66 protein-coding genes and 9 pseudogenes (1 of these 75 running past the window's edge) are annotated in these 57,671 nt (G+C 38.3%); 8 read left to right on the plus strand and 67 right to left on the minus strand.

Features of this window, described 5'->3' with window-relative positions:
- From AB5627_RS12125 to AB5627_RS12140, 4 genes and pseudogenes are all read right to left on the minus strand, one after another.
- Positions 1-572 (minus strand): annotated as a pseudogene (locus tag AB5627_RS12125) (hypothetical protein); the annotation flags it as partial.
- Positions 573-575: 3 nt separating this feature from the next.
- A complete protein-coding gene (locus tag AB5627_RS12130) occupies positions 576-1,439 on the minus strand; it encodes a hypothetical protein (protein WP_265290901.1) in 864 nt (287 codons plus the stop codon).
- 11 nt (positions 1,440-1,450) lie between these two features.
- Positions 1,451-2,569, minus strand: coding sequence for a hypothetical protein (locus AB5627_RS12135; RefSeq protein WP_265290900.1), 1,119 nt, complete (start codon positions 2,567-2,569; stop codon positions 1,451-1,453).
- A gap of 125 nt (positions 2,570-2,694) precedes the next feature.
- Entirely contained in the window at positions 2,695-3,027 is a 333-nt protein-coding gene (locus AB5627_RS12140; RefSeq protein ID WP_265290898.1) for a hypothetical protein, read from the minus strand.
- Between the two features lie 348 nt (positions 3,028-3,375).
- Here AB5627_RS12140 and AB5627_RS12145 point away from each other — a divergent pair, with 348 nt between their 5' ends.
- A complete protein-coding gene (locus AB5627_RS12145; RefSeq protein WP_337400536.1) occupies positions 3,376-4,200 on the plus strand; it encodes an AraC family transcriptional regulator in 825 nt (274 codons plus the stop codon).
- A 108-nt stretch (positions 4,201-4,308) separates the two neighbouring features.
- Here AB5627_RS12145 and AB5627_RS12150 read toward each other — a convergent pair whose 3' ends face one another.
- Positions 4,309-5,493, minus strand: a complete 1,185-nt coding sequence (locus AB5627_RS12150; protein WP_302837616.1) for a sugar MFS transporter — start codon at positions 5,491-5,493, stop codon at positions 4,309-4,311.
- A gap of 111 nt (positions 5,494-5,604) precedes the next feature.
- Here AB5627_RS12150 and AB5627_RS12155 point away from each other — a divergent pair, with 111 nt between their 5' ends.
- The 3 genes from AB5627_RS12155 to AB5627_RS12165 all read left to right on the plus strand — a co-directional run bounded on the left by AB5627_RS12155 (position 5,605) and on the right by AB5627_RS12165 (position 8,004).
- Positions 5,605-6,558 (plus strand): AraC family transcriptional regulator, encoded by a 954-nt coding sequence (locus tag AB5627_RS12155; RefSeq protein WP_302837615.1) that lies wholly within the window; start codon positions 5,605-5,607, stop codon positions 6,556-6,558.
- Positions 6,559-7,075: 517 nt separating this feature from the next.
- Positions 7,076-7,288, plus strand: coding sequence for an Arc family DNA-binding protein (locus tag AB5627_RS12160; protein WP_117924983.1), 213 nt, complete (start codon positions 7,076-7,078; stop codon positions 7,286-7,288).
- Between the two features lie 83 nt (positions 7,289-7,371).
- Positions 7,372-8,004 (plus strand): ThuA domain-containing protein, encoded by a 633-nt coding sequence (locus tag AB5627_RS12165; protein WP_117927137.1) that lies wholly within the window; start codon positions 7,372-7,374, stop codon positions 8,002-8,004.
- Between the two features lie 36 nt (positions 8,005-8,040).
- Here AB5627_RS12165 and AB5627_RS12170 read toward each other — a convergent pair whose 3' ends face one another.
- The 51 genes and pseudogenes from AB5627_RS12170 to AB5627_RS12420 all read right to left on the minus strand — a co-directional run bounded on the left by AB5627_RS12170 (position 8,041) and on the right by AB5627_RS12420 (position 40,065).
- A complete protein-coding gene (locus tag AB5627_RS12170) occupies positions 8,041-8,250 on the minus strand; it encodes a hypothetical protein (protein ID WP_117958451.1) in 210 nt (69 codons plus the stop codon).
- Between the two features lie 188 nt (positions 8,251-8,438).
- The gene (locus AB5627_RS12175; protein ID WP_337795318.1) at positions 8,439-8,573 is read right to left on the minus strand and encodes a hypothetical protein; all 135 of its coding nucleotides are present in this window, start codon (positions 8,571-8,573) and stop codon (positions 8,439-8,441) included.
- Between the two features lie 408 nt (positions 8,574-8,981).
- Positions 8,982-10,625, minus strand: a complete 1,644-nt coding sequence (locus AB5627_RS12180; RefSeq protein WP_265290895.1) for a fibronectin type III domain-containing protein — start codon at positions 10,623-10,625, stop codon at positions 8,982-8,984.
- Between the two features lie 261 nt (positions 10,626-10,886).
- On the minus strand, positions 10,887-11,768 hold the full coding sequence (locus AB5627_RS12185) for a DUF5104 domain-containing protein (RefSeq protein WP_302837614.1): 882 nt from the start codon (positions 11,766-11,768) through the stop codon (positions 10,887-10,889).
- Positions 11,769-11,783: 15 nt separating this feature from the next.
- On the minus strand, positions 11,784-12,698 hold the full coding sequence (locus tag AB5627_RS12190) for a DUF5104 domain-containing protein (RefSeq protein WP_302837613.1): 915 nt from the start codon (positions 12,696-12,698) through the stop codon (positions 11,784-11,786).
- Between the two features lie 10 nt (positions 12,699-12,708).
- Complete coding sequence (locus AB5627_RS12195) at positions 12,709-13,350, minus strand: hypothetical protein (protein WP_265290894.1); 642 nt, start codon at positions 13,348-13,350, stop codon at positions 12,709-12,711.
- Between the two features lie 27 nt (positions 13,351-13,377).
- Positions 13,378-13,665: a hypothetical protein gene (locus tag AB5627_RS12200; RefSeq protein ID WP_265290893.1), complete on the minus strand. Its 288-nt coding sequence runs from the start codon at positions 13,663-13,665 to the stop codon at positions 13,378-13,380.
- 132 nt (positions 13,666-13,797) lie between these two features.
- Positions 13,798-14,250, minus strand: coding sequence for a hypothetical protein (locus AB5627_RS12205; protein WP_117859483.1), 453 nt, complete (start codon positions 14,248-14,250; stop codon positions 13,798-13,800).
- Between the two features lie 24 nt (positions 14,251-14,274).
- Complete coding sequence (locus AB5627_RS12210; protein ID WP_265290892.1) at positions 14,275-14,994, minus strand: hypothetical protein; 720 nt, start codon at positions 14,992-14,994, stop codon at positions 14,275-14,277.
- A gap of 85 nt (positions 14,995-15,079) precedes the next feature.
- On the minus strand, positions 15,080-15,418 hold the full coding sequence (locus AB5627_RS12215; RefSeq protein ID WP_265290891.1) for a hypothetical protein: 339 nt from the start codon (positions 15,416-15,418) through the stop codon (positions 15,080-15,082).
- Positions 15,419-15,570: 152 nt separating this feature from the next.
- Positions 15,571-16,125 (minus strand): hypothetical protein, encoded by a 555-nt coding sequence (locus AB5627_RS12220; protein ID WP_117859480.1) that lies wholly within the window; start codon positions 16,123-16,125, stop codon positions 15,571-15,573.
- 252 nt (positions 16,126-16,377) lie between these two features.
- Complete coding sequence (locus AB5627_RS12225; protein WP_302837611.1) at positions 16,378-16,656, minus strand: hypothetical protein; 279 nt, start codon at positions 16,654-16,656, stop codon at positions 16,378-16,380.
- A complete protein-coding gene (locus AB5627_RS12230; protein WP_117958462.1) occupies positions 16,617-16,958 on the minus strand; it encodes a hypothetical protein in 342 nt (113 codons plus the stop codon). Before AB5627_RS12230 ends, AB5627_RS12225 begins: the two co-directional genes overlap by 40 nt.
- Positions 16,959-17,108: 150 nt before the next feature.
- Complete coding sequence (locus tag AB5627_RS12235; RefSeq protein WP_117893150.1) at positions 17,109-17,636, minus strand: DUF1851 domain-containing protein; 528 nt, start codon at positions 17,634-17,636, stop codon at positions 17,109-17,111.
- 21 nt (positions 17,637-17,657) lie between these two features.
- Positions 17,658-18,230 (minus strand): annotated as a pseudogene (locus AB5627_RS12240) (polymorphic toxin-type HINT domain-containing protein); the annotation flags it as partial.
- Between the two features lie 2 nt (positions 18,231-18,232).
- On the minus strand, positions 18,233-18,880 hold the full coding sequence (locus tag AB5627_RS12245; RefSeq protein WP_265290889.1) for a DUF2625 domain-containing protein: 648 nt from the start codon (positions 18,878-18,880) through the stop codon (positions 18,233-18,235).
- Positions 18,881-18,895: 15 nt separating this feature from the next.
- On the minus strand, positions 18,896-19,237 hold the full coding sequence (locus AB5627_RS12250; RefSeq protein WP_368369875.1) for a NucA/NucB deoxyribonuclease domain-containing protein: 342 nt from the start codon (positions 19,235-19,237) through the stop codon (positions 18,896-18,898).
- A gap of 214 nt (positions 19,238-19,451) precedes the next feature.
- A complete protein-coding gene (locus AB5627_RS12255; RefSeq protein WP_265290888.1) occupies positions 19,452-20,030 on the minus strand; it encodes a suppressor of fused domain protein in 579 nt (192 codons plus the stop codon).
- A gap of 106 nt (positions 20,031-20,136) precedes the next feature.
- Positions 20,137-20,475 (minus strand): HNH/ENDO VII family nuclease, encoded by a 339-nt coding sequence (locus tag AB5627_RS12260; RefSeq protein ID WP_118158312.1) that lies wholly within the window; start codon positions 20,473-20,475, stop codon positions 20,137-20,139.
- Positions 20,476-20,556: 81 nt separating this feature from the next.
- Positions 20,557-20,778 (minus strand): polymorphic toxin-type HINT domain-containing protein, encoded by a 222-nt coding sequence (locus AB5627_RS12265; RefSeq protein ID WP_368369870.1) that lies wholly within the window; start codon positions 20,776-20,778, stop codon positions 20,557-20,559.
- The gene (locus AB5627_RS12270; protein ID WP_265290887.1) at positions 20,738-21,364 is read right to left on the minus strand and encodes a hypothetical protein; all 627 of its coding nucleotides are present in this window, start codon (positions 21,362-21,364) and stop codon (positions 20,738-20,740) included. The genes AB5627_RS12265 and AB5627_RS12270 overlap by 41 nt, the downstream gene beginning before the upstream one ends.
- Positions 21,361-21,753, minus strand: coding sequence for a hypothetical protein (locus AB5627_RS12275; RefSeq protein ID WP_117893138.1), 393 nt, complete (start codon positions 21,751-21,753; stop codon positions 21,361-21,363). Before AB5627_RS12275 ends, AB5627_RS12270 begins: the two co-directional genes overlap by 4 nt.
- Before the next feature lie 25 nt (positions 21,754-21,778).
- Positions 21,779-22,300 carry a T6SS immunity protein Tdi1 domain-containing protein gene (locus AB5627_RS12280; RefSeq protein ID WP_256322183.1) on the minus strand — a complete coding sequence of 174 codons (522 nt, stop codon included), beginning with the start codon at positions 22,298-22,300 and terminating at the stop codon, positions 21,779-21,781.
- A 39-nt stretch (positions 22,301-22,339) separates the two neighbouring features.
- Entirely contained in the window at positions 22,340-22,759 is a 420-nt protein-coding gene (locus AB5627_RS12285) for a hypothetical protein (RefSeq protein ID WP_117940518.1), read from the minus strand.
- 11 nt (positions 22,760-22,770) lie between these two features.
- Positions 22,771-23,022 carry a DNA/RNA non-specific endonuclease gene (locus AB5627_RS12290; protein ID WP_265290886.1) on the minus strand — a complete coding sequence of 84 codons (252 nt, stop codon included), beginning with the start codon at positions 23,020-23,022 and terminating at the stop codon, positions 22,771-22,773.
- Between the two features lie 311 nt (positions 23,023-23,333).
- Positions 23,334-23,594, minus strand: coding sequence for a hypothetical protein (locus AB5627_RS12295; RefSeq protein ID WP_265290885.1), 261 nt, complete (start codon positions 23,592-23,594; stop codon positions 23,334-23,336).
- 105 nt (positions 23,595-23,699) lie between these two features.
- Positions 23,700-24,083 (minus strand): Imm1 family immunity protein, encoded by a 384-nt coding sequence (locus tag AB5627_RS12300; protein WP_267302041.1) that lies wholly within the window; start codon positions 24,081-24,083, stop codon positions 23,700-23,702.
- 328 nt (positions 24,084-24,411) lie between these two features.
- Positions 24,412-24,672 (minus strand): hypothetical protein, encoded by a 261-nt coding sequence (locus AB5627_RS12305; protein ID WP_265290883.1) that lies wholly within the window; start codon positions 24,670-24,672, stop codon positions 24,412-24,414.
- A 34-nt stretch (positions 24,673-24,706) separates the two neighbouring features.
- Positions 24,707-25,219, minus strand: a complete 513-nt coding sequence (locus tag AB5627_RS12310; protein WP_022286657.1) for a CbrC family protein — start codon at positions 25,217-25,219, stop codon at positions 24,707-24,709.
- 296 nt (positions 25,220-25,515) lie between these two features.
- Positions 25,516-26,067: a suppressor of fused domain protein gene (locus tag AB5627_RS12315; RefSeq protein WP_265290882.1), complete on the minus strand. Its 552-nt coding sequence runs from the start codon at positions 26,065-26,067 to the stop codon at positions 25,516-25,518.
- Between the two features lie 91 nt (positions 26,068-26,158).
- The gene (locus tag AB5627_RS12320; RefSeq protein WP_265290881.1) at positions 26,159-26,506 is read right to left on the minus strand and encodes an HINT domain-containing protein; all 348 of its coding nucleotides are present in this window, start codon (positions 26,504-26,506) and stop codon (positions 26,159-26,161) included.
- A 345-nt stretch (positions 26,507-26,851) separates the two neighbouring features.
- A complete protein-coding gene (locus tag AB5627_RS12325; RefSeq protein WP_265290880.1) occupies positions 26,852-27,385 on the minus strand; it encodes a T6SS immunity protein Tdi1 domain-containing protein in 534 nt (177 codons plus the stop codon).
- A 20-nt stretch (positions 27,386-27,405) separates the two neighbouring features.
- Positions 27,406-27,870 (minus strand): SMI1/KNR4 family protein, encoded by a 465-nt coding sequence (locus AB5627_RS12330; RefSeq protein ID WP_265290879.1) that lies wholly within the window; start codon positions 27,868-27,870, stop codon positions 27,406-27,408.
- Between the two features lie 12 nt (positions 27,871-27,882).
- Positions 27,883-28,383, minus strand: coding sequence for an HNH endonuclease (locus AB5627_RS12335; protein WP_265290878.1), 501 nt, complete (start codon positions 28,381-28,383; stop codon positions 27,883-27,885).
- Entirely contained in the window at positions 28,328-28,591 is a 264-nt protein-coding gene (locus AB5627_RS12340; protein WP_368369871.1) for an accessory gene regulator B family protein, read from the minus strand. Before AB5627_RS12340 ends, AB5627_RS12335 begins: the two co-directional genes overlap by 56 nt.
- Entirely contained in the window at positions 28,591-28,746 is a 156-nt protein-coding gene (locus AB5627_RS12345) for a cyclic lactone autoinducer peptide (RefSeq protein WP_337400593.1), read from the minus strand. The genes AB5627_RS12340 and AB5627_RS12345 overlap by 1 nt, the downstream gene beginning before the upstream one ends.
- Positions 28,747-28,868: 122 nt before the next feature.
- Positions 28,869-30,113: a sensor histidine kinase gene (locus AB5627_RS12350; RefSeq protein WP_022287932.1), complete on the minus strand. Its 1,245-nt coding sequence runs from the start codon at positions 30,111-30,113 to the stop codon at positions 28,869-28,871.
- A 1-nt stretch (position 30,114) separates the two neighbouring features.
- On the minus strand, positions 30,115-30,840 hold the full coding sequence (locus tag AB5627_RS12355) for a LytTR family DNA-binding domain-containing protein (protein ID WP_022287933.1): 726 nt from the start codon (positions 30,838-30,840) through the stop codon (positions 30,115-30,117).
- 224 nt (positions 30,841-31,064) lie between these two features.
- Positions 31,065-31,220: pseudogene (locus AB5627_RS12360) on the minus strand (tyrosine-type recombinase/integrase); the annotation flags it as partial.
- Positions 31,221-31,809: 589 nt separating this feature from the next.
- Complete coding sequence (locus AB5627_RS12365) at positions 31,810-32,187, minus strand: hypothetical protein (protein ID WP_117905761.1); 378 nt, start codon at positions 32,185-32,187, stop codon at positions 31,810-31,812.
- A 16-nt stretch (positions 32,188-32,203) separates the two neighbouring features.
- Positions 32,204-32,473, minus strand: a complete 270-nt coding sequence (locus tag AB5627_RS12370; protein WP_177443210.1) for a hypothetical protein — start codon at positions 32,471-32,473, stop codon at positions 32,204-32,206.
- A 13-nt stretch (positions 32,474-32,486) separates the two neighbouring features.
- A complete protein-coding gene (locus tag AB5627_RS12375) occupies positions 32,487-32,990 on the minus strand; it encodes a gamma-glutamylcyclotransferase family protein (RefSeq protein WP_265290876.1) in 504 nt (167 codons plus the stop codon).
- Between the two features lie 13 nt (positions 32,991-33,003).
- Positions 33,004-34,107: an amidoligase family protein gene (locus AB5627_RS12380; protein ID WP_022287576.1), complete on the minus strand. Its 1,104-nt coding sequence runs from the start codon at positions 34,105-34,107 to the stop codon at positions 33,004-33,006.
- A 59-nt stretch (positions 34,108-34,166) separates the two neighbouring features.
- Positions 34,167-35,783, minus strand: a complete 1,617-nt coding sequence (locus tag AB5627_RS12385) for a recombinase family protein (protein WP_265290875.1) — start codon at positions 35,781-35,783, stop codon at positions 34,167-34,169.
- Positions 35,719-36,660, minus strand: coding sequence for a recombinase family protein (locus AB5627_RS12390; protein WP_265290874.1), 942 nt, complete (start codon positions 36,658-36,660; stop codon positions 35,719-35,721). The genes AB5627_RS12385 and AB5627_RS12390 overlap by 65 nt, the downstream gene beginning before the upstream one ends.
- Before the next feature lie 103 nt (positions 36,661-36,763).
- The gene (locus AB5627_RS12395; RefSeq protein ID WP_265290873.1) at positions 36,764-38,305 is read right to left on the minus strand and encodes a recombinase family protein; all 1,542 of its coding nucleotides are present in this window, start codon (positions 38,303-38,305) and stop codon (positions 36,764-36,766) included.
- A 72-nt stretch (positions 38,306-38,377) separates the two neighbouring features.
- Positions 38,378-38,491, minus strand: a complete 114-nt coding sequence (locus AB5627_RS12400) for a DUF3789 domain-containing protein (protein ID WP_022288207.1) — start codon at positions 38,489-38,491, stop codon at positions 38,378-38,380.
- A 12-nt stretch (positions 38,492-38,503) separates the two neighbouring features.
- On the minus strand, positions 38,504-38,662 hold the full coding sequence (locus tag AB5627_RS12405) for a hypothetical protein (RefSeq protein ID WP_022126950.1): 159 nt from the start codon (positions 38,660-38,662) through the stop codon (positions 38,504-38,506).
- On the minus strand, positions 38,655-38,999 hold the full coding sequence (locus AB5627_RS12410; RefSeq protein ID WP_117878252.1) for a type II toxin-antitoxin system PemK/MazF family toxin: 345 nt from the start codon (positions 38,997-38,999) through the stop codon (positions 38,655-38,657). Before AB5627_RS12410 ends, AB5627_RS12405 begins: the two co-directional genes overlap by 8 nt.
- Positions 38,989-39,204, minus strand: coding sequence for a hypothetical protein (locus AB5627_RS12415; RefSeq protein ID WP_117893374.1), 216 nt, complete (start codon positions 39,202-39,204; stop codon positions 38,989-38,991). Before AB5627_RS12415 ends, AB5627_RS12410 begins: the two co-directional genes overlap by 11 nt.
- Before the next feature lie 432 nt (positions 39,205-39,636).
- On the minus strand, positions 39,637-40,065 hold the full coding sequence (locus AB5627_RS12420; protein WP_022287983.1) for a sigma-70 family RNA polymerase sigma factor: 429 nt from the start codon (positions 40,063-40,065) through the stop codon (positions 39,637-39,639).
- Positions 40,066-41,005: 940 nt separating this feature from the next.
- Between AB5627_RS12420 and AB5627_RS12425 the strand changes: the two are divergent.
- Positions 41,006-42,169, plus strand: a pseudogene (locus AB5627_RS12425) (IS110 family transposase).
- A gap of 107 nt (positions 42,170-42,276) precedes the next feature.
- Here the strand turns inward: AB5627_RS12425 and lexA are convergent.
- Together lexA and AB5627_RS12435 are read right to left on the minus strand one after the other, a co-directional pair.
- Positions 42,277-42,882, minus strand: coding sequence for a transcriptional repressor LexA (gene lexA, locus AB5627_RS12430; RefSeq protein WP_177443186.1), 606 nt, complete (start codon positions 42,880-42,882; stop codon positions 42,277-42,279).
- 100 nt (positions 42,883-42,982) lie between these two features.
- Entirely contained in the window at positions 42,983-43,939 is a 957-nt protein-coding gene (locus AB5627_RS12435) for a YafY family protein (RefSeq protein WP_117905800.1), read from the minus strand.
- 540 nt (positions 43,940-44,479) lie between these two features.
- Between AB5627_RS12435 and AB5627_RS12440 the strand changes: the two genes are divergently transcribed.
- Positions 44,480-44,749: a helix-turn-helix domain-containing protein gene (locus tag AB5627_RS12440; protein ID WP_117897900.1), complete on the plus strand. Its 270-nt coding sequence runs from the start codon at positions 44,480-44,482 to the stop codon at positions 44,747-44,749.
- 46 nt (positions 44,750-44,795) lie between these two features.
- A pseudogene (locus AB5627_RS12445) lies at positions 44,796-45,431 on the plus strand (IS3 family transposase); the annotation flags it as partial.
- Positions 45,432-45,598: 167 nt separating this feature from the next.
- Here the strand turns inward: AB5627_RS12445 and AB5627_RS12450 are convergent.
- A pseudogene (locus AB5627_RS12450) lies at positions 45,599-46,672 on the minus strand (IS256 family transposase).
- Between the two features lie 75 nt (positions 46,673-46,747).
- Here AB5627_RS12450 and AB5627_RS12455 point away from each other — a divergent pair.
- Positions 46,748-46,930: pseudogene (locus tag AB5627_RS12455) on the plus strand (IS3 family transposase); the annotation flags it as partial.
- A 192-nt stretch (positions 46,931-47,122) separates the two neighbouring features.
- Here AB5627_RS12455 and AB5627_RS12460 read toward each other — a convergent pair.
- The 8 genes and pseudogenes from AB5627_RS12460 to AB5627_RS12495 form a co-directional block, all read right to left on the minus strand.
- A pseudogene (locus AB5627_RS12460) lies at positions 47,123-47,485 on the minus strand (HlyD family secretion protein); the annotation flags it as partial.
- An 18-nt stretch (positions 47,486-47,503) separates the two neighbouring features.
- Positions 47,504-48,364, minus strand: coding sequence for a biotin/lipoyl-binding protein (locus AB5627_RS12465; protein ID WP_368369872.1), 861 nt, complete (start codon positions 48,362-48,364; stop codon positions 47,504-47,506).
- Positions 48,357-50,486 (minus strand): type I secretion system permease/ATPase, encoded by a 2,130-nt coding sequence (locus AB5627_RS12470; RefSeq protein ID WP_117897893.1) that lies wholly within the window; start codon positions 50,484-50,486, stop codon positions 48,357-48,359. The genes AB5627_RS12465 and AB5627_RS12470 overlap by 8 nt, the downstream gene beginning before the upstream one ends.
- Positions 50,487-50,556: 70 nt before the next feature.
- A complete protein-coding gene (locus AB5627_RS12475) occupies positions 50,557-53,496 on the minus strand; it encodes a calcium-binding protein (protein ID WP_337400469.1) in 2,940 nt (979 codons plus the stop codon).
- Between the two features lie 6 nt (positions 53,497-53,502).
- Positions 53,503-56,007: a calcium-binding protein gene (locus AB5627_RS12480; protein WP_337400468.1), complete on the minus strand. Its 2,505-nt coding sequence runs from the start codon at positions 56,005-56,007 to the stop codon at positions 53,503-53,505.
- 183 nt (positions 56,008-56,190) lie between these two features.
- Positions 56,191-56,646: a hypothetical protein gene (locus tag AB5627_RS12485; RefSeq protein ID WP_022286485.1), complete on the minus strand. Its 456-nt coding sequence runs from the start codon at positions 56,644-56,646 to the stop codon at positions 56,191-56,193.
- 175 nt (positions 56,647-56,821) lie between these two features.
- The gene (locus tag AB5627_RS12490; RefSeq protein ID WP_117905804.1) at positions 56,822-57,148 is read right to left on the minus strand and encodes a hypothetical protein; all 327 of its coding nucleotides are present in this window, start codon (positions 57,146-57,148) and stop codon (positions 56,822-56,824) included.
- 293 nt (positions 57,149-57,441) lie between these two features.
- Positions 57,442-57,671: pseudogene (locus AB5627_RS12495) on the minus strand (IS256 family transposase); it runs 993 nt beyond the window's last position.

The following is a 57,671-nucleotide window of genomic DNA, read 5'->3' on the forward strand; positions in this document are numbered from 1 at the left end:
ATCATAAGGTATGCGAACACGAGCAGGTAGCTTTGCACTGCGGCTGAAAATACTGTGAGCTGATTGTAGAGATTTTCTGGAAGCAGCTCAACGCCGAAATCGCCTCGCCTGTCGGGGAACATTTTCACAAAAACCGTGGCAACATTGCTCCAGCCATTGTACCAAAAACCCTTTGAAAGCATTGGCAAAACTGTGCCGAGAAATATTACCGCAAGATATGATATTATCATAAAAACAAGCTTCAAGATCTGCCCCACAAACCAGTTCGCCCTGCCGATACGAACGATATAAAACACGGTATTGGTGTCAACTTTCGGATAATCAGCAATGAGGGTAAGAAAAACTATGGGGATTATAAGTATCAGTATCTCAGAATTCGCCACAGCTATAAATGGCTCTAGTATGTTAAGCGGCTCACCCATAAGCTCTGCATTGTTGGTCAGCGGAGAAACTGCAAAATTGTTTATGAATATGAGCAGCACCGCAACGATCACCATTCGTGCGTCACAGACCCACTTTACAAATTCCGTTGCCGCACAGGAAAAGACTTGTTTTAAACTAAAATTTTTCATTGCTTACACCCCTTTGTCCAGCCGCATATTCATTATTACTATAAAACCTATCACAGAGAAAAGTATTATCCCGAAATTGAAAAACAGAATGTATTTTGTGTCAGCAAAAGCTGTGTAATATGACAAATTCATTATGCTGTTGGGATAAAAATTCTCCAATATACTTGCCCTGTCGAAATCCTCTTTCATCATCGAATTTGCAATAAGTTTCTGCACAGTTATCTGCCACATATATGTTACCATAAATGGCACGCAGGTTATAAGATACGGATTTTTGCAGAATGAGCTTATGAAAAGTGCAGGCATTGTGCTTATAGCTCCATACAAAAACGCTGAAAGCATATATCTTAACACGCCTATAAGTTCGTTTTTGTTGTTCACAAGCACGAATGACAAGTCATCTGCGGAAAGTTCATATTGGCTCAATGAAGGAAAAATTATTCTTACGATAACACCAAAAATTATATATCCGAATAGAACAGCCGAACCGCCGCACAAAAATGCTGAGCAGAATTTTGACAGATAATATCTCAAACTGCCTGTTCGGGTTATGTTGAACCGCATTGAACCGCCGTTTCGCTCTGCACAAAATGCCGTCATAAAGGGAAAAGCCGCTATTATAGGCAGAAACATTGCCATATATCCCGACATACCTTTTGCGAATATCAGATAGGAACTGAAGGAATAATCATCAGCAAAAAGCTGTTTGTCAAGCTTTGCAATGCACTCAAACACCGTGTATATCTTCGCCGTGTTCGGGTCGGTATACGCCTTTGCGGTAAAGCAAAGCAGGGTCGTGAGCAGCACCGCACCGACATATCCGATATTCAGCATACTCTTGTTAAGGTCGCATTTAAGTGCTTTCATTGCCCCACCCCCTATGGAATAAGCACATATATCTCGCCCGTAACGCAGTCAACTGTCACATAATTTATTGCGTGCAGACCTGTCGGCTGTTTATCGTCGATAATAAAATACCACTTTGGCGTACAGCGTATATTATCTGCACTTTCGTCGACTTCGGTACTCTCGCCACGAGGTTCATACATAAGCTTGACGTCATCAAACTGTATATCGATCTTGTCCGCAAGATTTTCCTCAAGCAGATCGCAAGCACCCTTGAAAGACAGCATTTTGTCTATTTTCTCAGCCTTTGCCACCTTGAAAGCGTTACAACCTATGTAATATTCGGGGCCAAAGTTTGCGTCGAGATCGGTATAAGTCTGCATTGAATAGGTCATAAGCGCATTGCCCTTCACGAACAGCGTATCGTCAGCATTCGTGGAAAAAACATTTTGTATGCCGATACCTTTATATGCCTTTTGTATCTCGATCTCATAGCCAACTCCGCTGTCGGTGGTGATTATATACCCGTCACTGACCACATTATCAAGCTCCTCTCCAAGCACATTGCTGAACGTGTCCGCCAAAGTCTTTGCCTTGTCCGCAGCAGACAAAAGTCCGCTGTCAGCATTTTCAGAAGTTGGTCTGTCGAGATAAAAAAGCTCCATATTATCGGCGTCAGCGTCTGCGGTATTTACGCCGTTTTCGCTTGCCTCCCAACAGCAATAAGGCTGTGCAAAGCGTGTTATTTTAAGTTTGTTATGTTCGTCCTGGAGCTGTGCCTGATCTTCCACAGTTTCGATCTTACCATCGATCTTGATATCCAAGGCACTTTGCAGCTCTTCCACTTTTGACGACAGCCAGTCCATATCATTTTCGGCATTGATATAAGCAAGCTCCAAGTCATAAACACCGTCAGACCTGCAAATGCTCACCGCCGATTTTTCGGGCAGCTTGAATTCTGTATACTCTTTTTCAAATGCAGCATCAAAGCTGTCATAAATATTCTCTGACGAAACATAAGCCTCGCCGCTGTCCACCTCAGCCGAATGCTTATTACTTCTGATATTGTCGGGAGTATTTTCACAAGCTGACAGCGCCACAGCCGCCAACATCACGGGCAATAATACTTTTGTTTTTCTGATATTTTTCATATGTCATTCCTTTCTTTTGGGTTATTGCTGCGAGGTAGTATAGAAATCAAGCTGTTAAATTGATCGTATAATTTAAGGCAATATCACATAAAAAGATAGTTAGTGATATTGCCTTAGTTTAAATTTTATTTACCGCTAACATATCCTGAAGCATGACTACCTACACCTGACGGAGCTGGATTGAGTGACATTGTGCACAAAATACGTTCACCTTTATCAATGTATGTCGCATTAGTGTGTTTCGTAGTATGGTTTCCTTTACTTGATATTTCTCCACTTGCAATATATGTACCTCCAACCGTTGTTCTATAGGAAACGGATGTAGCATTTGAGATATTGTCAATTCGGTAGTTGACCCTAACATAATCATCCTGAGCTGCGATTCTCTTAACGATATTTTTTATAATATAGGTGTGATTTTCTTCAAGTTTTGTTGCAAATAAATTCAATTTCATCATATAACACAATTATTGCAACGGATAATTGTGCATAATGAATATTCACATCTTCATTGGACTCACCACATTTTTTTGCAATAGACTTTTTTATCTATGCATACATTATTTTAACACATATAACACCAAAAGTCACTATATTCTACATATTTCTCTCATATGCACAAGATTTTTGTATAGCTGAACAAATATTGCGTTCTAAATTATTTCATTTTACATAAGTTGATTGTTAAATACTTGTTAACATCAACACGGAAGTTGAAATAGCCAGATTATAACGCTTATTGACATACAAGTCAATGAATGATATTATTAAGATATAACGATTTTAGCACAGGCGGTGAATTAATTTTGAAATTCTACGATTATCCGATAATCAGTAAAGAAAGCAGTCTTCCCGTCTTTTTGGTGAGCGTAGGGCTGAACGAATGGCAGTATCATGTTAAATGCGACAAAGGCGACAATTATGCCAAGGCTCTTTATTGTACAAAAGGCAGCGGCGTACTTATAATGAACGGAGAGAAACATATAATAAAACCGTACACCGCATTCTTTATCCCTGCCGGCTGTCCGCATGAGTATTATTCAACGGATGAATCCTGGGATACGCATTGGATAAAACCATCAGGAAAGTCCTGCCCTGATATGCTTAAAGCACTCGGCTTTGACAAGCCAAAAATCTTCCCCCTTTCAAAGGAAGAAATTACATATCTTGACCACTGTTTCAGATGTATGCACGAGGCACTCCTGTCTGACAAGGTTGACGGAAATTTCAGAGCGTCGGGCTATCTGTACAGCTTTTTCATTGAATTGAGCCGTCTTGCGGCGAAAGGAAAAGGCAGTGTACAAATCGCCCCTGCGGTGACAAAGGCGATCGCATATATTGACGAAAACTATATGAAACAGCCCGGTCTTGAATCCATAAGTAAAGCCGCAGGCGTTTCTTCGCAGCATTTGTGCAGATTATTCAGGCAGACCTTGAACTGCCGACCGATGGAATATATCACAAAACGCAAGATACAGGCGGCAAAAATGCTTCTGGCGGAAACACAGAAAACTGTCGATCAGATAGCTGAAGAAACAGGTTTCTGTGACAGCAGTTATTTTTGCAAGATTTTCAAAAGGTTCGAGAGTATTACTCCGTCGCAGTTCAGAAGTATAGAACAGGCTCTATGAAATTCGTAAATTGACCGCTGACACCGTATAAAAAAACAAAAAGGCATCATGTCCGGATACATGATGCCTTTTTCCTATTGTAGCTTTGCATAAACCTGCCGGATACGATCAGTTATTCCTGCGTCTGGCTCTGTTCAGCAGCAGGAGCGATATCATAAGTATCAAGGGAAATGCGCAGCCTGCGAGCATACCTTTCTGCATATCATCGCCTGCACGCTGGGTGATATTTCCTACAATAGCAGGACCGAGTGCTCCGCCAAGGTCACCAGCCATGGCGAGGAGTGCAAACATTGCAGTTCCGCCGGTGGGTATTTTTCCCGAACAAATGCTTATAGAACCGGGCCACATGATACCTACCGAGAATCCGCACATTATGCAGCCGAGAAGACCGATTACAGGTATTCCCGACAGGGATGCAGTGATGTAACAGATCAGACACAGCAGCGCCGAGCCTATCATGAATTTCATAAGATCGAGCTTTTCGCCGTACTTCCCGTAGAGTGTACGGCTTATGCCCATCGTCACCGCAAACATACACGGTCCTGCAATATCTCCGACTGATTTAGTCAGTCCGAGAGCGGATTCTGCAAATGCCGACGCCCACTGTGCCATTGAAAGCTCCGAGGCTCCCGCACAAACCATAAGCAGTATCGCAAGCCAGAACAGCGGTACTCTGAGCAGGTCACGGATACGCATTCCCTCGCCGTTCTCGACAGGATGTTCAATGGGACATACTGAAAAATTGTATATGTTCACAAGTGGAATTATCGCCCAGATACAAGAGAGCCACTTCCAGTTTTCTATGCCGAAAACAGTAAAAAACAGTGTTGAAATGAGTATGACTCCGACCGAACCCCAGCAGTAGAATGAATGCAGCAGGCTCATTGCAGCTTCTTTGTGCTCAAACGGGCAGGCTTCAACTATCGGACTTACAAGTACCTCGGTCAGACCGCTTCCCATTGCATATATGACCGTGCTTATAATTATTCCTGAAAACGGATCGGGAAGCAGTTCTGGCAGAAAAGCAAGCCCGATAAGTCCCAGCGCAGAAAACACCTGCGAACCGATAACGCATTTCCGATAGCCGATCTTGTCGGCGAAACGTGCGCACAGCACATCTATGATAAGCTGAGTAACAAAAAATATCGACGAGATAAGGGCAATTTTTCCAAACGGAATACCATAGCCATTGTGAAATGTGAGAAATAGAAGCGGAGCGAAATTAGCCGCTATTGCCTGTGTGATGAATCCAAGATAGCAGGATATAAGTGTTTTTCTGTAATTTACAGCCATATTGACAAACTCCTTGACAAATGATATAATCAGATTATATAGTAAATATCGTAACATTTCAATACACAAAATCACATTTTTATTACACAATATCGTAAATCGGGTGAGAACATGGGAAATGAAATCAAAAAGGACAGGATCACAACGGACGAAACCTTACGTGAAACTGCAAGTCACGGCAGCGAAGAATATCCGTTCAGTTACTATTATGAGGACATCTGGGATTTCGATTTTCACTGTATCGACTGGCACTGGCACCCAGAGGTCGAATTTGTTTATGTACAGCATGGCAAGGCTGATTTTCTGGTGGGTGGAAACAGGTATGTTCTAAGCTCGGGCGATGGGATCTTTATAAATTCTCAGGTGATACACAGGTTTGAAGCAGAAGACAGCGCCATCATTCCGAACATTGTTTTTTCACCTGTTCTGCTTGCGCCGCAGGGCAGTCTGATATACAGCAGATACATCAGACCGATAATTGAGTCAACTACCGAATGTGTGATTTTTTCCGCCGAAGAAACAGCGCACCACAGCATTATCGAAACAATGAGGTCGGTATTTGCTGTGCAGGGTTCTGGCACGGCTTCTGAAATGGAAACGGTAGAACTGCTGCTGAAACTATGGCGCCTGTTATATGAAAGCATACAAATAACAGACTGCGGCCCCGTGTCCGGGCATTCCGCACAGACGCAGGCTAAGCTTCAGATAATGATGCAGTATATTCATGATAATTACAGCGGTCAGATAACACTGGACGATATTGCAGGAACAGTTCTTATATGCAAAAGCAGTGTCCTCAATATTTTCAGGATATACCTGCACACATCGCCGATAAATTACGTTGTAGAATACAGACTGAAACGTGCGTCAAAGCTCCTTGTTGATACCGAAAACAGCGTTTGTGCCATAGCGCATGAAACAGGATTTGAGAACATCGGCTATTTCTGCCGCAGATTCAAAAAGCTGTACGGCGTTACACCGATAAATTACAGAAAATACTATCGCTGTGCAGAGCGTAATTCAATGAGAAATATACATTCTGACACAAATGTCCTGTCGGGCTGATGAAATAGCTAAACTTGATAAAAAGATATCAGATTTAAGAGAGAATGACAAAATCTGCAAGCAGAGAAAAGAACACCTTAATAATACAACTCAGATTATTGATGAGATCTTGTCCGAAGGTTCCGGAACAATCTGCACCGCCAACGGTGGGCTGCCTCCGGAAGACCGAAGAAAGCTCTACTATGATCATATCTTTCTCGTTGCATAATCCTTGTTCGAATAAAATGTGTCAAGTGATATTGACAAAACCATATCGGCATAGGCTGTCAGACTTGCTGAGCCTATCAAAGTAATACTTGCTGCAATGGGAATTATTTTTTGAATCATTTTGAAAATCTCCTTTCATGTTTAGTGTTGGGTACAATACTATTATATATCATTGCACTTGTTTTTTCAAGCCGCAATGCGTACAAAGTTCTCTGAAAAAATCCGGACAATTTTTATAAGATGAATTGACAAAAAGCTTCTAAGATAGTATAATTATAGTAATGGGTACAATATGAAAGGATTGATTTCTATGTACTATAACGAAAAACGAAAAGCGATTACGGCAAAGTATGTGAAAACACACCTTGATGACATCAAAATTCGTGTTCCAAAGGGACAGCGTGAAAAACTGAAAGCTATCGCTGCTGAAATGGGCATGAGCATGAATCAGATGTTCATTAAGGCTGTTGAGGAATATATTGAACGAAACTATAAGCCTGAAGAAGCAAATGAAACAGATTGACAAATCGGAATTTAACGCACATCTAAAAAACGAGAATTCATAGAAACGTAGCCATAAAATGGTGATGAAAGGACGTATAACTTATGAGTAAAAAAGTATTTGTTTTGGTACACGATTACTGGCATCATGATGATTCCATCAAGCCTATGATGGACTATCTGTTTAACGCAGATTATGAAGTAACATTCACAAAGAACCCAAATGATTATTTCAACGGGCAGTTTGATTTGTTTTTGTCTTTCAAAGATCCTATTGAAAATGATCAGATTCCTACTCCAATCTGGTGTGATGAAAAATGGACGGAGAAATTTCTGAATGATGTTCAGAATGGTATGGGAACGATTATGTTTCACGCATCACTTACTGATTACCCAGAAAATCACGCAATCCTCACAAATGTTGTAAGAAGTAACTTTATCACTCATCCCGAACAATGTCCGCTTACTGTAAAACCGATAGCAGAACATCCGATTATTGAAGGCATTGGCAAATTCACATTCCCTGATTTTGACGAACATTATGTAATGAAAATGATTCCGAATGCTGATACAACGATTCTTGCAGAAACCGTTTCAAAGAACGGCGTTCAGCCTGCTGTATGGATTCACACCTATGGCAAGGGAAAAATCTGCTGTATCGTTCCTGCACACAATACCCAAAATCTGACCTGTGAACCATTTGTCAAACTTGTAAAGAATGCTATTGATTGGGTTTAATAGCATTAATAGAGCGTCAAATTCCAGTTTGCAGAGTTATTCCAACTCTCCCTTTTTCCGCCTACGCTCAGGTTCATCCCTCAAACTTTCAAGGTAATCGTCAATCGTTCGGCTTGCCTTGTCTAAATCAGCATACTCTTTTTTGAGGTAGCGGTATTCTTCGTAGAGTTTTTCACGCTCCTCATACAACGCTTGTCGCTGACGGTCAAGCGAAGTTTCTGACGGAAACTTACCGTCGGGATACAACGATTTTAACCTACTGCCAACGCTCTTGTACTTTTCCAGTACAGGAGCGTTTTTCTTTGTATATTCTTTTTGTTTCCATACTGAAAGAGACTTGTACTTGTCATGATGCGGTTTACTGCGTTAAAATTGCCGGACAAGTTCTACCTGGTTTTGTCAATATCACTTGACACATTTTATTCGAACAAGAATTATGCAACGAGAAAGATATGATCATAGTAGAGCTTTCTTCGAGTTGACGGAGGCAGCCCGCCGTTGGCGGTGCAGATTCCCCACATACTTTCACAGCGTGCATTATCATGACATCTTCCGCCGGCACTGTTCATGCTTTGAATGATCCCATATTTCGGCTATTTCAACTTCCGTGTTGATAAATGTAAACTTTTTCAGAAAACAGGTTGTAATATATGACAATTTGGGATAAGACTGTAGACAAATGGGGCGATTAGCAAGCTGCACAGCACATAGCTAAAAAATATGATGATGACGGATATCTTCGCAAGAAGGAATAGCATAAACAAAAAAATAAGCTGCTACAGAAAAATCTGTGGCAGCTTATTCTATTTAGAATAGTCCTAATTTTAACCTATCAATATCAGCTCCTGATATCTGTTTGTACGAATCCATAAGATTTTGAATCATATTTAATGACGAGCGGTTCGAAGGATCAGTTACATAGTGTATTGTCGGCGAAAACTTATTATAAGAAAAAATGGCTTTGGTTTATAAGCATATTACTTCTTCGTTGTCACACTCTTAACAGCCGACCATTCTCCATAATATTTAGTACCCTTTACAAGCGTATAGGAACGTACCTTAACATAGTATTTCTTATTTGCCGAAAGCTTTGAGATCGTCATTTTGTCGGTCTTGTTGTTTGCAACATCAAGCTTCTTTGCGCCTGTAAACTTAGAGTTTGTGGCGTACTGCACCTCATAACCTGTTGCAGAGCCTTTCTGCGCCCAATCAATAAAGAAAGCCTTTGACTTCGCTGTGAGCTTCTGTATCTTCTGCTTGGCAGGGTTTATCTTGAATGTCTTGCTGACAGTTCCGCCGTATTGTCCTTTGCCTGTTATCTTTACTGTGGCTGTTCCTACCTTTTTGTTGTTTGAATATGAAACTGTGTAATCTGTGCCGCTTTTAAGCGTCTTGCCGTTGTATTTTACCTTTACGCTCTGCGTGATATTCTTTCCCGTGTATGTCTTTGTAGAAATACCTGAGATAGCTGACTTTGTAATGTCATACTTTGCGGCGGTAACATTTTTGCTGTCTGACCATGCTCCATAGTATACATTTTCGCCAACGTTTGTGTAGGAACGTACACGAACATAATATTTATTTCCTGCTGTCAGACCGCTTATGGTGAGAGTATCAGGCTTGTTTGCGGTAAGCTTTTTAACCGTGCTGTCCTTAAAATCAGCATTTGAGCTATATTCTATCTCATATCCTGTTGCAGAGCCTTTCTGCGCCCAGTCTATGAAAAAGCCTTTGAAGCGTGTTTCAAGCTTCTGTATCTGCTGTTTTGCAGGCAGTATATCAAAGCTTGACTTTATCTCGCCGAAATATGAACCTGTTCCTGTTATGGTGACTTCAACAGTGCCTACCTTTGTGTTTGCAGAATAAGAAACAGTATAGTCAGTACCCTCATCAAGGACGACATTGCCATTTTTGATAACTATATTTTGCGTAACAGGCTTACCTGTGTACTCTTTGTCCTTAATACCTGAAATGGCAAGCTCGTCAATTTTTACCTGATATGTGTCATATGTGATACCATTTTCTTTTGCATACTTTTCAGCGGCGCTATCCTTAGAGCAGGTCATTGAGAAGTTTTTATTAAGTGTAAGTTCTGAGCCGAAAGTATAACCAAAAGCCTCAGTGCCTATTTTCTTTACGCTTACAGGGATGTATACCTTGGAAAGTGAAGTGCAGTTTTCAAAGGCATAATCGCCTATTTCTTCAACACCGTTGCCAAACATCACGCTTTCAAGGGCTGTGCAGCCATAAAAGCTTTCATCGTCTATATATTTTACTGTATCAGGAATGACTACGGTTTTAATGGTCTTGTTGTTCTTAAAAGCACCAGTTATGACACCCAAAGGGTGAGAATTTGTAGGTTTACCCGACCAACCGCTTATACCTGTTATCGTATACCCATTGAGTTCAACAGGGATAACAACGTTTTCATCTGTGCCGTTATACTCTACTATCTCGGCTGTTTTATCAGCTTTTATGATATACACAAAGTCGCCATATGTTGCATAGTCTATGCTTGCAGACGTCGAGATATCATCGGCATAAGCTGATATTGGAGCAGCCACGCCTGTGAATGTCATTGTTATTGCCGCTAGTCCGGCGAGATAGTTTGTTGTTTTCATATTATTAACTCCTTTTCACAATATTTGTCTTTTATATATTAATTATTCTAAGATAAGTTCACCACCTTTCAATTGCCACCCACGCTCATCAACACGAAACAGTCTTGCTGAAAGCCGTGACAGTTTCATATCCTTTCCAATTGATCAACAACGTCTTCTTAATAAATCATGGTTGCACTGTTAGCTTCAAGATATTCATATTTGCTTCCGCTATAAACATATACGTGAGCTTCTGATTGATACTTATTAAGACGCATTTGACTAATCTGGAAAATAAATTCCCATTTCATCTTGGTTAAAATCGTATCGTGATATGCTTTCTTCATCTTCAGTTGTACTGTCAAATACTCGAATAGATGATATTTTATCTGTCTGTTTATTATCAAAATGCAGACAAATAAAAGCATCGAAACGCCTTAGTTGAATGCAAATAGTATCATTGACCTCCCATGCGGCTAACAAATTAGAATATGAAGGAGTATATCGTTCTATAAATTTATCCATATTCTTCACAGCTTCCGGATCCTCCAGAAACTCATTGGAAAATATAGTTTCAAGCTCTTCTCGGTCTTTATTATGCATCGCCCCGAAAAATGTGTTTAAAATATCAGACTCGGTTTCACAACCGGGGTAATATATTCCGGCAAGCAGATCTCCGCCGCCTGCTCCTCTCTGATCTTCCTCACATTCTTCAAAAATCAAGCTGTATACGCCTTGGGCAGACGGATCAGTTTCCTGCTGTACCCACTCAGTCCATGTTAATGAATAGCATTTTTCAGTAGTCTTAATTACACAGATCGACCATACACATTTTGCCTGCAAATCAGAAAAAGATTCTGATGACTGATTTTCATAAACTATCTCTAAATTGTCACCCTCAAATATATTAAATATGTATTTGATACCTTCATCAATATCAGGCTGTAATTTCAAAGTCTGCTCTGAAAAAACGCTTTTAAAAAGTTCAGCATCGTTGGTCTCCAAGGCTTGTATCAGAACATCCGAAGTATTTTTCGTTGAGGTTTGATCGATAATTAATTTATCATCATTTTCTATTGAACTTTGGCTATCGTTTAATATAGTACAGCCTGTAGAACTCACCACCAGTAAAAAAAGCAAAACGGATAGTATAAGTTTTTTCATAATTAATCACTTCCATTAATCCGGCAAATAAATTCCCGCATTTTCTTCCGATAAATTATAATCACCGATAGTCTTTTCATCGTCTATCTTGGCAAATTTTAGAAAAGATATTTTATCCGTTTGTTCCTTGTCAAGTCTAAAACAAAAACATATCGGAATATCATTTTTCATGGACGTAATATAAACGGTGATATTTCCATCATCAATTTCCGTCCAGCCTTCGTAAAGTTCTCGCATTGGCTGACAGTAATCAAAAAAGCGATCTATTTCATCGTCCGTTACGCCTGAAGCCAGCATATTGTCAGAAAGCAGCTCACGAAATCTCTCTATGCGATCGTCATGATTTTTTTGCTGATAAATGTTTTTCCAAAGAGTAAACGCCATATCACTTTCCTCGGAATTAGCAGGATACACTACCCCTGCAACAAAAAGATCTTCACCTCCCTGATCCAGTCCGGCATCCGGCCAAATCTGGAGTTTCATGCTGTAGACTCCTTCTTTTTCCTTATCTTTTTCATTTATCGTCCACGCATTCCAAGTAAGCTTATAGTAGTTTTCTGTTGTTTTAAAAACGCATACCGGAGAAACAATACATCTTTCACCACCGCTCGAATATTTATTTGAGCTTGAATTATTCTGCGTAACTTCAACAAATTCGCCTTCATATATGCTGAGCATATATCCGATCCCTTCATCCAGATCCGGACAAAGATCTTTGGCACGAACAGAAAACAGATTTTTGATTGCGTCCGCATCGTTATTTTCCAAAGCCTTTATTACTGTTTCTGAAACACTCACATTCTCCGTCTGATCAATAACGAGATCACCTTCATAATGGCTGTTCAATTTTTCTACAACAGAACAGGACATTAGGCTTAACATCAATATTACGGACATTGTGCAGCAAAGCAAGTTTTTAAATTTTAACATAATATTCTCCTTACCAAGTCAGAGTTACAATGTATGAACCCGAATCTTTTTCTGGAATATCCCATTCGACTTCTCCTGCATTAAATTCTCTGAAAGAATCTAACATTATATCTTTGTTTTCTCCAAAGCTCGAAAAATCTATAGTAGTTACGGCTTGGAGATCCTCAGCTTTAACATTCTGAACCAACTGATCAAATCCCGTTATCCACCATTGTAATTCATCTGGTTCATGTTTATACAGCTGCTCATCATCACTGAAGATTCCATCCCCATTAGAATCATGATATAATTCAAGAGTCATTTCTCTGTTAACTTCGGCATAAAGATATGAGTATTCACCATTTTCCATAATATAATTTCCATACTCATCAAATTCTCCATCTTTCACCTGATAAATACCTGTTTCAGCGCCTGCTCCAAGGTTCATATAGTCGCCCTTCCATGACCATATTATAAATTCTTCTCCTTCATCTTTGGATTTATCACCGTCAAGATCTACCCAAAAAATCTGAGATTGATGAACATCTACGGTTATTTCACCGTACGAAGCTTTGTTAACCGCAGCTCGGAAAACATCGTCATAGCCTGTGGTATAATGTGCATATTGCTGCAAACAATCAGGTCTCATATGATAGATACCATCATCATCCATATCTGCACCCAACGTCAAGGAGAAAAATCATGTTGTCATATCTGCAACAACATTCAATCCAGGAATATAAGAAGACAAAATCGGATGCTTTCTCACAAATACTGCAGCGATTGTTCCTGATTCCGCAATTTTCTTTATCAGCCAGACACCACCTATCTGATAAAATATTCCAACTGCAAAGGTTACGAAATTCCTGAATCCTTCACTATGAATTAATTTACCTATAAAATTAAAAAAATCAAAATCTATAATTTTATTCCATAAATCTTTACACCATTCACAAGCTGAATCAATCCACCCTTTAGCTTTTTCCAACCAGCTTTTTTCACAGTCCGGTTTTTAAGTATTCATACTTATCGTAAAAATCATCTTTGCTCTTATTAATAACATCAGCGACATCGCCGTCGATACGCACAACATATTCCGATTATTTTATTGCCAAATGTTCTATTTTTTATTAATATAAATTATTTTATCAGGATCAACATTTTTCAAAAGATATTCTGACATTATTTCAAATCCGTCCATAAGAGTTTCAACAGCAAAATGCTCAGAGTTCACATAAATTAAAATTTTTTCATTAACCCCTAATCTAGTATCATTAATTATCCATTTTATCTTTGTTATTTCTGAAACATCAACACTATATTTGAATCCCAAAATCTTCCTAACGGTTATTTTGCTGCCACTTACTACAATTTTTAATTTTCTTATCCACAATAATGAAATAGCTATTGGAATAAAAATGAATAATATTGTTGAAATATACATAGGGAAATGCGGAGGATTACCAAAAATCGTATACATTACGTTTAAAACAATGAAAAAAGCAGTTATAAAAACTTCACCTTTATAAATCTCTGACGGTATCTTCACAGTAAATTTCGATTTTGATTTCATTGATCAGACCTCCTTCATTTCTTATTAATTTTGTGACAACTCTCTCCATTCGTCATACCATTCCTTAATCCCATCAAAAAAAGCACTTGCTATATTTTCCAATGCGCCTCCAGAAAGTCCTGAAATTACACCATTTCTAATTGTTTTATAATGAAATTTTTTAATACTTCCCTGTTTTAATTTTGTTATTACCATTTTAAATGAAGCATCATAGCTATTTATGCCTGAAAGTCTTTTGAACACCGGAATTTTTTCCCAAAGAGTTTTTGAAAGCTTTCCAGTAATTTTACTTAAAGCAACACTAAAAAAAGCCGCTGTTCCTGTGCTTAAACCAGTATCAAATAATATTTCAAAAGTCGATCGTTTTTGTCCCCCAGTGATATTTTCAAGATTTTCGCCAAAAAACGTTGATATTGCCGCCTCTGCTGAACAAGCAGCAATTGGATTAGTAAGCAATAATAAAACACCGCCAGCAAAACCGCCTATCGCTGATCCAATATATGATTGCCAGTTACCATCCCAATCGCCTGTTATCGCACATGAAATAATATCACTAATTAATTGACCTGAAATGCCTACGATTGCTCCAACTACACCAACAGCAATTACTGGAATTGCTGTTCCAAATGTTGAAATACTCAATATAACAATACCGACAACAATGACAATAGTCACAAACGCACTAACTATTGACTGCCAATTTTCCTTGCACCACTCACAAGCGTTATCTACTTTTTCTTCCAACCAGCTTTTTTTCAATATCCGGTTTTAAGTATTCATATTTTTCATAAAAGTCATTCTTGCTCTTATTGATAGCGTCAGCCGCATTTTAGTCAATAGCCACAACATCGGAAATGTATTCACTAATATTTTCTTTCAATGACTCAAGTGATTTAATTTTGTCCTCTTGGGTCTGCGTTGATGATTTTATTGAGCTGATAACATCATCAACATCACATATGCTTTCATCTATGGAAAGCACTTTTGATTTCAGTGATTTCAAATCAGCATTATCATTAATAAATAAAGGGCGATAATATTTTACGGCATATTTAGGATCATTTTTTATTATTGACATAATTTTATTTTCAATTGTTTTGCAGTAATCATTTCCTAATTTATAGTATATAGCATTGACAAGGTGCAAAACCATTTTCAATAGTGCCATATGTTTTCTAAGTTCAATTATCTGTTTGCTTCTTATGTGTTTAGTGGTTCGCATCTTCTCATAGTTTAAACCTCAATACAATATTTCAAATAATAAATATTCCATCTCATCTCACCTTAATTGTTTTTTTCCAAAAATTCATCTGATACGCTCTAATTATATGGAAATGATAAATGAGAAACTTGTTTTACTCTACATCCTAATGCCGTTAGAGTGCGGAGTAATATCAACACATTTTCTTTGTAATCCTTGCTACATTCAAACCAATAATCTGCCCCTTGGTCCACAGAAGCAAAATAGGCTATTAATATTCCTTCTTTAATATATTTTTGAGGCTGACTAATGATAGATGTTGCTAAAAAATCCGTCCAATTAACCTTATTATCAAAATAATATATCATTGACTCGCACGCACAATCAAAATGATTTATATTTATTTTCGCATCGCTTAATCTCAAAAAAATATTAAATGGGTCATTAATGATTTCTGATTTTTCTAAGATTACCTTTGTATCAACTATTTGAGAAAGATATTCTTCCGGTAATCTGTAACCATGAAAAAATATCTTTTTTCCTTTAGAAAAATCATATAAAAACTCGTTTAATACCTTGGCAGCAGAAATATTTTCATTAATGTCCGAAGTCCAAAAAACAATTGAATCTTTATCTATTCTATATTTTACAAATACTTCATTATTGTATCTCATAATGACTAATCCTCACTAAGAAAATAATTTGATATGACACGAGATATACTCGAATCAATCATTGGAGATAAAGGAACATAAGCTTTACTTCCAAACAAAGAAGGAAAATGATAATGTAAATATCTTGACACGTCAAATTCAATTCTAAATGACTTAGAATTATAACTTGAAAAATTTATTGAAATACCCTTAGGATTTGTTGTCGTATAAGATGTTATTTTACCATAATTAGCATTAGAAGTTTTGCCAATTCTAAATAACCCTTTTGCTTTTGAAAGCCAGGAAGAATTTTTTTAATAGTGAACCAAAGGCTTTAGAAAAGCCATAGCTAGCCCCTGCAAATGCAGCTCCAAATGCACCAGAAAAAGCAGCATTGAAAAATACCTCGCCTAACGAAATATCTTCACCTTTAATTAATATATCTCCTAAATCGCTAATTAGAGAGGAACCCAAGCCCGATGCTGCACCAATAAGCATAGTTTTGCCAAGTCCTAAAGCGGCTTTTCCTCCGGCAGACAACCCAAATCCCATTCCTCCTGAAATAATTCCTGCAATAGCTCCTGAAAACGCTCCGTTTTCAAAGCCATCCAAAACGAACCTCCTGTAACAGCAGAAATAATACCGCCGAAAAGACCTCCTATGCCTGTGCCGAACAATGCGCCTAATGCCATAGCACCCAATATACCACCGACACCGGTGGCTACTAAAATCACAGCCGCAATAACTATTACTATTGTTATAGCAGCTTTCCAATGATTCTTACACCATTCGCCGACCTTTTTGCAGCCGTCTTTGAATTTCTCCCAACGGCTTTTTTCACATTCGGGCTTCATGTAGTAGTACTCGTCGTAAAAATCGTCTTTGCTCTCAATAATAGTCAGAGTTTATACAGTTGTATTTTACTACAACTCCTAATAGTATCTAAAAGCTGTGAAACTTTTTCTTGGTTGCTTGGCAATTTTACACCTACGTAAGTATATTGGTTAAAGATTCATTAATGGCATCATTATTTCCCAATATACTTCCATATCAGATATTTCAAGATTTTCCACCACATCTTTTCCATTTAGGAATAGCGGTACTTTGTAACCTGCGCACTTGTTATGCGGTAAAATATAATTGTTATTTGCCTTACGCCACTTTTCATAATACTCTGAAGCTAAGCATACCAAATGATTAGTGGGAATTTCTTTATTGTGAAAGTCATAAAAGTTAAAATCAGTATCAAAGGCTTCACCTGTTCCTGGCTCAAACATCAGTACTGTATCCGTCTCATTATAAATTGCAAAACTCCGTCCTAGCCAATCATAGCCAAAAACCATTATTTTTCCCATTGCTGGCGGAAATGTTTTACCTATTATTTCATTCCATTTTTCTCTATCTTCTAGATTATGGATTCTGTATAGCCCATTTAAGAATGATTTACCATTATAAACCTCTAAAAACTCTCTTTCGCTTTTAATATCCAATTTTTCATTATTCTTAATGAATTCGTTAAAATTTTCGTACATGAATTAACACTCCTCAATAATTTATTGTCGATTGACCATTGTAAATTTCCTTATTATTGTACCGTAATCAAAATCTTTAATCAAATAGCCTATTTGTTTGCCAAGACTCCTATTTACACTTTTATCCAAAGGCTTTCCATTAACTTTTACATCAGGATTTCCGCCAAGTTGTAAATCTATTGTGTGATCAATATCTTTGCCAGCTGGTATCGAATCTTTTCCAAATGCCTTCTTATATTCTACAGACGGAGAATCATTTCTTTCAACCTTAGTTTTTACAGTATCAGCATCCGATAAAGCTTTACATTTTGCATCGGCTTCTGCTCGTTGCTCTGGTGTCCAATCCTCTTTATATGATAGCTCAGCATCATATGTACCGTCATCATTTTTTATCAACTTGCAATTTGCATTATGAACCCAAACTCCATTTTCGCCAACATGATAAGTATGGAAATCTTCTACCTGAAAATTATACACCTTTACTGGTTTATCTGTCAACTCAACATCAAAATTTTCAACTAAAAGAACATTTCCGTTTACATCAAGAAGTTCATCACCAACTATTAGTTCAGAAATTAATCTCCAATTAAGATCTATTAATCGCCAATGCCAAACTTTTCTCTATATTCCATGTTTGTAGCAAACAACTCGTCAAATGGAACTATTGATTTTGACGCAGTTTCAATGTTAACTTCTTCGGACCAAAGAAACGGATATATCAAAATGGATTTATCAAATTCCACATTCTTTGCAGATTCTCTCCAATTTGTCCACCTCATTGAACTATAAAATTCATCTATATTCCCCTGAGCGAGCCAGGCAATAAATTCAGAGTATCTTAACTCAAGATCTTCCCAATCCAAAGTATCAGGAGCAAAATACCACACATCGCCTATGCCCTCATCAAATTTGCCTGAATTGATCGCAAATATACCGCCCACAACATCAGTGGCAACGATAAGCATTTGTTTGACCCTCTCAGGTGTACCGTTTTTAGACAGCAAATTTATTTTAGATATGCCTACCCTATCAGATGTATCACCGCCATAAAGTCTTATCCAATCATCAAATACAACTCCTGATGTGTTCAGCATGACAGCACCCATAGCAGACGCAGAAGTTACTCTAAGCATATCACATATTTTAGCACTGTCTGACCCAGCACCATTAAATATCGTTACCTCTGTCTGTGACGTTTCAAACATTTCCTTGACCTCTAACCACAATTTATTATTTTCCTGCATTTTCATTAACCTCCATTAATCAACAATTATTATTTCAAATGTAGCCCCATCGGGGAGACCCCTTAGTTTATGCCCAATAAAAGAACCTGAACCTCTATTATCGGATCTTTTGATTGCACGAACATGAGTCCCTTTGCCTCCTTCTTTACACATTGCAAAAGGATACTCATCCAAATCCTTACCTGAAACTTTGCTAATTGCCTTTAGTGACGCTTTTATATTAGATTTTGCTACACTTCTATTTATTGTAAGTTCCCTCGGCTGACCATTTTTTATTGCATCCTCAATGTGTTTTGCAGACTCTGGATACTTTTCTCTTGATAATGTAATTTTGTAATCTGCGTTATGTACAAGTATTCTAAACTCACCAACATGATAGGTATGAAAATCTTCTACCTGAAAATTCTACACCGTTGGAAACTTTGAGTTATCTGCGTAACTAATATCTAATCACTGTTACATAATTCCCACATATCCATGCTTTGATAAAGCCTTGATTTTTTACATAAAACGGGTGGTCGGATGGTCAACAGTTGTAACGACTTCTTCGCTGTTCACAATAGGGTGTCATTTAGATGATAGACCTTCGATACAAATCATATACCTCAGTATCATTGCTTTCCAACAAGTCTTCAAAAGCGTCTACACCATTTTCGTTTAAATAATCCAGTTCATTGTCCGAGATAGGTATTGCAAACAGCCAGTTTACTATATGACCGTCAATAAGATGGCCTTGCAAATCCTCCCAGTATGACGGGATAGTGTAATAAATATGCCTCATTTCTAAGTTTTTATAATAATCATCAATAACATTCATGTTCACCATTCCAGGAGTGTACGAATAATGATCCTTGATAATATTGAACGCACAGGACGCTAATATATTAGGAAAACTTGTGAACTCACTCGTGCACATACCTATAAATTCCACCCTGATTTCTCTTCCTTGTCTATCCACAATTTCTATTGGATACTCTGACAAACCAATAGTTGAATATGTTGTAAGACCAACATCTGGCCTATTTTCACCAATGTATATATCGATCTTATGACTTTCGGTTTCATCAGAATATGAAATAACCTTCGGTGTTAGTTTTACGGTCTCGTGAATGATTTTAAAAATCTCTTTTTTGTTTTGCATATTTTCCATATTGCACCTCCAAAAATTTATGTTGTTATATACATACTTTCAATACCAACTAATGCAATAATAGTTATTTAACTACCAATTCAAGCTTATGACAAATAATCTAAAATCATGGTCCTAAATATTGATCTGTCATATCTTCACAAGAATGACTTCTATTTGAACTTGGAAGTTCTGGGCGATAGTGGGACGAATCATTGTGTTCATCTAAAAACTGTTTTCTGTCTATACCACGTTCCTGTGCACTTGCTCGATGTTTTCTAAACTCATAACCAGGTTTATGCCCCATATTCCAAGGCTCATTGGGGTTAATTGGTTTTCCTGTTTTAGGATCACGAACAATTTCATCAGGAGAATTCGCCTTTGCTTCTTCCCATGTTTTATCCCTAACGCCTTTACGATAACCTGACGGACGTTTATATGCATCCCCTGCATTATGTACAAGTATGCGAAAACCACCAACAAGATAAGTATGAAAATCTTCAACTTGAAAATTGTATACAACAGTAGTTTTTTTGTCAACTCAATATTACTTTTTTTCAATTGACAAATGACTGCCATGTGTATCGAGAAGCTTATCACTAAGTGTCAATTCCCCTGCGTTGACAAAGCCACGATCATTCACATAAAGCGGGTGGGTTTCAGTTGTAATAATTTCTTCGCTGTTGATCACCAAATGAATAAGCTTATTATCTTCTCTTATGTATGTTTCAAGGACTGTTTTTTGTAATAATACTTTCATCCTTTTCATTTAAAAGCTCAATTATATCATCTCCGTCAATGACTACTATATAGTCATACGGCAACATAAGCGCCTTTAAGACGGAGGGACGTATATTTAATAATTGATAAGCATAAATTGATTCGTATTCCGTAGTATCAACGTTGGAGAATTTACCATCTTTATTTTGAAATATCTCATTCACACACCAACCTGAGCCACCTAAATCTCTAAATCTTTGTAAACAAATTTTGGGTTTAACTATAGAACCTTTAGCAACAGCAATTTTATCATCAAATCTAATTGTTTCACCATTAATATGATATTTTTGTAACATATCCAACTGTTCCATTTGAATCCAAAAAGCAAGTGTTAAATCCTCAGTAACTTTTAAGAATGGTGTTGACTCATAATCAGGTGTAACTATACAATAACCACTGATTGCCTTTTGCAAAATATATAAGGAAAAACCAATTTGAATTTTAAATCCGTCTTTTAATCTACCAACAGGAATATCAGATATTGCTCTCCATAATGCTTGTGATTGAAAGTAAAGCATATCATCAACTTTAATTGTATACTTTATTCCGTTAATCTCTTTGGTATAAGTATTCATTTCTTTCCTAACCTTTCACTTATTGCTTTTGCAATAGCTGCACGAGCAGCTTCATCTTTTTGATTTAAAAACTGTTGTGCTTCTTCAGAGATTGCTTCTAACTTTGAATGTCCCGACCAAGCACTGATAGATTTAGCACCTTTAGATGCATTTGTTCGTTTTCCAAGTCCCATAAAGTTTTCTTCTAAATTTGCAATTGCTTTCTGGTCTTCAAAACTCAACTGATCAAGTCCTGACTGTTCAGTTATTTCTTTTAGAGGCATAATATGATCAGCTTCCAGCGTATCAACTTCGTATCCATATATCGGGTCAGTTTTTTTGCCATATACTGAATTAACAGCTTTTTTCGCTTTGGCATCTGGTGAAACTTTTTCTTGGTTGCTTGGCAATTTTACACCTCCGTAAGTATATTGGTTAAAGATTCATTAATGGCATCATTATTTCCCAATATACTTCCATATCGCATATATCAAGGTTATCCAGTTCGTCTTTACCACCTAAAAACAGAGGCACTTTATAACTGACACAATCCTTATAGGCCAGAGGTTTGTAGTCATTTGCTTTATACCAATATTCAAACAAGTCCGACACAAGACACTCAATAGGATTTTGGGAAATGAGTTCATCATGGAATTTTATTATATCGGCATCGGTATCATAAACATCACCTGTACCAGGTTCAAAAAGTATCACCATATTCGTTTTCTTTTCCAAAGCAAATATACGACCCATCCAATCATAACTTAAAACTGAAAAAGTATCTTTATATTTAGGGAAACAGTCACCAACAATATCATTCCACTCATCAATATCATTTTTTTCAAAGAATCTGTACATTCCGTTTAAATAACTTTTACCAGAGACAGCATTGATAAAGTCTTTAATTGAACGGCAACTCTTGTTTTCACCAACAAATTTAAAAAAATTTTTAAACATTCCCTTTTATCGCCTCATCACATTCTGAACATCGATTGATTATTTGCCATATTTCTCTTTAATTTCTTCATACCAACTCATCAATTCCGACACAGGTGATATTCCACTCTTGGTATAGTTATCATAACGGTAGGATGCATCGAATTTATGAGTAGCAACATCAAACTCCAACTTATATTCATTAGGACCTTTACATTGATACATATCGCACAATTCAACCAGTTTGTCAATATCTTTTATTCCGATCGATAAAAACTCGTCAGAGGCCTCATCATCGGCAAAATTCCCAGCAGGTATAACATTCTGTCCTTTAACAAAAATAGCGTTGAACATTTTCTGCGATGTGTCTTGATAAATATAGATATATATTTTATCAACACTTCCGTTGGTGTATTCCATACATAGCGAAACAAATTCTGACTGTAAATCAGTGAATGCGTCTTCAAAACCTTTGATCATAATTTTCTCCTTTATTGTGTAAAGTGTCTTATAATTTTTAAATCATCAATTTTATAACTTACATCAAAAACAGATGGTCGTGATGAACCATTTTCGTATGTAAGCTTAATGTCTACATCAGTAACTTTTTTACCACTCTTTAATGCCTTCGACCACTCTCTTTCCATACTTCGATAATTATCTGTATTTTTTACTGCCCTATTTAAATCACTTCTCTGCGAAACGACGTTATCTAAGTCTGGAGAACCTCCATCTTCATTCATACATGAAGTACAGTTTTTATTATGCTCCCAAACCGCACGATCACCAACAAAGTAAATATGATGATCCTCAGCTTTGAAGTTATAAACCTTAAATAGTCAACGCAGCATATTGCTTAATTTGTCATGTATGAAAATTTTCCTGTGTTTAATCATAGTAATGTTGTTTGTAAAAAATAGCGTTCTCCACTTGTCCATCAGGGCAGAACAGCCTCATACCAAGCTTTACACTTGAATAACCGTCCTCATCTTGAATCATATCATCTGTTATCTTTGCAAATTCCATTAAGGTCTTTTCAAGATCAGTGCTTAATTCAATTTTTTTTGTTATCATAAATCAATATAATCAATTCATCAGTATATATAGGAAAAATCTCAACTGCTTCAAAAACTTCGTTTTTATCACTAAGAAGATAAAAAAAGTTATAATCATCTATAAATCCATCAGAAGACGGATAACCATAATTATTTGTTGAAATTGGCTCTCCTAACATTTTGGTTAATTCATTTCGTGTCATTCCAAAGACACATTTTCCTACCGAAATGTACGGTTCAACTTTAATCTCTATACTCATTTTGTCTTGCCCTCCTTTAACATATCAAAAGCATCTTGGATTTTGCCTGCTTTAATTAATTTTCTTTGTTTCGTACGATATTCTCTACCTAAAAATTATAAACCTTTAATTTTCAGCCCACTCAATATTATCCGGCATTTCACATTTATAAAAAAACTTTTTGGCTGCCTCGAAAGCTTTATTTACTGAGATAATTGAATCTCTGCTGATTTCAATTTCTTCCTCAGGTGTATTAGTATAAAAAATACAATATTCATTGGTCTGACCGGTTTGGCGACCAACTGACTGAAAACCGAGTGACTCCTCGTCTGGAAAATAGGTGAGATTCGCCATTTCTTTGTTTACCAATATCACTAAGCAAGGATTATCTTGAGTATCATTAGTGATCCAAAACTCGTTGACATCATCGCCATACCTTTTTTGTAATATTTCCGAAAATTCAGAAATATTATTTGCATATTCAGTTCCACCAAAATGTTTTATTTTCATTTGATTGCCTTATTTTCTCCTTATTTGATTTTCTTAACAGTGCCATTCCCAATATTTCCTTATAATTTTCATTAGGTTCTGTTAAAGTCCAAACACTTTTGCATTTTGTGCCTTATAAGAAAATTTTTATGTCCATACTCACATACTTATTAATGGAATGCTTTTTACAAAGTTTCTTTATTTTTATTAGTTCGGCAATATTTTTTTAGATAATAAAAATCAGAAATATTATCAAAACCATTAACTTCAGCAAGCAAGTCACAAACACATGAGATTTTTTTCTAACAATGCCTCTCTGTCCATTTCTTCCTCTACCTGCTCCGCAGTTTCAGCATATGAGCCTAGCAAGGTCCGTTATCCGGTCGTGCTCGTAAATAACAGTCGCTATCCCGCTCTTATTCAGCTCCGAATCAATAGACAGTATCACCTTGATACCCTGCTCATCAACATAATCACACTCATATAAATAATTACCCTCCAACACTATCTTCTTGATTTCAGACAGTGACATATCCCTATATTTTCTTACGATTTTTGCTATAGCTGCATTAAAATCATTTTTTGCAGCCTTTATTCCTATAAGTCCCATAATCTTCTCCTTTTTAATCTACAAAATGATATCATCAATAATCTTGACATAAAACCACTTTGTTTCCACATTTTGAACATTTAAAAACAAATGCAGCAGTTTCATATCCTAAATCCGCCCAAAGTGCTTCGTAACTTTCAACATTATTCTTTAGTTCATCAATCAAAAGTTCTTTTAGTAAAGACAATCCATCACCGTTTGTAGAATTTTTGATAAAATCTTCCCTTTCCCACTCACCTATATATGTCATATAATCATCACAGCAAACAGGCCAATCGTTATTTTGAATCCAAGGTACAGGTGGACAAAAACTCAATTCAGTTACTTTTTCATTTTGTTTTTTTACAACTCTGTCTGCTATATAGCTAGGAATATCTACACTTACTTTTCGTTTATCAAAGCAATTGAGACATATAGATACAAGATTGTCATCTCTGTCAAAAAAAGATCCTTCAAGACAATGTTCAGAACTTCCACAAAACTGACATGGTGTTTCTGTGAAGTATCCATTCTTTAAGACATCACTAAAATACTTATAATTATTCATTTATTTCCACCTTCCCGAATCCCACTCATTTTTCCAATAATTTTTCTTTTGCTGACGCCATTGAGCACGATTAATTTTACTTCCTTCATTATAGTGAGGGTGTTTTTTTATAATTACCACCCAGTCGATGATCAGTTTGATTTTTTTCATAAAATGGTCATTGGGATTTTGATTATCATGATGTATTTCAATTTATAACTAGGTGAATTAGTTTGGAATCTTCTCTTATGTAGGTTTCAAGAACTGTTTTCGGAGAAGTTTCCATTGTTTCAGGGTCTGTTGAAATGACGTTAACCTTATACTACACTGTCACGAAATGGATCAATATAGTTAAATTCAGTTTCTTCAAATATATTTTCTAATGCTTCTAAGCCATTTTCTTTTTTATATCGTAATTCTTCCTCAGTTATTGGTATAAGCCATAAAAACCTAATGTTCATAGATTTAGTTTCTAACCACTCAAGTTCTGGTCCATCTAAGTAAGGCAATGAAATTAAACCATGGTCACATTTAGAGTTTTCGTACCAAGCACAGCCAAAATTAACCGTGTGTCCTAAACCAAGCATATTTCCGCTAGCATAATAATGTGCTATAGCTACAAGCAAATTAATTAAAAAGTTATTCTCGGTTGAAGCTAGTATAAATAATTCTAATCCTTGCTCTTTGTCTTTCCCTGACATCCCGCAAGTTGCATATATCCATGAATTTCTTTTTTCATTGGGTTTAAATTTCAGCACTTTAAAAAATGGCAACAAATTATGAATAGGTTCTTTATCATTAAAAATATACTCTGTGCACTCACCCCAATTTATTAGATAATGTTCTTCAATCTTTTTTATCAAGTCCATACTTTTTCTTCATCTCCTTCGAATAATGTGACATTCGTCCACCTTGCGAATTCTGTTCTAACCTAGTTGCTGGCTTCATCCGACTACGATCTTATGCACTTGCCCTTCGTTCACTGGCGGTCATTTGATAACCTGGCTTTTCACCTGTACTAGGGTCTCCTTCATAATATCGTTTAACCAATGGGGGATCATGATCTGGAGAACCACCCACAACCTGCCGGTCTTTCTTCGTTGGAGTATTGCCATAATGTTTTCTTCTATTATATGGTTCAGTAGGCTTAGCATAATCATCGCCAGCATTATGCACCAACACACCAAAACCACTAACGTGATATGTATGTAAATCTTCTACCTGAAAATTATACACTGTAGTTGGTTCGTCTGTCAACTCAACATCAAAATTTTCAACCAAAAGAATGTTTTTGTTTGAGTCAAGCAATTCATCACCGACTGCAAGTTCTCCTGCGTTGACAAAGCCTTGATTTTTTTACATAAAACGGGTGGGTTTCAGTCGTTATGATCTCTTCGCCGTTGATCACCAAATGAATAAGCTTAGAATCTTCTCATATATAGATTCAAAACGCAAGTTAGAAAATAGATAAGTGTATACTCTTTTTCCCGTTAAAGTTGTGTCTTCAATCCTAAAGTAATTACCATCTGTATCATATACTAATTGTTTTCCCGTTTTAGGATTATTATATATCTCCTTGCCGCTAAAAGCTGTGAAACTTTTTCTTGGTTTGTTGGCATTTTATTACCTCCATATTGTTAAAGTAAAATAGTTTTAAATGCCGTCTGTCAGTTCAGCTATAAGTGCAATATGCTCACGCATTTTGACTTTTTTAAGGTTTTTTACAGACTCTTTTCCGCCAAGTGCAAGCAGCGGAACATATCCAAAGCACTCATCATACTCCAGTTCACCATATTTCTTAACTGCTGCGTTATACTTTTTGATAGTGAAATAATCGTCATCAAGGACGCCCTCTTCAACTTCCTCAAAAAAGTCCTCAAATCCAGTTGATATTATATCACTATCTTGATATCTATACTTGAGTATCCCGATATACTTGTTATCTTCCCATGTAATGATATCACCAAATGCTGTCGCAAATATCGGGATAGTAACTTCACCGTCAAAATATGACTGCTGCACAAGTTCGATATACTCGTTCGGGTCTATCGCTTTTAAGTAACCATTGTAGAATGTTCCCAAACCAAACTCTCTCCAAAAATCAAACAATTCTTCAGGCAATCTGCCCTTACACTGTTCGATTCGTGACACATCAATATCTCTGAATTTAACGTAATCTTTTAACATATAACTACCTCCATTTTTTATCAGTCCTCCGCAGGTTTTAACATACCCAAGAACGCAGTAAATGAGTCTGCCACCTTTGACAGCACCCAACCTGAGTCCTCGCTCTCTTCGCTTTCAGCGTCTGCAAAATATATCGTACCATAATTATCGCCTTTGCCCAAACACAGCAATATCTGATTATCAAAAGAATCACAGGCTATCGGCAGATATTCGTCGGGGATAAGTTCCTCGTCCACCAAATTCTCGTATGACTCCATTATCTCGTTGTCATCATAGAAATAGTGTATATCACTGCCCTGCTCAAACTCATCCTCGTCGGAAGTTCCGTTCTCAATAAAATCGAACTCCACTTCATCCTCAGGCATTCCGCCGTTTGTTTTCAGCAAAAAGTCCTTATAGTCCTTTGGAAAGCTTAAATTCAGTTCACCCTCCATTTCCTTGATATCCTTGCTGCTTAGCTTTTCGCCAACTTCGACCAGTTTCATAATTATCCTCCTTTAAATTATTCCGTGTCTTATTTTAGTTGCTCCGCCCATATGATTAAATCCGCCACACCTTGGTGAATGGATTTTGGAAGGAACCATTAACACACTTTTTCCATCTTCCAAATGGTGCCAAGTATAATCCTTTGGTAATTTTATACCAGTTTCATTACGAATGATTTTAACATCTTTTCTAAAAACACCAGTTAATTTTGCTTTCATTTTTATCGGATTAGGGTGCTCTGGATGAGCAAATTTCTCGAACCTAGGATATAAATTTCCGTCTTTATTTTTTGTATACTTTACGGTTACATTTTTATTATCTATTTTTTTTGTTATTGAAACACTACCATCCCTGTGATTGACTCTTTTTACAAAATTTTTTGATCTTTTAGTCGGCAAATTACATTCATTATGAAACCAAATTCTATTCATACCAACATAGTAAGTATGAAAATCCTCAAATGGAAATAAAATAGCACCTCCTCGGGGTGCTAGCGTGGTATCCTCCGGCATAGCTTCTCAGTGGTATATAAAAAACAAAGAAAGCTATGCTTTCAAACACATTGCTCGCAATAACGCCGATAACTATAGTGCTGATAAGGTTAAGTAAAACCGTTATCCCCATATTAAATCCGTATTCATACAAATCGAAATCGCTTTCGGATATAATACCTTTTTCACATAGACGTTGCGTTATTTTGCAGGCAGTTTTCTTAAACATTAGAACTTACGCAGTTTCTTATAATCAGCAGGCAGTTCAGGCTGGTGAGTGATGAAAAGGCATGTAGAATTCACGTTTGATACAGTAACCAAAAGTGCCAACGCAGCAAACACCTTACCCATTCTTGTGCTGAGTTTCATTAAATTTCTTTTCATATGATTTTATTCCTTTCATAACAAGTTATGACTTGATTATACATAATATAAGAATACAAAACCGTAAATGTCAAAAAGAACGTCTTTTTTGTAAAAAAAATAGAGGTAACTTATTGTTACCTCTATTTTTCATACATTATCACTGATGTTTCAAACCAGTTATCAGATACATTAGTTTTTAAAAGTCCTCCATATTTTTCCGCGATATTTTGAACACTCTTTAACCCTATTCCATGATTTATCTCATCATTTTTTCTTGTCCTTTTATCCTTGTGTATAATTCCGTCAAATGAATTTCCTACTAATATTTTAATGTAACCCTGCTTATAAACAATATCGATAGTTATCTTCTTTTCATCGTTCTCTCCTAGGAGGCTTAACGCTTCAAGTGCATTATCTATCAGATTACAAATAACAATATTTAAATCAAATGAACTAATAAGAATTTGCTCAGGAAGAACAACATGATAACTTTTTTCAACGCTGTTGTTCTCTAACGGTGCCAATTTGTAATTCAGAACACTGTCGATCGTTTCATTTCCTGAGTCAATAATAACATTATTACTATAAATATAATCATTGGTTTCAGCAAGGTAATCTTTAAGCTGATCGTATTTCTCAGCACTAAGCAAACTTTGCATATTGATAATATGATTTTTCATATCATGCTTTAAAAATCTTATCTTCATCTGAGATTCCTGCATTAAATGCAACTGATTAAGATATGCCTTGTTTTGCTGCTCAATAACGTCAGTTTCATATTGCTGGGAAAACATATTTACCAAATTATCATAAAGGTAAAGAATAACTATGTTCATCAATAATATGATAACGCTTAAAATCAACGATATGACATTGAGATCTTTTGCGACAAAGTAACCAACCATTATACTGCCAAGCGGAACAAATATCACAGTAATATAATACATTATTGGTAATTTTACAATTTGATCGCTGTATTTAAAATAGCTCTTAGCTATGATATTTACAAGTGTTAGAAACACAATATTTGATACAAATCCCTCATCAAAAAAAACAGAGTTTATATTGAGTAAAGACTGTATAGCAACAACCGCTGTATCTACTACAATGGAAAAAACACATAACACAAATGCTGACAACAAAGACTTAAATAACGATACTTTATAGTACAAAAATATAAGAATAAATGGTATAATGTTTGACAGAATCGTAATCAATCGATTGTCAAAGGCCAAATACGCACAGCTATTTATAATGTAATAAAGTGTAAACAGGACAATATCTGATTTTGCCGACTCTTTTTTCTTTTGTAAAAACACATTGGAAAACTGATAAGTGGCATATATGTGAAACACATTTGAAAACAAATAAAATAAAGTAGTCATATCATTCTTTCAACAGCTGTTCACTGACCTCCATTTTCTTATTAGGGCTTATCGGCAATTCCACTCGGTCTATGCCAATAAGGACGACTGAATGTGAAGTGAATCTTTCAATATAATTCTTATTTACTAAATACGATTTATGAATACTGATAAAATCACTTAAACTTTCATTGTCAAGCAGATTAGATAATTTTCCGTAAAAGGTGTATTGATTCGTAATAGTATGTATCACTATTGTTCTGCCCTGACTCTCAAAATAACAAATATTAGATACTATGATACTGTTTTTGACTTTATGTGCAGTATATTCAAACACCTTTTTTCTCTTAGCCTGATCCAAATAATAAGTTTCAAAAAATTCAACTATTCTTTCATAGGTAATTGGCTTTTTTATATAATCATAGGGCCTTATTTTAATGGAGTCAATAGCATACTCGCCATAAGATGTCACATAAACAATAGCAGTGTTGTCATTGGCATACAGTCCACGCAATCTTTTTCCAAGCTCAATACCATTCATTTGTTTTTCCTCATTATTTTTAAATTCAATATCGAGCAATATAACATCAAACGAGTTCCCCTTGAGATACTCGTCCATTAATTCCTCACAAGTATCAAATTCTGCATGATCAATTTCTCTGTCACATTGCATTGAATAATCTAACAAATACTTTGATAAACTTTCCTGCATATGTTTATCATCATCACAAATTGCAACTCTGATCATACGATCACCGCCTTTATTCGCCATTATACCAAACATTTATCAGAAAATCAATACATATTTTATCAATTTTCTGGTATAATAGTTTACAAAACAAAATATAATTTTTTCGCAAAATCTGCACCTACAGGCAAAAAGGCAAAAAATCAACGTAAAATCATGCATTATTTACTACCAATAAGATGTTTCTGACGGCTAAAAACTTTTAAGCTACAAAATTGAGTTTTTCAACATATTTCTTTTTTTGTATCAAGCGATGAGTGAACATAGCGGTTAAGTGTAATATTAACATTAGAATGACCTAGCAACTCGCTGACAGTTTTAGCATCAAAGCCATTCTCAATACAAACAGTAGCGTATGTGTGACGCAGTAAATGAAAATTAACGTTTTGAAAATGAACTTTAACCGTTCTTCTTTCCAGACTTCCGACGGTTCGCGGTGAAAAAAGCAGATGCTTTCTCCAGAAATTCATTAAGCTCTTCAAGCTCACGGTTTTTTCTTTTCAAACTCTTTGATCCGCTTGTTTGCTGCCTGAAGCTGCTGTGCGATAGTAAGTGACTCTCCTGGTGTACGTGAGCCTGCACCTGTGTCTATTTCCCCAATCCGCGCCTTTTTGCACCCACGTCACCAGCGTCCCTTTGGGGATGCGCAGCTCATCTGCTGCCTTGGTGCCAATCTCCTTTGCGAGCTTTATTGCCTGCTTTCGTTAAATTGTGTTGACAAATCCCATTAAACAAGGACTTTCGGATAAAGAAAACGGACACCAATCAAGATACGCATTGTATCAAAATTGGTGTCCTGTTATGTCTTGCTGAGACCAAATGGATGCATACTTCAAAAGTATTATTTTAAGCTCTTTGCCATATCAGTTTCATATATATATTGGTCTCTTTTCAAGTTCATTTTATCACATAGAGAAATTATGAAAAATAAATATGTAAAAGGCTGTACTCAGTTGTACAGCCAACATCTTAAAAGTCATCATATAAAGCTGACACAAAATTCAATAATATATCAACCGTTTGTTCCAACAGATAATCATATAATTCTTCAGTGGTTGAAATAAGAAAAAACTCGATTACACCGTCAGCCCGTGGAATTCCAAAGAAAAGTTCTCCGTTCTCATCACGCTTGTAAAGAAAATCACGAATAATGCTGTAACGGTCGAGCATAACGACCTCCAACATTTTTATTAAATCCTGCTGATAATCACAGCCTGCAAGCAATTCTGATTTTGAATTTTCATCAAAAAAGATGCCCGATATCGGACATCTGCACATCGCCTTGCTTTCTTCAATTACCTCGCTGATAGTGTCTATCATTGTAACAAAAGTATTTTTAGAAATCATAAATTATTCCTCCCGATCAATATTCATTGAACTCATTTATCATTCTACGGTATTCTTTTTCTTCGCTGTCAATATAGTCTTTTGCGAACTGTTCAGCCTCAGATAAGCTGTTTTCAAAAATCTCAAAATCTACCGCCGCCGAAAAAACATCAATTTCAAGCTTTTCGGCCTCATCTGCAAAAACTTCTATAGTAAAGCCGTTACAGCAAATATCATTTCCGTCCTTATCCTCCCGATGCAAATCAGTATCGGGGGTTATTTTCACATAAAATCCTTTGTATCTCATTACGCTGAACCTCCTAAAATTTCATCTGCATATCGTCGTCAAGATCGTAATCTTCATCAAAATCCTCATCGAATTCATCATTCACGTAATACTCAAGCTGCTGAGAATTTTCAAGAGCAGTTTGAAGATATTTCTCGTCCAAACCGTTTTCTCTGTATCCCTGCAAAATCGTGTTGTAATACTGCTGACTCGGTGGAGAAATTGTCCCACGATTCATCAGATATGCCATACCTTCGTAGGTTTTTCCGTCCATTTCAAAGGTCATTTTTTCCTGCCTGTAGAAACTGGGGTAGCCTTCGTATTTGTTAAGAGTAGGCAAATCCCTTTCGTCAAGCTCCCATATCAGAACGGGAACTCTTGCACCCTTATTCGGAACGATTGTTGCAACGCCCCTGAACTCTAATTCATAATCCTTGATTTCTGATGTTCCTACAACCTTTGAATGTGGACATCTGTATGCCATTTGCTCCAAATTTATATTGCTTCCATATGCAATATATAACTGTTTATTTTTCATTCTCTACCTCCGATCACATTGACATTTCCATGCCCATTTCTTCATCTTCTTCAAAGTTCTCACATTCGCTCTCTGTCGGCTCTGAATTTTCATCGGATACATTTTCGTTTAACTCCTGAACCTCGCTTACAGGCTCGACACGCTGCCCACGGGCGGCTTGCCGTTCAGCTTCACGTTTTTCTTTCAGCTTTGCTCTTGCGGCTATTCCGTCCTCCGGGTGCCGCCATGCAATATCGCCATCCAAATGTTTTAGCAAATGCGTTCTGCAATTCTTGAACTCATCTCCGATAAGTCCAAGATTCAAAAGCCATACACGAAAGCTGTACCGCATATTATCGCTTTGCGAAACGTGCGGAGAACAGTATTTCTTAGTCATTGCCGCATTGCTTATGGCAAGCGCAAGAACTATCTGACTTCTTACCTCTCCTGCATGAAGACTTCCGTTGTATGCCCTTATCTCGTAATGACCATGCTGAAAGAATGAGTGCAGATTGCAGATAACATATCGGCTATTTGAGTAATGCTGAAACTGTTCGCTCATTCTGCCGTGATACCAAAGCCCCTTTATTTCTTCCATATCTTTAGGCTTTTTTCGGTTAATTTCCTCGATGAACTGCTTATCCATCTTGTGACAGTAGGATTCACGAGCAGAAGAAACCTGCAAAGCGTCCCACAGAAAGTCCTCCTTACTTGCAAAAATATTTACAAGATTGCGTATCTGCTGCGGAGTGTAATCGTCTGCCGAAATGTGTATATGCGTGCCTGCACAATATCTCGGACCTGTTACTCCGCCCGCTTTTCTAAGAGCTCGTACAACCTCCTGCAAAAGCGGAATATCCCCATATTCAAGAACAGGAGAATTCATTTCCACACTGTAGGATTTGGAAGCTCGGTCGCCGTTTGCATTGTAACAGTTGATACTTCCGTCGTACACAATAGACCAATCCCTGCTTTTAATATCTTTAACCGTATATTTATCATAAGTGCCACCCTCATGGACAACCTCTCCTCCCAGAACACCTGAAAGCGCTTTTGCCGCCTGACAGCGAGTTAAGCCTGTCATTTCTATCTCAATGCCAAAATTTCTTGTCTTTATCCCATCAAAATTGCCTGCCAAATAACCGCCTCCCAACAAAAACAGCCTGCAGATTTCTCCGCAAGCCGTAAATTTAATCGTTATTCAATTTCCGTTCTAACTTCGTATCCGCCCTTGAAAATCACCAATATTTCGGTCTTACTCAGTACTTTTATGCACTCGATTAATTTGCGTATCAGCACATTATCAAAGGTTTCCAACTCAAACTTTTCATGCTCTATCATATCCATAATTTCATCAAGTTTCGCCTGTGTTCCTTCTGAAGTTTTGTTCTGCAATTTCAGATTTTCAAGACGTTCGCTCAACTGCTGTTCTTCCGCATAAAGCTTTTCAAATTCACTGTCAAGCTTGTCCTCGTCGCAGCCGCCGGAGGCTATCAAATTGACTAAATCATTTCTTGCTTGGTCGATTTCCCTAAGTCTTTTTCCTGCAGCTAAAATTTCCTCCTGACCTTGACATTCAAGCACCGAACCAATATTCGCTTTTAAAATCCTTGCAATATCATTTCGGCAGGAATAGTAATTGTTTATCGCCCGAATTATCGCCTTATGGAGCTGTTCTTCCTTGATCGTAGGTGAATCGGGGCAGTACTTTTTACCGTGTTCCAGACGGCTTATGCACCGCCAGACCACCTGCTTTTTGCCGTTTCTTGACCACACCCTGCGTCTGTATGGAGTTCCGCAGTGACCGCATATCAGCAGCTCGGATAAAGCATATTTTCCGCTGTATTTGCCTTGCTCAGTTTTGGTTTTATCGCTGATTTTACGCTTGGAAGTTCGCCTTGCAAGCTCCTGCTGTACTCGGTTGAACGTGTCACGGTCAACTATCGGCGTATGATGGTCTGTCACAAGATACATAGGACGTTCACCGTTATTTTTCACCACTTTGTGAGTTATGCAGTCCACCGTAAAACTTTTTTGCAGAAGTGCGTCGCCGACATATTTTTCATTTTTCAGAATACGCTGAACCTCGCCTTTACTCCAAATATTTTTGCCTGTAGCCGTCCTTCTGCCCTGAGCCATAAGCGTATCTGCGATATTTAAAAGCGTGTATCCGTCAAGGTACATATTAAAAATCAGCTTAACTGTTTCCGCTTCTTCAGGAACTATTTCAGGCTTGCCGTCTGCACCTTTTTTGTAACCGAGAAGATATTTATACTGAAACTGTACCTTGCCCTCACGGTAAGCTTTTTCTTTTCCCCAGCTTACATTTTTGCTTATTGACTCCGATTCTGCCTGAGCAAAACTTCCGTACAGAGCTATCATAAATTCAGAAGTCATTGTCATCGTATTGATGTTCTCTTTCTCGAAAATCACTCCGATCCCGAGGTCTTTCAACTGTCGCACATATTCCAAACAATCCACAGTATTTCTGGCAAATCTTGATATCGACTTGGTAATTACAAGGTCGATTTTCTTGTTTCTGCACATACGGATCATGCGATTAAATTCGGTACGTTTTTTTGTCTGCGTTCCGCTTATGCCCTCGTCAGCAAATATTCCTGCCAGCGTCCATTCCTTTTTTCGATTAATTAAATCAGTGTAATACGCAATCTGAACCTGATACGAATTCTGCTGTTCCTCCTGCTCGGTAGAAACTCGGCAGTATGCGGCAACTCTCAACTGGTGGTATTTACTGCGATTTTCCGCAGTCTGCACTTTCGCAGGAATTATCGTTACATTTGTTGCTGTGGTCATTTTCAAGCTTCCTTTCCGTTATATTTTTGATGTGTATGCCGTTGATAAATTCAACCTCTATGGTGCAAAAATGGCTTATCCAAATTCGTGAAACACACGCTTTGAATAAGCCTATATCGAGCGTATTTAATTGTTCGTGATTTTCAAGCAGAGCCTTGATTTCCGCTGTTTTCTGCGGACTGTCATTGTAAGTACAGCAATCATATTTCATCTCGGCAAGCTTGAAAATCTCAGATTTCACTCGGTCAAAGTCCATTTGTATAGAATCGGACATCTGATTGATTTCATTTTGTTTTCTAATCACATCTACAGTAGGGGAATACACGCTTATTTCGCCGCCGTACTCTAATAGGCTTGAATTTGCAATAGCTGTGTTCAGAACGGTCAATACCGCTCCTATTATCATTTGGTCGGTCAGTCGATATTCATATTTAAAGCAATCGGGATTTCCGCAGTTCCAATATTCACGTCCCTTGCCGTTGGTTTTTCTGAAAAGCTTTTCTCCGCATTCAAGGCAGTATGTAACCTTTCTGATTTCCTGTAAATCATCGCATACCAGATTAAGCGTATTAGCCTTTCTTATCCGCTTTTCATTTGCCTGATTGAAAATATCCTCATCAATTATCTGTGGATATTTGTCAGTTCCGAGATGTTTCTCATTTTCGATTATCCGCTTGACCATGTTCTTGTTCCAATGGTCAGAATCCTCGGTATATCGAATGTTCTCGGACTCCATAAGCTTTGCAATTTGAAGTAAACTGCTGCCATTCAGATATTCTCTGAAAATCTCTGCAACTGCATAAACTTCTTTTGGTTCGGTCGTTATTTCGCCGTTTTTCATGCAGTAGCCGAACGGTATTACTCTGTTTTTGGGCATCTAATTTCACCTCCATGTACAACAATACTACAAAATTCTGCGGAAATCCAGTACCAAAACCAACAAAGAAAAGCTCTGCAATTTTACTGCAAGGCATTTTCTGTTATATGTTTTCTTTGAATTTCAATCCGCCGATCAAGTGAAACTCCAGCTCATACTGATCTATAACAACAATTTTCTCAACGATATTCTCAAACGCCGATTCATCAAAATCAATCATGATATTTTCTCGCTTTTCAAAAAAATCAATCAGCATTTCTATCTGTTCAAGCATTTCGTCCTCGTCGTCGGAGCGTGTAAGCTTTTTCAGTTCCGTCTGAAGCTTGTTGATTTTCGCCGTCAATTCAGTGGTTTGTTCAAGGTATTTTGCCTCGTCCAGAAATCCTTTCGTTTTCAATCTCGCAAGAACGTGAGCCTGTTCTCGAAGTTTGGCTATTTCCTTGTGTATGTCCATTACCTGAGTTTTTCCGCTGAATTTTTTCAGCTTTAAATCCTGTAAAGCTGCTTGACAGGGGAGAAGTATCTGTTTATAGTTGTACCACAGCTTATTGCATAACATTATAAATGCCGATATGGCATTCGCCTCTAAAATCTGCTTATTTGAACATTTATCAGACTCTGCATCATGCAGTCGGCACACCCAATAATTTTTATTTTTTCTGCATTTAAACTTAAATGTTGAACCGCACTCTCCGCAGTAAATCTTCTTTGCAAATATATGATCTTGCTTCAATCCTTTAAACGATTTCTTATGCTCCGCTAAAATATTCTGAACCTTATCAAAATCATCTCTTGAAATTATGGGCTTGTGCCTGTCGGAATAATAGTATTGATCTCGTTCGCCTTTATTTACTACCTGTCGAAACGGAAGTGTATCTGTAGTATACTTTTTCTGGAACAGCTGATCACCTATATACTTTTCATTTCTAAGCATAACCCCAACCGTACTTGCTGTCCAATGACTTGTTCTGCCGAACCTTTCTATTTTGAGAGCATTCAGCATTTGGGCTATAGCCGCCAAACCATATCCATTCAGATACCAATCAAATATCTGCCGTACTATTTCAGCCTCATCAGATTTTAAAATCAAATTTCCGTCAACAAGTTCGTATCCGAAAACTGGAGTACACATTTTTATTGTGCCGTTCTCCATTCTCTTTTTTATACCCCAACGCAAGTTCTGCGAGATCGAAGTTGATTCCTCCTGCGCCAGACCGCCCATAATTGTAATCATCATTTCATCGGTCATATTGGCAGTATCAATGTTTTCTTTCTCAAAATATATTGTGATACCAAGCGATTTAAGCTCTCTGACGTTTTTCAGACAATCCCTTGTGTTTCGGGCAAAACGGCTTATGGACTTTGTATAAATTCTGTCAATTTTTCCTTTTCGGCAATCCTTCATAAGTCTCTGAAACTCGTCACGCTTGTCCTCACGGGTTCCTGTGATACCCTCGTCAGCATATATGTCGATGAGTTCCTCTGTTTCCGAATTATCGAACACCTGACTATAATACCTCATCTGAGCCATAAATGAGTTAAGCTGATCTTCAGAATCGCTTGATACTCGGCAATATGCGGCGCAACGAATTTTTGTATTTTGTTCTTCTGATATTGTAGGCTGTATCACCGTTACTGTCGGCATTTTCTCACTCTCCTTTCAACCAACAAGAATACCACAAATCTTTTCAGAATGGTATCACCAAACCTGACAAAATTACTTGTCCGAATTTGACATATTTTCATCTGCCTGCTTTGCCGCAGTACAGAGACACATTGTGAATACTCCCGCTGTACCGCCTGCAAGCAATCCAATAATAAATCCTACCATTTCTGAACCTCCTTATGCTGCGTCCCTTGAAGACGGAAACTGACTGTATATATCCTCTGTATTTTTGCTGTTGAAACTCTGTTTTTCGTCTTGTTCAAGAATTTTATCCAGTTTATCGGCAAATACTTTTGCCATAAAATCGCTGTATTCTGCCTGTCCGAATTTAGTCATCAAAATCAACTCCTATACTTATTTTCATCGCTTTTTCTACTTTTTCCATAAGTTCAAAATCAACTGAACCCACGTAACTTTTCAGTCGGTATCTGTCTATCGTTCGTATCTGCTCCGCAAGAACTGTTGAATTTTTTGGCAGTTCTGAACATCTTATCTGAATATGCACAGGCAAATTCTTTTTTCTTACAGACGATATCGGCACAACGATTACTGTAGGACTATGTCTGTTTCCTACGTCATTCTGCACCACCAAAACAGGACGAATGCCGCCTTGCTCCGAGCCGACCACAGGATTCAGGTCTGCATAAAATATATCTCCACGTTTAATCAGCATTTTCATTCACCTTTTTCTTTGGAACTTCAAAGCCTTTTTTGTATCTCACGCAGCTATGAAACGGACAGAACAGTACGTCTGTATTCCTGTCATACCACACACAGCCACAGCATGGATGATATGTAGGCAGAATACATATAGCAGGAGGAATTCTGATACCATAAAATCTTTCTGTATTCATTAGTTTTTCCTTTATATTTTCCATTGTATTTCACCTCTGAAATAGTTTAAATATTATGTAAAAACGGCGATCTGCATTTTACGCAAACCGCCGTAATAATTCGTTTTGCCTTTGCATGATATTTATCCCCGATACCCGTCACGCCCGGAACTCTGCAAGCTGCGGTCAGCGTAACCGCATCATGGGACTCTCACCCGCTCTCTTAGCCCTCACTGGGAAGTATCATTATCCTCACACGTTTCATCGCCGACTTTGGTTGCTGTCCAAAGGTCTGAACGTCATGGTTATCGCTCGCTTTTTGAGGTCGTCGCGCATGGTTCATTTGGCTGCCGAGATTTCATACCGACCGTGTGATTAACGTACTTGCAGAGTTGATATTCGGTTGTCAAGCTACTTCGGATTTTTATTCCGCTTGTATAGGGGAAGAAGCAACGCTTTTTGCAACCATTTTTTTGATTATTTTAAAAGTTTGTAGAGTTTGCACAAAATCCTCTTTCTTTTCTTGCTGACAGCTTGGTGAGTAATACCAAGATATTTTCCGCATTCTTCAATTGTTAAGTTTTTAAAATATATAAGTTCAATTAATTTTCGCTCGTCATCCGATAACAATGCTAAACAACTATGCAGTCTGTCATATTCCGCATGCAGCATAACATTTCGTTCAGTAACATCTTTGTCAGTCACAAATTCGTGAAAGTTCTCAAATGCTCCGTCAATGCCTCCGATAAGGGCTGAGAACTGAATCTCATGTTGATAGAACGACTTGTCATTATCGTCAATATTCCACTGACTTCGATTGTATCCCACTCTGACGTTTTCACTGACTTCAACCTCAACATACTTCTTTGCTATGGTGTCATAGACACGCAATGTATTTTTACTCATTAATATTCCTCCGTTTTGATTTTTGTTTTGAATCAAAACGAAGGCTTACGGATATTTGGATATAATGCACAGCCACTTTGTTGTAAAAATCATATTGTGTCCTTTCTTCTGAGGACACAAAAAACGAGCCTGCATACTTAGTACACAGACTCTGTTTGCCTGAAAAATGGGCGTACTAAAGAAAGGGCACAAAATATGCTGTTTGCATTCTCTGCAAAACGGTCATATTTTGTATTCCCTGCCATAATGCATATCAGGCGTTGAATATTTATTTAATAAAAAAAGCCGTCGACAAGACAGACTCCTTGCGGAATCTATCCTGCCGACGGCCTCTCATGTTAATCGACGTTAGTCGATATGTTTGGATAAACCGATCGGTAATCAAAGTATGCGACCCTGATAAAGGATTTAAACGCGGCGCTGTTTCAGCCCGACCTTACCGTCTACATACCGTATTTTATTTTAACACTCGCTGACATATTCAAACATCTCAATGATATCGTGATGCCAGCCTTTCGACTTTCTCAGCATTGTTATATGACAGCGTTTGCATTCAACTTTTGTTATGTTATTCCTGTTTGGATATCCTGTGGCTAATTCTCCGCAGTTGGGGCAGTACCAACGTTGAAGACGAGCGAACGTATTATTACCTCCCGATTCGTCCGCGTCAATTATTCGTATTTTTTGCATTACTTTCTTGTATGATATAGTAAAGCCTAAATCATACTCTCCTTTCCAAAAATGTGGTATAATAAAACAGATGCTGTGGACTTTTGATTTTTTCTGTAGCTCGACTACTATAAGGAGTGTAAAGCCACAGTTTTATTTACAATGTTTATAGCTGGATAAGTCAAAGAATTTTAATCTCACGCAAGTTTACGGGAATAAAACTAAGTGGCACGAAAACAGTACCAATAATTTTACAAGGTAGGTAAAACTTATGATTTATGTTGGAATTGATATTGCAAAGGAAACTCACGTTGCCGCAGCAGTTGATTCGGACGGCGTTATTGTTATTGAACCCTTTTCTTTTTCAAACAACCACGAAGGCTTTAAGCTCCTTAAATCAAAGCTTGATTCACTCGACAAATCAAATCTTCTCATCGGGCTTGAATCAACTGCACACTATGCAGAAAATGTTATCTTTTTTCTGCACGGCTGCGGATATGAGCTTGCTGTCATCAATCCAGTTCAGACCGCCGCTATGCGTAAAACAGGCATTCGCAAGACTAAAACCGACAAGGTGGATTCTTTGCTTATCTGCAAAACATTGATGGTCAACTCATTCAGACGTTATACTGAAAACGACATCAAAACCTTAAAGCTAAAGTCCCTCTGCCGTTTTCGTCAGAATCTGAAAAAGTCCAAAGCACGACTTAAAATTCAGCTCACTTCTTACGTTGATGTTATCTTTCCGGAGCTTCAGTACTTCTTTAAATCCGGTCTGCACATCAAATCCTGTTATGAGCTTCTTAAGGTGTATTCTTCACCGGACGACATTGCTGCTTTACACTTAACAAAACTAAGTAACATTCTTACCAAAGCTTCCAGAGGTCGCTTCGGTAAGCAGGACGCTGAGTCCCTCAAAAGTCTTGCAAAATCGTCCGTTGGTGTGAAGAACACCTACATATCTATTCAAATAACCCAAACCATTGCTCAGATTGAGTTAATTGAAAGCCAGTTAAATGAGCTTGAAACGGTTATTGAAACAGCTATGGACGAGCTTGATTCGGTTATCATGACCGTTCCGGGTATTGGTAAGCTCAATGGTGCTATGATACTTGGCGAAATCGGTGACATTAAACGCTTTTCTGATTCTTCATAGTTGCTTGCTTATGCAGGACTTGACCCTGTCATCAATCAGTCGGGCAAGTTCAACGCAAAGCGTACAAGAATGTCCAAGCGCGGTTCAAAGATACTCCGCTATGCTCTCATAAATGCAGCGTGGAACGTTTCTTTAAACAACGACACATTCAAGAGTTATTATGATTCTAAAGTAGCTCAGGGCAATTCTCATTATTCTGCTTTGGGACATACCGCTCACAAGCTTGTGAGGGTTATCTTTAAGCTCCTTAATGATAATATTACTTTCGCTCTCGTTTAAATTTTTCGCCTTTATCTTTTTAGGGTGGACATCCTTTTTGCCCCTTTTGAACTTTCTGTTAATCTTCTTCTTTTTCTATTGACTTTTCATAGCTGGTCTCCTTGTAATTATTCTAGATCTTTTATAACCTTGACTGCTACTCCCTGAATGATACAGTTATCCACATAGATATCATCCATTTCGCTGTTTTCGGGGTGCAGACGTATTCTTTGATTTTCCGGTTCGGGGTAAAAGCGTTTGAGCGTAGCTTCATCGTCCATAAGAGCGACTACTATATCGCCTGAATCGGCATAGTTCTGCCGACGGATCAGCACCAGATCTCCGTAATCTATTCCTGCCTCTATCATGGAATCGCCGTTGGCTCGGAGCAGAAAAAAATCACCTCTGCCAAACAGAGAAACCGGCAGTCTTACGTATTCTTCAATATTTTCTTCTGCAAACTTAGGAACTCCGCAGGAGACAGAACCTAGTATGGGAATCTCAACGGTTTCGGCAAGCGTTTGTTTCTGACGTTTTGTCACAATACTTCGATGACCGTCATAGTCCAGCTCACCGTTTGCTTTCATTTTCTGCATATAGCGGCTGACGGTAGCTGTAGATAGCCCTACGCCGTTTGATATTTCCCTTACGCTTGGGGATGAGCCGTTATTTACCGCATAATCGTCTATAAAGGCTATGATCCTTTTAAAATACTCCGCATTCTTGTGCTGCATTTTTATGCGCCTCTTTCTAACTGTAACGTTCGTTTCGGTTATGTATATATTATAACGCCTTTGAATTTTGATGTCAATAGCAAAAAAACGAGGTGCACAATTACTTATGCACCTCAAACACACTTTCTCCCATTTGCACAAATTGGTCAACTGCTTCTTGTGGAAATTGTATACATATTTTTCCCTGATACTGGAACACCCACGCATAGAATGTAGGACTCAGCTCAATTTTTACTTTTACAGTGAAGAATTGTTTATCGGCTTTATTTGTTTCTATATCATCGCCGAACTTATCTATTATTGCTTTCATATGTTTGTTTTTGCATTTCAGAGTCACAGTCATGGGTTCTCCGCTGAACATTTTAAAGGTCTGAGCAATAAAATCTTTCAGCACAAAGTCCTTCGGACAGGGTATTGCAATGCTTTCCGTAAGTGATATATCCGCTATTCTGTCTATTCGGAAAACCGTTATGTCCTTATGCTTTTCACAGTAACCTACAAGATAGTACCTGTCGTCGTTCCACACGGCAGCATAAGGGCTGACCGTATATGTATATCCATTATGTTTTAAAACCTTTTCCCTTTTTTCGTTATATTCATAATACTGAAAACGGATTTTTCTGCACTGCGTAATGGCTGTGTTAATTGTATCGGCAAAATATATGCTTTTATTATCCGCTTTATTTTCGCTCGGCTGCTGAATTATGTTTTTAATCTCGTCCTTTTGATAAACGCTTAGCTGAGAAAACAGCTTGTCTATAAGCTCTGAGGACTTTTCCTCCGAGATGAACTGTGCTGCATTTACAGCGTCGCAGAGCATTTTTATCTCTGCGGATTCCAGTCCTCTGCTGCCGATAAAATACTTATTCTGTGTGCTTTTATCGCAGGTAATATCATAGCCTGCATCTCTTAACTTCCTGATGTCTGCAGGAATCGTATTTCTGTGAGCTGATATGCCTTGTTCTGCAAGCTTTTCAATAAGCTGATTTGTTGTCAGCTTGTGATTTTCGTCTGTTTGTTTGATAAGGATTTGGAGCAATGCCAGAAGCTTATTCATACGTCACCTCAAAATTATCCCATAAATATCGTCAATCATTACTCTTTTTCTGCTGACAAACACTATTATATCAGCGTAGAGATTATCTTTTTCATTATTACTTTACATATTTTATCGTTCCATTTGTGTTTGTCAAGCAGAAAGTGCATAAAAGGGGCTCGAAAAAGTGCATAGCCCAATCAGCACAAGATTAATGAGTGGAGGCTCGGTTTGCGCATAGAATGAGCACCCCTGTTGTGTATTTTTGAAGCCCTTTTGCGAGCTCCTGTTCTGCATTTTTGGAGCCCATTTTCTGCATTTCTATTTTACCATAAACAGCAGAGTAAAACAACTAATAAATTTGCAGACAAAAAAGCGGAACGCTTTTATGAAATGCTCCCCTTTTGTTAGACAATGTGGTATAATAGAAGTATACCAATAAAAAGTCTGACGAAAGGGGGCATTTTTATGCCAAAAGGAAAGCCAAACAAGAGATACACACCGGAATTTAAAATAATGGTTGTAGAAACTATGCGTAAGGAAAAACTGAGTTAAAGAGAAGTGGCAAGACAGTTTGATGTGCCACATAGCAGAGTAACCTCTTGGGAAAGAATCTACCTTGAAGAAGGAAAAGAAGGATTCTATGTTGAACGACGTGGCAGAGCCTGTGCAGCCGGTGGAACACAGAAAGGCAGAAAGCCAAAACTTGACAAAAAGGTAGAAGAGGATTTAATTGCCGAAGTGCAGCGACTTCGTGCAGAAAATGCATACTTAAAAAAATTGAATACCTTGGTTGCCGAGAGGGTACGGCAAGAGAAAAAGCACAAGTGATATGGGAACTGAGGCATGAACACAAGGTAGGTCTGCTCATAGATATGCCGAAATACCTCGCAGCACCTACTACTATTACAGCAAACAATTTGATAATCCAAAACCGGACAAATACGCAGAAATAAAGTCTGAAATTCGCAGAATTTATGATGAAAGCAAAGGTCGTTACGGTTATCGCAGAATAACAAATGAATTGAGAAAAAAATATGTTGTCAACCACAAGACAGTACAGCGTTTGATGCGTAAAATGGGAATATTCTGCCGTGTCAGAATGAAGAAGTACAACTCATTCAGAGGTGAAGTCGGAAGAATTGCTCCTAATCTTCTTGAACGTGATTTCAAAGCAGACAAGCCTAATCAGAAGTGGGTTACCGATGTAACCGAGTTTGCTTTGTTCGGCACTAAGCTGTATCTTTCACCTATTTTGGATTTGTTTAATGGTGAGATTGTGTCCTACAATCTGAGCTATCATCCGAATTTGAATCAGGTTACAGATATGCTTGAAAAGGCATTTGCAAAAATACCTGACAATACAAATCTGATACTTCATTCAGACCAAGGTTGGCAATATCAGCACAGGCATTATCAGAAAATGCTTAAAGATAAAAGGATAAGGCAGAGTATGTCACGCAAAGGAAATTGTCTTGACAATTGCTTGGGCTCTGCGAAAAAATCTCTGTAAATTAATCAACTGTGATAAAAACGTTAGTTGGTAGTGGCATAAAATTTGCCACTCTAATTTTTTACAGTATACAATGCATACTGCAATTTGTCAAGGTTCTTTTTGAACATCAGCCTGATTCCATTGCGCTGCGCTCCATTCCATCAGGCTGATGTTCAGTGGCTCGCTCAGCCGAGCCTGTCGGGATACATGATTTCAAGCTCTCCCAGAACTCTACCCCAGTTTCTCAGCGGCATAGTCCATTTTTTCGCTATTTCATGAGTTGCAAGATACAGTGCCTTTAAAAGCACCGTATCGCTCGGAAATACGCTTCTCTGTTTATTTAGACGGCAGTATCCGCTGTTAAGGCTCTCAATCGCATTGGTGGTGTAAATGACCTTTCTGACCTCCGCTGAAAACTTAAAAATCGGCGATATGACGTCCCAATTCTTGTACCAGCTTTTCATAGCATTGGGATAATCGCTGAAGCTCAGCCTGCGGAAATGCCGTTGATACGGCTTCTTTCATGCCTGTAAGTCCGTCTGCACAGATGACAAGAATGTCCTTTACACCGCGGTTTTTCAGCTCGTTAAGAACGCCAAGCCAGTATTTTGCACTCTCGTTTTCACCGATATGTATGGACAGCACTTCTTTGTGACCTGTCAAGCTTACTGCAAGGATTACATATGCTGCAAGCTTTTTTATCTGTCTGTTTTCTTGTACAGAAAAATGTACAGCATCAATAAATACAATGGGATAAACCTCGTCAAGAGGACGTTTCTGCCACTCTTCTATCTGCGGAAGGAGACGGTCTGTGATATAGGATACCATACCATCGCTGACTTCAAATCCGTAAATATCTTCGATAGTTTCGCTTATTTGGCGAGTGTCATGCCCTTTGCGTACAGTGAAATGATCTTCTGCTCTATTCCCGAAATATCCTTCTGACGCTTCTTTACGACTTTGGGTTCAAATGTTCCATCACGATCCTGTGGCACTTCAATTTCTGTTTCTCCGAAGTTCCCGCGTATTTTCTTGGTTTTCTTTCCATTTCGGTAGTCCGGATTGTCAGAACGCTCATAAGCGCCATATCCGAGATGCTCATCCATTTCAGATTCAAGCATTTCCTGTATTGTGCCGCCAAGAAGATCTTTCAGAGCATCTTCTATATCCTTTGCTGTCCTGATATCATACTCCTCGAGCAGCATTCCGATGATGTTCTTTTTTCCTTCGCTCATTGGTTCTCTTTTTCTTCTTCCCATAAAAAATCAGCCTCCTGTGTTATTTCTATTTTACTACAGTTGACTGACTTTTTACAGACTTTTTTTCAGAGGGTCAATGCTTGTGCCGAAAACTTCTTCAGCTTGTTAAAGACAGAATTACTTTATCTGCAAGAATTTACGAGCATTGAGCATTTCATCAAAGAACTTCACGAGTATATCGAATGGTACAACACAAAACGCATCAAGCTTAAGCTTGATGGTATGTCACCGGTGGAGTTCAGGCTCAAAGCCGCATAACAAAAGCGACCAAGATTTCTCTTAGTCGCTTTGCATAAATATACTTTTTAAACTTTGTCTAACTTTTTGGGGTCATTCCATTACACGTTCCGTTTTAAATTACTATACTTTTCTCTTTGTATTTATATATATGCCTTTTCCTTATTAACTTTCCCGTTTCACTGTGATAGGGGGGAGGTGTCAATTTCAAAACTATTTCTCCCTCAGAGCTTCCCCGAAGCCTTTTTTAATAGGCTCTAAGAAGTAATCCATAACCGTTCTCTTATCCGTCTTTATTTCCACGCTTCCGGATAATCCTGAAATCACATCTATCTCATCATTTTTATCTGTAATTTCAAGCTTCACAAGATAAACGCTACCCGTCTGCTCGCTGACAAACGCGTTGGGACTGATATATTTCACCTTTCCCTTTACCGTTCCGTACTTGTTATACGGGTACGCCTCCAGCTTGATTTCCGCTTCCATTCCGATTTCTATGTCGGCAATATCCATATTCTTTACATAGCACACCATTTCAACAGGCATATTATCAGGTACTATCGTTACAAGCTCCTGTGCGTTCGTTACCGCCGCTCAGACGGTGTTCACATTTACGTTGTTTATATATCCACTTACAGGCGCCGTTATATACTGATAATCCTTAGACAAGGCGTATTTTTCAAGGCTGGTTTCTATTTCGTCAAGTTGACCGCTTATCTCCGAAAGCTTTGAATTGATCTGTGCGCTGTACTGGATTTTTGTATCCTTGATTTTCGTTTCCGACTGTTTTAGCGCAAGCTCGTTCTGCTTTACTATAAGCTCCTGCATTTCAACCTGACGGCGTGTTCCGCTTTCTTCGTATTCCTCAAGCTGCAGCTGTGAAATCTGATGATTTAAATCGGCGTTTTCCTTATCCTTCTTAAGACTGTCAAGAGTGTTATTATAGCTTGCGTCTGCATCCATAATTGACTGAATATACGGTTTAAGCTCAGCTTCGTAATCTTCAATTTTAACCTTTGAAATATCGTCGCCGTTTTTAATCTTTGTATATATTTTCCGCTGTGCTTCAAGAATTTCTTTCTGACTGTTAAGCTGGTTTGTATCAATATCAAGGGATTCCGTATCAAGCTCTATCAGAACGTCTCCCTTTTTCACATATTCTCCTTCGGCAGCGTTTATTGACTTTACTGTTCCGCCTGAATAGGCCTGCACCACGTTTACATTTCCTGATGGCTGAACGCTTCCGCCGGCAGTAACTACCACGTCTATTTTCGAAAGGCAAGCCCAAATGACTGCCGCGATCAGAAGCGTAAAAACTCCGAGAATTATTACCGTTCCCGCTTTATGGGCAGGGCGTTCAATAATTTCAAGCAAGGACGGCATAAAATCATACTTCAGCTCCTTATCCTTGCTTTTGCTGTGCTTCAATACGTATTCCGTCAGCTTATTATTCATCAATATCGCCCCTTTTCTGCTGGTTATACAAATAATGATACAGCCCTTCACGTTTCATCAGATTCTCATGAGTATCGTATTCCACAAGATTGCCCTTATCAATCACCATGATTTTCTGCGCGTCCTTTAACGTTGAAAGCCTGTGAGCAATAATAAGCACTGTTCTTCCTTTGCATATTTCCTTGAGATTATTCTGGATAATGCTTTCAGATTCATAGTCAAGAGCAGACGTAGCCTCGTCAAATATAAGTATTCTGGGATTGTTAAGTATTGCTCTCGCAATAGCGACTCTTTGCTTCTGACCTCCGGAAAGTCCCATGCCCTTTTCGCCGATAATCGTTTCATAGCCGTTAGGAAGTTCAAGGATAAAATCATGCGCGCCCGCTATTTTTGCAGAATGAATGATTTGCTCCATACTTGCTGTTGAGCAGTGAATTGAAATATTTTCCGCTACGGTCCCGTTGAACATAAAGTTTTCCTGCAATACTACTCCGATCTGCTTTCTGAGCATTGCGGGATTCACAAGTGAAATATCCATTCCGTCTATGGATATTTTACCGCCCTCCGGCAAATAAAGTCTTTGAATCAGCTTTGAAATGGTGCTCTTTCCCGAACCGCTTCTGCCTACGACTCCTACAATAGTGTCAGGCTCTATTTCAAAGCTCATTCCCTTGATAACCTCTCCGCCCTGCGGATTGTATCTGAAATGCACCTGATCGAATATAATTTTACCCTGAACGCCGGGCATAGCAGTCTGATTTGCGTTTAGAATCGGTTCAGGGGCTGTATTAAAAATATCGCCGATTCTTTTTACTGAAAGCGACGCCTGCTGATATTCCTGCCAAAGCTGTACCAGTCTTAAAACAGGACCGCTTACTCTGCCGGAAAGCATTCGAAACGCCACAAGCTGCCCCACTGTAAAATTACCGTCCATTACCGCTTTTGCGCCGAAAAACAGAATCAACAGGTCGAATACCTTCTGAATAAACTGTCCGGTCGTTCCGGCGGTTGCGGAAACCATAGAGGTTTTGTAGCTTGCCTTTACGTAATCGGATTGCAAATCGCCCCATTTTTTCTCGAACTTTGGCTCTAAGGCATAGGATTTTACGGTCTGCACTCCCGTTATGGATTCAACCAAAAAAGACTGAGTGTTCGCTCCCGTTTCAAACTTTTCGTCCAGTCTTTTTTTGAAAAGGGGAGTAACGATGGCCGAAAGTACTGCGTAAACGGGTATAGAACAGAGGACGATAACTGTCAGCATTTTGCTGTAGAAAAACAATACTACTATGTATACGATTATGAAAATAAAATCTATCATTGAGGAAAGCGGAGTGCCTGTCAGAAAATTTCTGATACTGTCAAGCTCTCTTACTCTCGCCACCGTTTCGCCGACTCGTCTTGATTCAAAGTATTTCAAGGGAAGTGCGAACAAATGCCGAAACAGCTTGAAGCTGAGCATAACATCTATTCTGTTTGTCGTATGGGTAAACACATAGTTTTTGGCAAGGGACAGAATCAGCTCGTATATATATACAATTGCGATACCGATTGCAAGCACGTTAAGCGTCGACATACTTCTATGGACTAAAACCTTATCCACAACGACCTGAGTCATAACGGGAGTAAGGATTCCTAAAATCTGTATTGTAAATACGGCTATCAGTACCTGTATAAATTCCTTTTTGAATTTCAGTATCGTGGGTATAAACCACTTGAAGCTGAATACCGCTTCTCTGTCCATTATTCCTTTTTTTGTAACAAGGATCGCTGTGCCATCCCAGATTTCAGATAATTCCTCGCGGGATTTTATCTCCGGCTGGGTTTTGTCCGTAAACAAGACCATGAATTTATTGCCTTGAGATTTTGCGACAATAAAGAATACGTCGTTTTTATCCTTTGCAATAATCGGCGCCTTTACGTCCTTCAGCTTTTTTAAATTCAGCTTACAAAGCTTTGCCCGCATTTTCAATTTCTTTGCGGATTCTATTATTTCTATTTCTCCGGTTTTCTGCTCGGGATCAAGAACTGATAGCGTTTCAGCCTGCTCTTTTGTGATAGGTATACCGTGAAACTTCATAACTATCATAAAGCAGCTAAGTCCGCTGTCTTGTTTTTTCTCCATGCTTCGACTTCCTTTTTACATAAATTATGCGGCAGCTTTTTTACTGCCGCACTTTTAATCAGAATTTATATTACTCTGCCTGCGTACCGACAAGCAGTTGATTCAAAGCTGACGTATCCTGCATCGGATCACTAATGCTCATACTGTCAGAAACGTTGTTCTCCGTACCGAAAGCGGACATATTTTCGGTCAGTATCATTACCTGTATATCCGTCTGATCTGCGGTTTCCTCTGTTTCCTTTGCCGCAGAAACAGTGCTTGAAGAATCAATCAGAACGGTGTCGTTTATTTCTGTGAGCAAATCTGAAGACATACTTTCGTCTGAATAGATATCCGAGAGAAGCTCGGCGTTTGACTGTATGACATCTTTCTCAGATATTTCATTGCTTGCAGGCTGACTAAGCTCAAGCTCCCAGGTATCCTTATTTACTGTTCCTACTGCTCCGCCTGCAAATTCAAAGATAAAGCTTTCGGAATTAAAGTTCCTTATAGTCAGCTTATCCTCGCTGCCGTTTATTGATACAGTCAGTTCGGATTGGTTTGTTTTAGTAAATGTGACCTCGTTAAGATCAATACCGCTTAATACGATCTTGTTATTTCCGTCATAATCCTCAATTATATCCGTACCGTAATTTCTGCCGAATACATATGTATCGTTTCCGTTGCCGCCGTTCAGATAATCATTGTCCTCTCCGCCGTCAAGGATATCATCTCCGTCATTTCCGTACAGATAATCGGTTCCTGTTCCGCCGTAAAGCGCGTCGTTTCCGGCGCCGCCGTTAAGCGTATCGTTTCCTCCGTCGCCGTGAATAACAATGCCGTTATCGCTCCATGCTGACATCCAGTCATCGTATTCAGTCGCATGGACCTGTTTCAGAGGATTTCCCTCGCTGTCATATGCATATCTTGTTCCGTCTGCAAAGTTTACATTGAAGTTTCTGTTTTCCTCAGACGTAAAGTAATTCTGAATGATCAGCTTGTCCTCAATTCCATCAAATGTGATAGTAAGATCGTTCCAGTTCGTTCTGTAAACGGACATAGTATCTGCTGAGAGACCGCTGCCGAATGAGATCGTATTGATACCCTCGCTGTCGTTAATTGTATCTGTGCCGTATCCTATGTTGAAGATATATGTATCGTTTCCTGCTCCGCCGTAGAGATAGTCACTGCCTTCTCCGCCGTCAAGGGTATCATTACCGCCGTTGCCATAAAACTGATCGTCTCCGATACCTCCGTACAGCTTATCTGCGCCGTTTCCTCCATTAAGGCTGTCGTTTCCGTTCTCACCGATAAGAGTTTCCCCCCTGTCGTCCATAGTTACAATGTAATCACTATTTTCAGTTCCGTAAACAGTTCTTAATGGACTGTTGGAAGCGGTTGCGTGAACCTTAGAACCTCCGTTGAATGTGAGGTAGAAGTTTCTGTTTGCTTCGGAAGTAAAGAATCCCTCGATCACAAGCTTGTCATCAGAATCCTCAAATGTAATGGTAATATCATTCCAGTTTGTACGGTAAGCCTTGATCTGATTTGACGAATATCCGTAGATCTCAATAGTATTTGTGCCTTCACCGTCGCCGATAGTATCTGTTCCATAGCCTTTCTTGAAGATATATGTATCGTTTCCTGCTCCGTCATAGAGATAGTCATTTCCCTCTCCGCCGTCAAGAACATCGTTTCCTGCATTTCCTGTAAGTCTGTCGTCGCCCTTATCTCCGTAGAGATAGTCGTTTCCGTCGCTGCCTACAAGCTGATCATTGCCGTCCTGACCGATCTTGGTTATTCCGTCCTCATAAATAGAGATCATGTACTCGCTGCCGTCAGTACCGTAAATAGTTCTGAGAGGACTGTTCTGAGCTGTTGCTTCTACGACTGTTCCGTCGGCAAATACAAGCGTAAAGTTTCTTGCTTCCTTGCTGATGCAGTAATTCTTTATTGTAAGGGTATCTTCAAATCCGTCAAAGGTAATAAGAATATCATTCCAGTTGGAACGGTATGCCTTTACACCTTCTGCGGTGAATCCGTCACCGAACATAATGGTATTTGCACCCTCGCTGTCCATAATAGAATCAGCGCCGTATCCCGGCTTGAAGATATAGGTGTCGTTTCCGCTGCCTCCGTCAATAAAGTCATTGCCTGAGCCTGTGTCGATAATATCGTCGCCGTCACCGCCGTTGATGTAATCATCTTCGTTTCCGCCTGAGATACAGTCATTTCCTGATTCTCCGAACAGAGAGTCATTTCCGCTGCCGCCGAAGATCACGTCATTGCCGTCATTTGCTGTAATTCTGTCAGTTCCGGAATCTCCGAAGATATAGTCAGATTCTGTTCCTCCGATAATAAAGTCATCTCCGTTACCGCCTGCGGCGATATTGGCTTTGTCGCTTTCAAGAGGTAAATAATCTGAATTCTCTGTACCTGTAACATAGTTATCGATGCCTGTGATATTATCCTGTACGGGCAGGATTTCTTCGCCTATCTGCAGAACGTAGTTTTCGGGAGCGTCTGCAAAATCGGTAATGATAAGCTTGTCCTCTGTATCCTTAATACTGATAATCACATCATTACCAACGGCATTGATCTCGATATCCGACAAAGTCAGATCGTCGGCAAGCTTAACAGTTGACGTTCCTTCGCTGTCATCAATGACATCTGTACCGTAATCTCTGCTGAATACATATGTATCGTTTCCTGCTCCGCCATAAAGTATATCGTTTCCTGCTCCTCCGTCGAGAATGTCATCACCGTTATCACCGTAAATAATATCGTCGCCTTCCTCACCGAAAATAGCGTCGTTATCATCTCCGCCGTAAACAAAGTCGTTTCCGTTTCCTGCGTAAACGGTGTCATTGCCCTCGTTGCCGTAGATAACGTCATTTTCCTTACTTCCGTAAACGGTATCGTCACCGCCGAAAGCGTGCAAGATCGAATCATCTACAACTGCTTTAAGAACATCGTCGCCGTTTCCGCCGTAGATATGTCTGAACGGACTATCCTTATCTGTAACGTGCATTTTAACTCAGTCTATTTCAAGGTCGTAATTGCGGTATTCCTCACTCTTGCGGAAATCCTTGATAACAAGAGTATCGTTCGTACCCTTTATTGTAATAGTTGCGTCGTATTCATCTGTGCCGTTTACAAGGATATCGCTTGGTTTAATTCCCTTAAATCTGAGAGTATTCAGACCATCGGAGTCTATTATTGTATCGTTTCCGTAGCCCTTTGCGAAAATGTATGTATCATCGCCGTAGCCGCCTTTGAGAGTGTCATTGCCTGTCCCTCCGTCGAGAGTGTCGTTGCCTGAATCGCCGTAGAGCATGTCGTTTCCAACTCCTCCGGATATTTGGTCATTGCCGTTGTTTCCATGAATAATATCAATTCCACTCGCACCATTTAATATATCATTTCCATCCAATCCGAAAATGAAATCATTATTTCCAGTTCCTCTATATGTGTCATTGTCATTGGTTGCAAGATATGTAGTTCCTGATTTAGACAGTTCCAAAATATCAGCATATTGTGGTGAAACTGCTTTATAGTATGTACTAAACTCACTGAAAGCATTAGTATCATAAGCTTCATCGAACAGAGAAAGATATGAACCGATACTATAAAGGTTTCCCTCAACGTTTTCACCAGTAGCAATTTCCATTTCTAAAATGGCATTAAGAAAAGTGAAATCTACGATTTTATTTCCCTGTTCATCCTCTGAAACAAAAATCATGTTAATATAGAAACTGTCCTGTGATTCTACATTAAGATCGCTGAAAAAGATATTTTCAAGTGATATATACAACTTTTTCAAAATGTTTGCTGCATTTGAATTTGGATTTGTTCCACCAACGCCAACAAACTCACGTCCCATAAAGGTTTCAATCACATGCAGGTCACGAGCATCAATATTTCCGCCGCGCGAATTCGGACTAATATCTGTTGAATCAGTAATAAAGTATAAAATCTGTTTTGAGAGAAATCGCTTTTCAACAAAATCTTCTGATAAACAATATTTTTTATACAGTACCGCAAGTGTTCCTGTCTTATCTGCTTCAATAGCTAAAGTAATATCCGGAACATTTCCTTTGGTTTCTACAATTTCACCATCTCCGCCCGTCTGTGTTGTATCTGAAGTGTTTACTGGGAACCAAAACTCGCTAATCTTTCGCTCAGTTCCATCTGCGAAAGTAACCATAGCAAATTCAGCTTCCATAGTTCCAGTTGCAGTATCAACATTCTCCTCCTTGGTAACATCAAGGCTTATATTTACTACTCCTAATTCGTTTAGTGTTTTCAATTCTCCTGAATCAGATATACCATTATGATTTGCATCAATCCAAACTCGCAAATCATTCCATACTGTATCATTATGGTCAATTACACCATCGCCATCTTCATCAAAGTCCGCCAATGCTTCAAAACCCGAAACAGAAATTGCGCCATTAGAAAGTTCGACTTGATCACCGAAAAGCTCACCGCCATCGTCAATTTTACTATTACCATTGCGATCAAGACAAAGGAAACCATCCTCAAGACCTATCCATGCTGTCTTTTCAGCAAAACCATTCTTATCTAGGTCGAAGTTAACACCGTTTTCAAGTGTCGTAAGTTCAATCCCTAATGCTCCAAGATCTATCGCAAGAGGATCACGAGGAGGTTGAGCGTTACCTGCATTTGTATATTCGTCATTGAGAGGGTCTAGTAGCCAATCCCATATACTCTCACCCAAAAATCCACCAAGAATACCACCAGCAAGACCAGCTGCAGCAATTGCAGCCCAGCCAATTGGTCCAGATACAAGTCCAGCTGCAACAAGAGTGCCCATACCAATGCCCGCTAGAGCACCTGCACCTGCACCACCTGCCATTCCACCTAATGTACTCATCCCCCATGAACCAAGTGTATCAGTTGCTCCTTCAATATCTCCATTTTTATACTGTTGATATGCTGTACTAGCTGTTGTGACAACATCAGCAACATCTCCAACCGTTCCTAAAACACCAAGTACAGCACCAACACGCACACCAAGATGTGTGCCATTACTACGTCCCGGTAGAGTTGAAACATCATCAATAGCGTCTATTACATTTGTTTTACCAGTAGTAATATTCTTTAATAGCGCATTCTCATCTATATTTGTTCTCGGAATATCATCTACTGCATCAGTAACAGTTTTAAGTGCGTTTGAATCTCCTCCTAACGAATTATATAGATTATTTAATTGTTCGGTCGGGACTCCATTTACTGCAGTAGTAGTTCCAACTCTATCAATATTGGAAGTAGGACAATCAGAAAGTATAGCTTCAGCTATACCACCACTTGTTTCTCCACCAGGAATCCAATTACTATTTGCACCAGATTCTGAACCTGTTGGAAGCTTAAGATTTCCACTTTCATAGAAATCATTTACAATGGATTTATCTATGTCAATTCTAACTAATTCTTGACCTGCCCATTTATCGGTCTCTATACCTAGTCCTTCTTCTATAATGCCAATATCACCATTAGCTACAATAAGCAATTGATCCATTTGATTGCTTGGTGCAATAAAGCGTTGCCCTCCCGCACCAAGTAATCAAATGGATCACTATAATACAAATCATAATCTCTCTTTGTAACTAAAAAAGAAGCTCCATATTCTAAAAAATCATTATTCACTTCACTCATAATACACTCACCCCATAATCTTTTTTTAAGACATTATCTATACGAATTATGTAATCCCATAATCCATTTTTTTGTTAATCCCCATCCACTCTTTACAATTACGTAGAGATGATTCATTGTTTATCAAGGTACTTTTTAATGTCTTTAAAAGGGTATCATCAATCATTTTAAACAGTGCTGGATATTTAGAATGTTCATTGAAAATTTGATTCCAACAAGCCATATATGCACACCAAACTTGAATAGGTGTACTATTTAGTGTCATAATTGCTTTACGGAATTTCTTGATAATTACTTCATCATTTGTAGTCAAATATAACTCATATATTCCTTTTTCTACAATGCGTCCGAAATCTGTAGGAATATTAATAGGTATATCCCTGTTTCCCATAACTGAATATCCTTTTTCTCCGCAAAGAAATTCAGCAACCTCATCATTCTCAAATGCTTTTCTTGTAAGTTCAAGCAATTCTTCGTTTGTAATCTGTTTTTGCAATTTCATGACATTTCCTTTCTCATCAAGCGACGAATAAAAATTATTTTTTTATATTTCACAAAAACCATCTACGGTATATGTTTCTTCGTCAGATAGTTTTATCATTGTTTCTTCTACTTTTGTCATATCATTGTCTAGTTTTAATATAATCTCAAAACTTGTATCAATATTAATCGACGTTTTATTTTCCTCCAAAATTAAGATCTATAATATTTAGATGCCCATAATTAAAAGAAAGAGTCAGCCACTTTTTATCAATTAAATATAAATATGAGCTAAAGTGACTTGAATCTTCATGATTGTCTGTCGGTTCACCAAACATTTGATTTATTTCTGCTTCTGTACTCTCAAAGGTTATTCCGCCTATTGAAATATTATCAATCGTATCCTGCCTTTTAAAAGCACTCGCAGTAAAGCTTATACAAATAATATCATTATCACTATAATCATTATCGTCTGCTGCACAATGCATTGTGACCGTATCCAGCAATTTACCGTCATATAACAATCCTCAGCTTCTAAGTTCGGTTTTCTCCTCATATATCATGCTTTCATCCCAAAAAGAAAAACCCTCACCCAAATCATCCAGCGAGCATGGAAATGAAAAAGTTTTATCGGCCCTGTGAAAAAATCTCTGTGAATTCAACAACAGTGATAAAAAACGATATTGTGGAGCGGCTTGAAAAACAGCCGCTCATTTTTTTACAGTATACAATAAATACCGTAATTTGTCAAGGTTCTTCAACAGTCAGTCTGCTGGAATGGAGCGTAGCGGAATGGAAGCAGACTGACTGTGCCGGCTCAGCTTAGCCTGTCGAGATACATGATCTCCAGCTCGCCAAGAACTATGCCCCAGTTTCTCAGCGGTATAGTCCATTTTTTTCGCTATTTCATGCGTTGCAAGATACAGTACCTTCAGGAGCGCCGTATCGCTCGGAAATACGCTTCTCTGCTTGTTCAGACGACGATAGCCGCTGTTAAGGCTTTCGATCGCATTGGTGGTGTAAATGACCTTTCTCACATCAGCGGAA

This window comes from Ruminococcus sp. RTP21198st1_G1_RTP21198_201120 (genome assembly GCF_040924265.1).
Lineage (GTDB): Bacteria > Bacillota > Clostridia > Oscillospirales > Ruminococcaceae > Hominimerdicola > Hominimerdicola aceti.

Coding starts and splice junctions, on each gene's coding strand:
- AB5627_RS12130 (WP_265290901.1), bottom strand. CDS start 1,439: ATGAAAGCACTTAAATGCGACCTTAACAAGAGTATGCTGAATATCGGA.
- AB5627_RS12135 (WP_265290900.1), bottom strand. CDS start 2,569: ATGAAAAATATCAGAAAAACAAAAGTATTATTGCCCGTGATGTTGGCG.
- AB5627_RS12140 (WP_265290898.1), bottom strand. CDS start 3,027: ATGATGAAATTGAATTTATTTGCAACAAAACTTGAAGAAAATCACACC.
- AB5627_RS12150 (WP_302837616.1), bottom strand. CDS start 5,493: ATGGCTGTAAATTACAGAAAAACACTTATATCCTGCTATCTTGGATTC.
- AB5627_RS12155 (WP_302837615.1), top strand. CDS start 5,605: ATGGGAAATGAAATCAAAAAGGACAGGATCACAACGGACGAAACCTTA.
- AB5627_RS12160 (WP_117924983.1), top strand. CDS start 7,076: ATGTACTATAACGAAAAACGAAAAGCGATTACGGCAAAGTATGTGAAA.
- AB5627_RS12165 (WP_117927137.1), top strand. CDS start 7,372: ATGAGTAAAAAAGTATTTGTTTTGGTACACGATTACTGGCATCATGAT.
- AB5627_RS12175 (WP_337795318.1), bottom strand. CDS start 8,573: ATGAACAGTGCCGGCGGAAGATGTCATGATAATGCACGCTGTGAAAGT.
- AB5627_RS12180 (WP_265290895.1), bottom strand. CDS start 10,625: ATGAAAACAACAAACTATCTCGCCGGACTAGCGGCAATAACAATGACA.
- AB5627_RS12185 (WP_302837614.1), bottom strand. CDS start 11,768: ATGAAAAAACTTATACTATCCGTTTTGCTTTTTTTACTGGTGGTGAGT.
- AB5627_RS12190 (WP_302837613.1), bottom strand. CDS start 12,698: ATGTTAAAATTTAAAAACTTGCTTTGCTGCACAATGTCCGTAATATTG.
- AB5627_RS12195 (WP_265290894.1), bottom strand. CDS start 13,350: ATGGATGATGATGGTATCTATCATATGAGACCTGATTGTTTGCAGCAA.
- AB5627_RS12205 (WP_117859483.1), bottom strand. CDS start 14,250: ATGAAATCAAAATCGAAATTTACTGTGAAGATACCGTCAGAGATTTAT.
- AB5627_RS12215 (WP_265290891.1), bottom strand. CDS start 15,418: ATGGCACTATTGAAAATGGTTTTGCACCTTGTCAATGCTATATACTAT.
- AB5627_RS12220 (WP_117859480.1), bottom strand. CDS start 16,125: ATGAGATACAATAATGAAGTATTTGTAAAATATAGAATAGATAAAGAT.
- AB5627_RS12225 (WP_302837611.1), bottom strand. CDS start 16,656: ATGGGATTTGGGTTGTCTGCCGGAGGAAAAGCCGCTTTAGGACTTGGC.
- AB5627_RS12230 (WP_117958462.1), bottom strand. CDS start 16,958: ATGAAGCCCGAATGTGAAAAAAGCCGTTGGGAGAAATTCAAAGACGGC.
- AB5627_RS12235 (WP_117893150.1), bottom strand. CDS start 17,636: ATGTACGAAAATTTTAACGAATTCATTAAGAATAATGAAAAATTGGAT.
- AB5627_RS12245 (WP_265290889.1), bottom strand. CDS start 18,880: ATGCAGGAAAATAATAAATTGTGGTTAGAGGTCAAGGAAATGTTTGAA.
- AB5627_RS12255 (WP_265290888.1), bottom strand. CDS start 20,030: ATGGAAAATATGCAAAACAAAAAAGAGATTTTTAAAATCATTCACGAG.
- AB5627_RS12265 (WP_368369870.1), bottom strand. CDS start 20,778: ATGAAAAGGATGAAAGTATTATTACAAAAAACAGTCCTTGAAACATAC.
- AB5627_RS12270 (WP_265290887.1), bottom strand. CDS start 21,364: ATGAATACTTATACCAAAGAGATTAACGGAATAAAGTATACAATTAAA.
- AB5627_RS12280 (WP_256322183.1), bottom strand. CDS start 22,300: ATGTTTAAAAATTTTTTTAAATTTGTTGGTGAAAACAAGAGTTGCCGT.
- AB5627_RS12285 (WP_117940518.1), bottom strand. CDS start 22,759: ATGATCAAAGGTTTTGAAGACGCATTCACTGATTTACAGTCAGAATTT.
- AB5627_RS12290 (WP_265290886.1), bottom strand. CDS start 23,022: ATGAATGAAGATGGAGGTTCTCCAGACTTAGATAACGTCGTTTCGCAG.
- AB5627_RS12295 (WP_265290885.1), bottom strand. CDS start 23,594: ATGAGTATAGAGATTAAAGTTGAACCGTACATTTCGGTAGGAAAATGT.
- AB5627_RS12300 (WP_267302041.1), bottom strand. CDS start 24,083: ATGAAAATAAAACATTTTGGTGGAACTGAATATGCAAATAATATTTCT.
- AB5627_RS12305 (WP_265290883.1), bottom strand. CDS start 24,672: ATGGGACTTATAGGAATAAAGGCTGCAAAAAATGATTTTAATGCAGCT.
- AB5627_RS12310 (WP_022286657.1), bottom strand. CDS start 25,219: ATGAATAATTATAAGTATTTTAGTGATGTCTTAAAGAATGGATACTTC.
- AB5627_RS12315 (WP_265290882.1), bottom strand. CDS start 26,067: ATGGACTTGATAAAAAAGATTGAAGAACATTATCTAATAAATTGGGGT.
- AB5627_RS12325 (WP_265290880.1), bottom strand. CDS start 27,385: ATGTTAAAAGATTACGTTAAATTCAGAGATATTGATGTGTCACGAATC.
- AB5627_RS12330 (WP_265290879.1), bottom strand. CDS start 27,870: ATGAAACTGGTCGAAGTTGGCGAAAAGCTAAGCAGCAAGGATATCAAG.
- AB5627_RS12335 (WP_265290878.1), bottom strand. CDS start 28,383: ATGCCGGAGGATACCACGCTAGCACCCCGAGGAGGTGCTATTTTATTT.
- AB5627_RS12340 (WP_368369871.1), bottom strand. CDS start 28,591: ATGTTTAAGAAAACTGCCTGCAAAATAACGCAACGTCTATGTGAAAAA.
- AB5627_RS12345 (WP_337400593.1), bottom strand. CDS start 28,746: ATGAAAAGAAATTTAATGAAACTCAGCACAAGAATGGGTAAGGTGTTT.
- AB5627_RS12350 (WP_022287932.1), bottom strand. CDS start 30,113: ATGACTACTTTATTTTATTTGTTTTCAAATGTGTTTCACATATATGCC.
- AB5627_RS12355 (WP_022287933.1), bottom strand. CDS start 30,840: ATGATCAGAGTTGCAATTTGTGATGATGATAAACATATGCAGGAAAGT.
- AB5627_RS12365 (WP_117905761.1), bottom strand. CDS start 32,187: ATGATTTCTAAAAATACTTTTGTTACAATGATAGACACTATCAGCGAG.
- AB5627_RS12370 (WP_177443210.1), bottom strand. CDS start 32,473: ATGAGATACAAAGGATTTTATGTGAAAATAACCCCCGATACTGATTTG.
- AB5627_RS12375 (WP_265290876.1), bottom strand. CDS start 32,990: ATGAAAAATAAACAGTTATATATTGCATATGGAAGCAATATAAATTTG.
- AB5627_RS12385 (WP_265290875.1), bottom strand. CDS start 35,783: ATGACCACAGCAACAAATGTAACGATAATTCCTGCGAAAGTGCAGACT.
- AB5627_RS12390 (WP_265290874.1), bottom strand. CDS start 36,660: ATGCCCAAAAACAGAGTAATACCGTTCGGCTACTGCATGAAAAACGGC.
- AB5627_RS12395 (WP_265290873.1), bottom strand. CDS start 38,305: ATGCCGACAGTAACGGTGATACAGCCTACAATATCAGAAGAACAAAAT.
- AB5627_RS12400 (WP_022288207.1), bottom strand. CDS start 38,491: ATGGTAGGATTTATTATTGGATTGCTTGCAGGCGGTACAGCGGGAGTA.
- AB5627_RS12405 (WP_022126950.1), bottom strand. CDS start 38,662: ATGACTAAATTCGGACAGGCAGAATACAGCGATTTTATGGCAAAAGTA.
- AB5627_RS12410 (WP_117878252.1), bottom strand. CDS start 38,999: ATGCTGATTAAACGTGGAGATATATTTTATGCAGACCTGAATCCTGTG.
- AB5627_RS12415 (WP_117893374.1), bottom strand. CDS start 39,204: ATGGAAAATATAAAGGAAAAACTAATGAATACAGAAAGATTTTATGGT.
- AB5627_RS12420 (WP_022287983.1), bottom strand. CDS start 40,065: ATGAGTAAAAATACATTGCGTGTCTATGACACCATAGCAAAGAAGTAT.
- lexA (WP_177443186.1), bottom strand. CDS start 42,882: ATGCAGCACAAGAATGCGGAGTATTTTAAAAGGATCATAGCCTTTATA.
- AB5627_RS12435 (WP_117905800.1), bottom strand. CDS start 43,939: ATGAATAAGCTTCTGGCATTGCTCCAAATCCTTATCAAACAAACAGAC.
- AB5627_RS12465 (WP_368369872.1), bottom strand. CDS start 48,364: ATGAATAATAAGCTGACGGAATACGTATTGAAGCACAGCAAAAGCAAG.
- AB5627_RS12470 (WP_117897893.1), bottom strand. CDS start 50,486: ATGGAGAAAAAACAAGACAGCGGACTTAGCTGCTTTATGATAGTTATG.
- AB5627_RS12475 (WP_337400469.1), bottom strand. CDS start 53,496: ATGCACGTTACAGATAAGGATAGTCCGTTCAGACATATCTACGGCGGA.
- AB5627_RS12480 (WP_337400468.1), bottom strand. CDS start 56,007: ATGGATCAATTGCTTATTGTAGCTAATGGTGATATTGGCATTATAGAA.
- AB5627_RS12485 (WP_022286485.1), bottom strand. CDS start 56,646: ATGAAATTGCAAAAACAGATTACAAACGAAGAATTGCTTGAACTTACA.